Source organism: Thioalkalivibrio sp. ALgr3 (assembly GCF_000377325.1).
Taxonomy (GTDB): domain Bacteria; phylum Pseudomonadota; class Gammaproteobacteria; order Ectothiorhodospirales; family Ectothiorhodospiraceae; genus Thioalkalivibrio.
The window spans coordinates 1-41,985 of the sequence record NZ_KB897985.1; the positions used below are offsets into that span (position 1 = coordinate 1).

Genomic DNA, 41,985 nt, shown 5'->3' on the forward strand with positions numbered 1-41,985 from the left:
TCGCGCTCGAGTCGCTTTTGCGTGCGAACAAGGCGCGGCGACCGCCGTGCAGTCATTCTGCACAAGGGAGCCGCAACGCCGTGCGCGCGCCCGTTTTTGATCAACAACGGGCGGCCGAGCCCCTGCATTTAATAACTTGTGGGGGTTGGCACCCCGGGTTCCCCGATCCTGCGTTGCGGCCCTTGCCGGTAGAACCACTACCGGCTGCGTACCGCGCCTTGTCTCGGAAAACCCGGGGTGCCAACGCGAGCGTGTACATTGATCAGTGTTTCCCTTGGTTTCGGCGGTTGGCTGCGCCACACTGCGCGCATGTCGACCGCCGCTCCCCCTTCCCGTGCCGGCTCTGCCGGGCGCCCGCTGTCGCGCCTGGCGGTGCTGGTGGTGGACGATTTCGCCAATATGCGGGCGACCCTGCGCGAGATGCTGCTGACCTCCGGCTTCGAGGACATCGATCTCGCGCATGATGGCGTGGATGCGCTGGACAAGCTGGAACGGCGTCGCTACGACATCGTGCTGTGCGACTACAACCTGGGTGACGGGCCGGACGGCCAGCAGGTACTGGACCGGGCCCGTGAACAGGGCTGGGTCGGGCCGGCCACGGTGTTCGTGATGGTCACCGCCGAGAACAGCAACGAGATGGTCATGGGGGCGCTGGAGAGCGGCCCCGATGCCTACCTGTCCAAGCCCTTCAACCGCGAACTGCTGGTGGTGCGGCTGCAGCGCGCCCTGCGGCGGCGGGATCCGCTGCGCGCGCTGGATCCGTACTGGCGTCGTGGCGAGTTCGCACAGGCGCGGGCCGAGGCCGAACGCATGCTGGAAGCAGGAGAGGGGCGTGCCGCCGACCTGCAGCGCCTGCGCAGCGATCTGGCCCTGGCCGAGGGCGAGCCGGGCGTGGCGGCCGAGGCCGCCCGTGCGGTGACGGGCGAGACCACGCCGCCCTGGGCACAGGTGCGTCTGGGCGAGGTGGCCGAAGCCGAGGGGGACCTTGCGGCTGCCGAGGAGGCGTATCGAACGGCCATCGCGGCAACGCCGTATTACATGCCGGCGCATGACCGGCTGGCGTTCGTGCTGGAACGCACCGGCCGCGAGCGCGAGGCGCTGGACGTGCTGGTCGCGGCGGCGGAACGCTCGCCCAAGTCGCTGGCGCGGCAGCGGGCGCTGGGGCGGCTGGCCCTGGCCCGGGGGGAATACGAGCGCGCCGCGCGTGCCTGGCGCCATGCGATGGCCCTGGCGACCCAGATGCAGATACCGCATCCGGGTGACATGGCGTATCAACTGGAGGCATTGATCGCGCGCGGGGCGACCCGCGAGGCGCGGACCAAACTGCAGAGCCTGGAGAGTGATTACCGCGGTCATCCGGAAGTGCACTGGTGGGTCGTGGTGACGCGTCTGCGCCTGCTGCTGGCCGGTGTGGCGGTGGATCGCGCGGGGTTGCTCGGCCAGCTGGATGCGGCCATGGCAGCCGGATCACCGCCGCCGGCGCTGCGCGAGGTGCTGCCGGACCTGCTGGAGCAGGCAGGTGAGGGCGAACGCGCGCGGAGCCTGCGGACATCGAACGGCGGCCCGGGGGAGACATGAAGAGCATCGATTTCGGTACCGTCATCGCCATTTCCATCCACGACATGAAGAACTCGCTGGGGATGGCGATGAATTCGCTGGAGGCGCTGCGGGACCCGGAGACCGGCGAGTGCAACTGCGACGAGCAGACCATCGCGCGACTGCAGTACGAGGCCCATCGCGTGCACGACAGCCTGGTACAGATGCTCACGCTGTACCGCAACCAGCAGGGGCTCTACACCCCGCGTTTTCGCCCGCTGCTGGTGATCGAACTGCTGGAGGACTACTGGGCGTCCAGCAAGCCACTGATGGATCACAGCGGGGTGACGGCCGAAATCGACTGCGACGAGGACCTGGAATGGGTGCTCGATCGGGAACTGGTGACGGCGGTGCTGGAGAACGTGGTGACCAACACCGTGCGTTACTGCAACGCTCGCATCCGTCTGTCGGCCGCGGTGCGCGATGGCGAGCTGTGGCTGCAGGTGGAAGACGACGGTCCCGGGTTCCCGGGGCCCATGCTGGGTTCGCGAACCACCGAGGATCAGGCGATGCTGGAGCGCGGCGCCGGGCGGACCGGACTGGGCCTGTATTTCTGCGCGATGATCGCCGAGCTGCACACGGCACCGGACGGGGCGCCGGGCTCGGTCCGGCTGTCGAATGATTCGGATCTCGGCGGGGGGCGCTTTACCCTGAGACTGCCCGCGCTGCCGCCGTCCGAAACCCTGTAGCGGCGGCGGTTTCGGGCGCCTTTGCGGGGCGCCGGGTAACCTGTTGTTTGACTGCCAAATCGAGAGAATCAATGCAAGCAGGATGGATTCGTCATGCCGGTCCGGCGTTGGCCGGGGCGCTGCTGGGGCTGGTGCTGGTGGCCTGCGGCGGGGAGACCACGGCACCGGTGACCCTGGATCAGCTGAGCAGCTCCGCAGCGGAGTTTGACGGCGAGATGGTGGAGGTGACCGGTCGCGTCCAGTCCTTCGATGATCCGCGGCATTACTGGATCGAGGATCATCCGCGCAACCGTGTTGCGATTTCGCCGGATGCGGCGGTCGCCGACCGCGTGGGCGAGGAAGTGCGCCTGGTCGGCCGGTTTTCGTATGATCCCGAGAGTGGCCGTTCGCTCGAAGTGAATGCGGAGGCGACGGCCGCCGCCAACGCCAGCCACTGACAACGCCATCCACTGACCAACGAGCGGACGACGCACATGAGCGAATGGATCGACGTGGGGCCGGAAGGCTCGATTGAACCCGGAGACCACCGGCTGCTCGAGGCCGGAGATACCGAAGTGGCGGTGTTCAACGTGGATGGCCGCTACTTTGCCCTCGAGAACCTCTGCTCGCACGAAGAATTCCCCATCGCGGGCGGCACGATCGACGACGACTGCATCACCTGCCCGCTGCACGACGCGGAATTCGACCTGCACACCGGCGAGGCACTCACGCCGCCGGCCGAGGACCCCATTCCGACATTTCCGGTGCGGGTGCAGGACGGGATGATCCAGGTCGGCAGTCAGCCGATCGGCGGCGACGCTTGAACCGGTCCGATCGCGCGCCCCGGGTGCGGCGATGACCGCCGATGGCGACTGGCAGGGCCTCGCGGGGCTGTCGGCGACTCAGCGCGAGGAGCTGGCGGCCGGCATCGTCCCGCGGGTGGTCGATCATCTTGAAGCCTGCCTGAACACCACGCTGGAACAATGGGAGCAGGGGGCGACCTGGCGCGAGGAGCAGGGCGAAGCACTGGAGTGGGCAGCGCAGCTGCGGGCCTATGCCACGCCCATCCTGCAGGAGTTCCGCGACGCCCTGGCGGGTGATCTGCGCAACCCCGAGTACCCGCCGCACTACGATTTTTCGGGCATCGCCTTTGCAGGCGGAGATTCCGGCCTGCACATCCTCGATGACTACCAGTCGAGCCGGCGTTCGTTGCGCCACCAGCTCGAGGGCTCGGTGCGCGAGAACAATCGGTATTCGTATTTCATGCTGGTCCAGGCGGCGCGCGAGGACCGGCGCTTCGAACATCCCAACTGGGCGCCGTGGTCGCCGCTGCACTGGTACGAGCGACTGATCGAGGCGGCGGAACGGTATTTCGGGCGCACCGCGCTGACTCTCGACCTGATGCAGGGCTATCTGCGCTGTCTGCGCGATTCCGGTGCGCCGATGATGGCGTTTGTGGTGGAAACGGTGGATGCCTGCGGCCTGGTGACCGAGGAGCCCGAAGCCGGCACCGCGGCTGGCGGCGCGCGCGAGCGGGAAAGCTCGGCAAGCTGGCAGGCCTATCCGGCTGCCGCTGCGAGCCGTTCCGAAGTGCGGCCGCCGGACGCCGATCTCGGTCCGCTGTCCGCCCGGGGCGGGCCGGAGATGCCGTCAGCGGAGGATGCCCCCGAGGCCTGGGCCCGCTGGGCCGCGGAGCTGGCCCGGGCCACCGGCAGTGGCCCGCGCTCGTCCGGAGCGGGGGGTGCGCCCGCAGGTGCCGGACCGGACGGGGATGCCGGTGCGGGGGACGCTTCCGGGAATGCCCCGGCCGCGGCGGAGCAGGCCCGCAGTCAGGAAGATCTGACGCCGTTCATTCTCGACCTGCTGCAGGGGATGTTCGACCACATCTTCCGCCAGGTCGGTTTCAATCCGCGCGTGCGGGCCGAAATCGCCGACATGCAGTTCGCGCTGGCGCGGGTCGTGATCCGTGATCTGTCGTTCTTCCGGGATCGCTCCCATCCGCTGCGGCTGTGGATCGGCAGCGTGATCAACACCGGGATCCGTGTGAGTCCGGAGGCGGACGATGCCGAAGGAGACGGTGGCGAAGAAGGCGTGAACGCCTATCTGCAACGCATCCGCGACTCGGTCGAGCGCCTGCGTCACGAGGCGGACAGCATGGACCGGGAGGGTGCGCGCGCGCTGCTGGAGGACTGGCTGGCCGCGATCGAGGAGGAAGACGCGCGCTGGCACCGGCGCCAGGAGTCGCGCACGGAGACCTTCGAGGCCGAGGAACGCGCGGCGCGCGCACGGCGTTCGCTGACCGTCTGCGTGCTGGAGACCGGGGCCTCCCTGCCACAAACGGCGGCGGATTCCGTGGAGGCGGCCTGGGAAGACCTGCTGGCGGCGGACGGCGGCGAGGACGAGGAGGTGAGCCGGGCGATCCGCGGCGTGGTGGAAGCGATCTGTCGCGGAGCGACGCCGGCAGAGATCCAGCCGCGGGTGGCAGAGCTCAAGGCGGCGGGCGAGCAGGCCGGTGTCGAGGCGCAAAGGCTGCGCCGGGTCGTCGAGCAGCTGGGCCGGGCGCATCTTGCGCGCATGCGGGCCACGGCGGACGCCGAGGCGTTCGACCCGCAAGAGCGGATCCGCCATCGGCGGCATCTGCGCTACGAGGACGACGATCCCGAACTGGTCACCGATCTGGACGATGCCTGGGTGTTCGAGGCCAGTCGCGCCCGGGTGGGAGACTGGTACGAGATGGTCGATCGCACCACCGGTGAGGCGCGGCGCATGGCGCTGGTATGGCGGGGGGAGGCCACGCGGCGATTCCTGTTCGTGTCGCTTGACGGGGTGAGTGCGCGACGGCACAGCCTGCAGGGTGTGGCACAGGAGCTGCGCGAGGGCCGGATGCGGATCCTGCCGCAGGATAACCCGCTGGACGCAATGATTCGCTGAAGGGGTCGTGAAATCGGCCGTGCGGGGCGGCCCCGCACGGCAACCGGGTAACCGGCGGGTCAGTCGACCGGCGGCATGTATTCGTAGCGCCGGTGGTCTTCCTCTTCGGGCATGGGTACGCCGGCGGCTTCGAGGGCCTCGGTCAGGTCCTCGCAGTCGTCCAGGTCGTCGGCCCGGTTGCGCAGGGTGTACAGCGCATCCGAGGCTTCGGCGACGGGCATGCGGATAACGATTTCGCCGTTTTCGGCCTTGACCAGATTCATGATCATTCCTCCCGTTTGAGTCGCTGGTTCAGTCCTCGATCGAGGGCTGGCGCGGCGCATGTTCGTCGAATGCGTGCGGCGGCTGGCGGAACTCGTTGTCCAGCTCGTACACGCCCTGCTGCAGAACCGAAGACAGCGCGCGGGCGCCGTTGCGGACCTCGCCGTTCAGTTCCGTCAGGTTTTCGGTGATGCTTTTGGCCGTTTTCTTGTCCAGCGTCAGCGTGACGATGCCGTTCTCGTTCTTGACGTCCATGGGCGGCTCCTTTTCGGATGGTCGCACGTTGGTGACTTGATCCAGCTCAATACTGTGACAGGATTGGGGGCGTAAAATTCTCGAGGGCGTATGCCGTTCCCGTGAAGCCCCTGATTCAAGCGTAGACCATGCGTCCGAGCCGGGGGGCTTGTCGAGGGGGAAGCTTCCATTCTTCAACCGGCCGCAGAGCCGGGGTTTTCACACAGGGGATTCCTTTACGTGTCTTGTCTTTCAGCCGGAGCCCGGTGTTGATGTCTTCCCGTGCCCCGGTGTTTCGACTCAGCGCGGCCGCACTGATCGCGCTCGGCTATCTCGTGGCGGGCTCCCTGTGGGTCGCGCTGTCCGACATGCTCTTCATGTGGAGCTTCGGGATCGAGGCGAGCCTGACCCGGGTCAGTCTGCTGAAGGGCCTGGGTTTCGTCTGGGTGAGTGGCGGACTGCTGTACCTGGCCATGCGGACATTCGGGGTCCGTCGGGGCGCGCGGACGCGTAACGGCGGCGGTCTGACACTGTTGCGCGGTCGCCAGCCCTGGGTCTGGGTCGCCCTAGCGGTGGCGGTCGCCGGTTCGGTCGGTGGTGTCGCCTTCGGCACGTTCCATATCGCTCAGGCCACCGCGGATCAGCAGGTGCGCGAAGAACTGCGGGCCACTGCCTTTCTCAAGGGCGGACTGGTCGATCGGTGGATGGCGGAACGCGCCGGAGATGCCCGAATCCTGGCGGATGCGCGCGGTTTCACCGCGTTTGTCCGCTCGCTGCAGCGCCACGACTCCGAGGTCGCGCGTACCACGCTGGAGAACCGCCTGCAGGCGATCCGGACGGCCTACGGTTATCGCTCCGTGGCGATCCTGGGGGCGGAGGAACACGCGGAACTGCTGGTTGCGGGGGATGAGTCCTTCCAGCGCGCCGCGGCCAGAGCGGCCCGCGTGGAAGCGATGCAGACCGGAGCCGTCAGCCGGGCGCACGTGGACAGCGTGGACGACGAAGGGGCGACCCGGCTGCACTGGGCCGCGCCTTTGCATCACCCCGCCGATCGCAACTCGGAACCGCTGGCGGTGGTGCTGTTTTCCGCCGATCTGGATCGCCTGGCTCCGCTGCTCGGGGCCGCCATCGACCTGGAAGACGGGGACGCTGCGACCTGGCTGATCAGCCATCCATCCGATCGCGCGCCGGTGGTGATGCGACTGGACGGTGAATCGGCCCGACGCGTGGAACCCCCGGCGGAGTTTGCGCAGCTGGAAAGCCGCCTGCTGCGCAGCGGTTCCGGCGAGGCGGTGCGGATCGGATCGCTGGGCGAGGAGGATGATGGTCGCCTGGTGGCGGTGCGTGGCCTGGAGCTCGACGACTGGTCGGTGGTGGTCAAGCGGGACCGCGCGCCTCTGGTGGCCGGGGCGCATCGGCAGGCGGCATGGACCGGCGGAGCCCTGTTGCTGGTCTGGCTGCTGATGGCCGGTGCCGGGGCGCTGGTGGGGCGTCAGCAATGGCTTCAGCGCAACCTGCGGCTGATGCAGTCGCATTCGGAACAGGACCGCCTGCTGCGGGTGTTCTTCGACATGCCGTTCGTGGGCATGGCGGTGTCAGGGCCGGATGGTCAGGGCTGGGAGCGCGTCAACGACTGCCTCGGCGACATGCTGGGCTACCGGCCGGAGGAGCTGGCGAAGCTCGACTGGGATCGACTCGCGCACCCCGAGGACCGTTCCCTGGGTGCCGATCTGGATCGCGAGATGCGTGAAGGCCGGCGCGACGGCTATGACGTGGAAAAGCGCCTGCTGCGGGCGGATGGCAGCGTGATGGTGGCACACCTCTCGCTGAAGTGTACTCGCCACGCGGACGGCAGCCTGGACCGTGTCGTGGTCACGGTGGAGGACATCACCCGGCGCCGGGAGGAGGAGGAACGCCGGCGCCTGGCGTCGGTGGTGTTCGAGAACACCCGCGAGGGTGTCGTGATCACCGACAGTACGGCGCACATCCTGTCGGTGAACCGCGCGTTCACCGAGCTGATGGGCTACACCCAGGACGAAGTGATCGGGCGCACGCCGAAGATGTTCCAGTCCGGTCGGCATGACCGCACCTTCTACCAGAACATGTTCCGCCAGCTGGAGCTCTACGGGCACTGGCAGGGGGAGATCTGGAATCGGCGCAAGAACGGCGAGGTGTTCCCCGAGCTGCAGAGCATCACGGCGGTGCACGACCCGCAGGGCCGGCTCACGCATTACGTGTCGGTGTTCGCCGATATCTCGCGGATCAAGGCCTCGGAAGAGGAGCTGGACTACCTGGCGCATCATGATCCGCTGACCGAGCTGCCCAACCGTCGCCTGCTGCTGGCACGTCTGGGCCATGGCATCTCGCTGATGCGGCGGCGCAACGGGGTGCTGGCGCTGCTGATCGTGGATCTCGACCGCTTCAAGGACGTCAACGACAGCCACGGCCACGCCGCCGGCGATGCCCTGCTGCGCAGCGCGGCCATCCGGCTGCAGCGCGAGCGCCGCGGAACCGATACCGTGGCGCGGCTGGCCGGGGACGAATTCGCGGTGGTGGTGGAGAATCTGGCCCACCCGGACGACGCCGGCATGATTGCCGAATCCATGATCCGCCACCTGGCCGAGCCCTGTGACCTGGGCAACGGAGTCGAGGTCGAGGTGGTGGCGACCGTCGGGATCGCGCTGTTCCCGGATCACGGGGCCGGTCCCGAGGCGCTGCTGCAGCAGGCGGGCACCGCGCTGTCGCGCGCCAAGGAAGAGGGGCGCGGGTCGTATCGTTACTACTCGGACGCCTATACCGAGGCGGCGCGCGAGCGCATCGATCTCAGCTCACGTCTGCGCCGCGCGATGGAGCATGACCACCTGGAGGTCCATTACCAGCCGCAGTACGAGATCGCGACGGGGCGCCTCATCGGGGCCGAGGCCCTGCTGCGCTGGAACGATCCGGTGCTGGGGCGCGTGTCGCCCGGTCGTTTCATCCCGGTCGCGGAGAAGACCGGCCTGATCGTGGAGCTGGGCGCCTGGGTCCTGCAGGAGGTGATCCGGCAGGGACGGGCCTGGCTGGACGCGGGTTATCCTCCGATCCGGCTGGCGGTGAACGTGTCCGCGCTGCAGTTCCGACGGATGGCGCTGGATGAACAGGTCGCCGCCACCCTGGACGAGCACGGGCTGCCGCCGGAATGCCTGGAGCTGGAGATCACCGAGTCCGCGCTGATGGCGGATGCCGAGCGGGCCCGTCGCATCCTGGAATCGCTGCGGGGGCAGGGCGTGCATTTCGCCGTGGATGACTTCGGCACGGGCTATTCCTCGCTGTCGCAGCTGAAGAGCTTTGCGGTGGACACCCTCAAGATCGACAAGAGCTTCGTCGACGGCATCGCCGGAGTGGTGCACGAGGATGACGTGCATGACCAGTCGATCACCACCGCGATCGTGGCAATGGCGCACGGGCTGGGGCTGACCGTGGTGGCCGAGGGCGTGGAGACCGCCGAACAGCTGGAGGCGCTGTGTGCGCTGAGCTGCGATTTTTATCAGGGCTACTTTGCCAGCCGGCCGCTACCGGTGGCGGAATTCGAGCGCGACGTTCTGACCACCTCCGAACAGGGGGGGTGAGGCGCGCCGGGAATTGGTACACTTCGCGGCTTGTTGGGCCGGCCCGGCACCGGGCACAGGGGAGAGCAGAACCGATGGAAACCGATCCGGAGCGGAAACCGCATCCTGTCCTCAAGGACTATTACGGGGACGAAAGCAACAAGCGCGCGTTCGTCGACGACCTGTTCGACCGCACCGCGCCCTACTACGACCGGATCCTGCGGTTCGGTTTTCTGGGTACGGGGCAGGCGTATCGCCGCTACTCGCTCAAGCAGTCCGGTCTGCAGCCGGACATGGAGGTCCTGGATGTGGCGACCGGGACCGGCCCGGTGGCCGAAGAGATCCGCAAGATCACCGGCGATGAGCGCATCACCTGCGTGGATCCTTCGCGCGGGATGATCGACGTGGCGCGGGGCAAGCTGAATTCGCGCTTCATCCAGGGGCTGGCCGAGGATCTGCCCGTCGCCAGCGAGCAGTTCGACCGCGTGTACATGGGCTACGGTCTGCGTCACGTTCGGGATCTGCGCGAGGCGTTTGCGGAGTACTTTCGCGCGCTCAAGCCCGGCGGTCGCTGCATGATCCTCGAGGTCTCGCGTCCGCGGACGAAGCGGCAGATGGTAATGGCCCGTTTCTACTTCCGCGATTTCATCCCGTTTCTCAGTCGTGTGCTGACACGTGATCCGGACGGGCATACCCTGATGCGGTATTTCTGGGAAACCATTGACCAGTGCGTGCCCCCGGAGGAGATCATGGAGACGCTGGAATCGGTGGGCTTCGAGGACGTCCACCGTGAAGTGCAGCTGGGGGTCTTCTCCGCCTACATGGCCACGCGTCCGGCCTGATACCGCGTGGCCCTGGCCCGACTGAAGCTGCGCGTCTCCCCCGGTGCCCGCGAGGATGCGGTGGTGGGCTGGATGGGCGACGCCCTCAAACTGCGAGTCCGGGCCGCGCCGGAAAAGGGGCGCGCCAACCGGGCCGTCGAACGCCTGCTGGCGGCCGAACTGGGGCTGCCGGCGGATTCGGTGCGGGTGGTGAGCGGCCAGACCGGCCGCGACAAGACTGTGGAGGTCGACGGCCGGGGCGAGGCCGCACTGCGCGAACATTTCGCTGGATGACAAGGATTACTGATGGAACGCCTGACGCTGACCCGTCCCGACGACTGGCACCTGCATCTGCGCGACGGGGACATCCTCGCCTCGGTGTTGCCGGACACCGTGCGGCGCTTTCGCCGGGCGATCGTGATGCCGAACCTCAAGCCCCCGGTGACCTCGGTGGATGCGGCAGCCGCGTACCGTGACCGCATCCTCGCGGCACTCCCGGACGAGGCCGACTTCGAGCCCCTGATGACGCTCTATCTGACCGAGGAGACCACGCCCGGGATGATCGATGCGGCGCGCCAATCCGGCTTTGTCCATGCGGTGAAGCTGTACCCCGCTGGGGCCACCACGCATTCCGCCAGCGGGGTCACCGACATCCGCCGCTGCTACCCGGTGTTCGAGGCGATGGAACGGGCCGGGCTGCCGCTTTTGATCCACGGCGAGGTGACCGACCCGGACGTGGACATCTTCGACCGCGAGGCGGTGTTCATCGAACGCCATCTGCAGGGCCTGGTGCGAGACTTCCCCGGGCTGCGCATCGTGCTGGAACACGTGACGACCGAGGCGGCGGTCTCCTTCGTGGAATCCGCGCCGGACAACGTCGGTGCGACCATCACCCCGCAGCACCTGCTGTACAACCGCAACGCGCTGTTTGCCGGCGGCATGCGGCCGCATCATTTCTGCCTGCCGATCCTCAAACGCGAGCGTCACCGGGAAGCATTGGTGCGGGCGGCGACCAGCGGGCACCCGCGTTTCTTCCTCGGGACCGATTCCGCACCGCATCCGCGCCACGCCAAGGAATCGGCCTGCGGTTGCGCGGGCATCTATTCCGCGCATGCGGCCATCGAGCTGTACGCCGAGGCCTTCGCGGCGGCCGGCGCGCTGGACCGCCTGGAGGGCTTCGCCAGCCATCACGGTGCGGACTTTTACGGCATGCCGCGCAACACCGGCACCATCACCCTGGAACGCGCGGAATGGACCGTGCCCGAGGCGGTCCTGTTCGGACACGATCCGGGTGTACCCCTGCGGGCGGGCGAGACCGTCGCCTGGCGGGTGGCGGAGTGAAGTCCGCACCGCCCCCGGTTTGAACCCCGGGGCGGTTGGCGCGGTCTCTCCGACCAGAACCTTTCAATGCGTTTTCGCAAGGAGTCAACGTGCGGGACAGTGTGACCGAACCTGAAGTGCAGCGCGGAACCCTCTGGTTCTGGCTGCTGATCAGCCTGGGGGTGGCTGCGGCCATCATCGGGCTTGGCGTGCAGCTGGAGCCGGCGGGTGCGGCCATCCTGCGCGCCCCGCTGGAGTCGCCCGCGGCCGGTGCCCTGGGCTTCGGCCTGATGATGATCTGGGCTGCCTATGCCTACGCCCTGTCGGCCGGCAAGGCCGCGGGCTCTCAGGAGATGGGGCTGGTGGTACTCAACCTGGGCCTGCCGCTGGGCCTGATTGCCCTGTGGACCTGGGAGATCAACGCCCTGTCGTTCTTCGTGGCCGTGGGCTGGGCGATCAGCCTGGGCGGCATGGGCATCCGGCTGTTCCGGCGTGAACCACTGGCCGGCGTGATGATGCTGCCGATCTTCGGGGTGAGCCTGACGGCCATCCTGCTGTCGCTGACGCTGTGGATGCTGCCGGTCGCCCAGCAGGGCGGTGCCGTCTGACGCCATGTTGCTGAACGAGGCGCAGATCGAGGCGCAGCTGGCCGATGCCGCGCGGCGCGGGGAGTTTGATGATCTGCCCGGGGCCGGGCGGCCGCTGGAGCTGGATGACGACCGCGACGTGCCGGAAGACATGCGCATGGCGTTTCGCATCATGAAGAACGCCGGCTACGTGCCGGAAGAGGTCCGGCTGCGCGGCGAGATCGCCTCGGTGGAGGCCCTGCTGCGCGAGGCCGAGGACCCCGAGGGCCGGGAACGCCATTCGCGCCGTCTGCGTGTGCTGCTGGACCGACTGGCGCGCGAGCGCGGGCGCACCGGTGGCGATGCCGGGCTGGCCACCGAGTCCGGGTATTTCCGGGCCCTGTGCGCAAGGCTCGATGGCGAGTGAGCCACCGCGCGGCCGGGGTAGCGCCAGCCGGCCGGCCGCCCGCTATGAACCCCTGCAGCGCGAACCCGTGGACGACGGCTGGGTCGGGGACGACGAAGCCGCCCCGGCGCTGCGCACCGAAGTGACCCCGGAGACGCCGCGCAGCCTGCTGGTGCGCAACGACTCCCCGGATGTCCCGTTTACCCTGTCCATCAATCCCTATCGGGGCTGCGAACATGGCTGCGCCTACTGTTTCGCGCGGCCGGCGCATGCCTATGTGGGGCTGTCGCCCGGACTGGACTTCGAGAGCCGGCTGTACGTGAAGACCGGCGCGGCGGCCGTGCTGCGCCGCGAACTGGGTGCGCGCAACTACCGGCCGTCACCGGTCGCGCTGGGCATCAACACCGATGCCTACCAGCCGGTGGAGCGGGAATTGCGGGTCACCCGCGAGCTGCTGGAGGTGCTGACGGAGAGCGCGCATCCGGTGTCCATCGTCACCAAGTCGGCGCTGGTGGAACGCGACCTCGATCTCCTGGGGCCGATGGGGCGCGCCGGGCTGGCGCAGGTGGCGGTGTCCCTGACCACCCTCGATCGCGGTCTGTCCCGGCGTCTGGAGCCGCGCGCGGCGGCCCCGCAGCGGCGCCTGGAGACCATCCGGCGGCTGACGGATGCGGGCGTGCCGGTGAGCGTGCTGGTGGCCCCGCTGATCCCGGTGCTGACCGATGGCGAGACCGAGGACCTGCTGGAGGCGGCGGCTGAGGCCGGTGCGGTGTCGGCCGACTACGTACTGCTGCGCCTGCCGCGCGAGGTGGCGGGGTTGTTCGAGGAGTGGCTGCGGGCCCACGAACCGCTGAAGGCGGAGCACGTACTGGCCCGCCTGCGCGAAGCGCATGGCGGGCGGGTCTACGATTCCAGCTTTGGGCAGCGCATGCGGGGCTCCGGGGCCTGGGCCGATCTGCTGGGACAGCGCTTTGCCCTCGCGCGGCGCCGCCACGGGCTGGACCGCTGGTCCGGGGATCTCGATTGCTCGCAGTTTCGCCCGCCGGCGCCAGCGCGACCGGCCGACGACCGGCAGCTGGACCTGTTCTGAGCCCGTTATTCGGTGCGGCGGAATGGTCGGGGCGGCGGGCGGCTTCTGCGGCACGCCGCTTCGCGCTACAGTGACCCGGAGAGGGAGGGGTCCCATGGGCGTACGCGTACATTCCAATTCCGGTGAGGATGCCGGCTGGTGGGGGCCGGTGGAGCTGCCGCCCGGGACCACCGGGTACTGGGCGATCGGGCCGGTGGACCTGTGGCTGAAACGCTGCGCCGATGAGTGGGACCTGTGGCTGGCGCGCGAGCGGGATCCGGAGGAAAGCGGTTTCCGGCGCGAGATCCCGGCGCGCGAGCCGGTGCCCGAGAAACCGGCGGAGCAGCGACGGTTTGCCGGCACCCCGGGCGGGGCGACGGCCACGCTGGCCGTGGCCCTGGCCGACCGGCCGGTCGTCAGTCGTCCGGAGGCACCGTTCCATGTGCCCGCGGGCGGCGAGGTCACCCTGTATGTGAGCACGCCCGCCTGGGTGCAGCTGCGGCTGGGAGAGACCCGGCTCCACGAGTTCCCCGCGTATCCCGCCTCCGATACCTGGTTCGGCCCGAACACGGTGGAGGGCGAGCTGTGCTATGCCAGCCGCACCCAGGCGCGCATGACCCTCGAAGACGTGCCCGAGCGCGCCCATCGCGTGCTGACGCCGCTGACGGTGCACAATGCCGCCCGCGACACACTGCTGCTGGAGCGCATCAAGCTGCCGGTGCCGCGCCTGCCGGTGTATGCGGACGCGCGCGGCCGCCTGTGGACTTCGGCGGTGCGGGTACAGCACGAGCCCGAACGGGACCTGGCCGAGGTCAAGCTGGGCGAGGGGCCTCCGGCCGAGTCGCCCCGCGCGCGGCGGGTGGCCGAACCGCGTGAATCGGGTGGCAGCCGCTTCAGCCTGCGCGCGTTCAGCGCACTGTTCCAGTAGGGGGGCGAGATGGAAGAGGGTTCCTGGATCGCGCGCAGTGTGGAGCTGATGACCGCCGACGCGGTGCTCGCCTGGGTCCGCGCGGCGATCTATCTGGGGGTGGGGCTGCTGCTCGCGCGGGTGGTGTCGCGCACCCTGATCCGGGTCGCGGGGCGCCATCTGGACGCCCAGCAGGCGATGCTGGTGCGACGCATCGGTTTCTACCTGGTGCTGGTGCTGGCCGGGGTATCGGCCCTGCGCGAGCTGGGCTTCGACCTGACCGTACTGCTGGGGGCCGCGGGCATCCTGACGGTGGCCATCGGCTTTGCCTCGCAGACCTCCGCCTCCAACCTGATCTCGGGCCTGTTCCTGATCGGCGAGCGCCCGTTCGCGGTGGGCGACGTGGTCCGGGTGGGCGACGTGACCGGCGAGGTGCTGTCAATCGACATGCTGTCGGTCAAGCTGCGCACCTTCGAGAACCTGATGGTGCGGGTACCCAACGAGACCCTGGTGAAATCGCAGCTGACCAACCTCACGCGCTTTCCGATCCGGCGCCTGGACATGCAGATCGGCGTCGCCTATAACGCCGACATCTTGCGGGTGCGCGAGATCCTGACGGACGTGGCCGATCGCGAACCGCTGTGTCTGGAAGAGCCGCGCCCGCTGTTCATCTTCCTCGAATTCGGTGACTCGGCACTGAAACTGCAGTTCTCGGTCTGGGCGAAGCGGGAAAACTTCCTCGACCTGCGCAATCGCATGCACATCGCGGTGAAAAAGGCCTTCGACGAGGCCGGCATCGAGATCCCGTTCCCGCAGCGCACCCTGGGTTCGCTGACCGGCGCCCCCTTCCCGGTGCGCGTGGTCTCCGGCGACGAGCCGGCGCCCGGGCCCGAGGTCCCGCCGGTGGACAATGCCCCCGGTAATAATAGTTGACCGGCGGCCTACGGGCGCAGGTCGAGCCACACCGGGTCGTGGTCGGAGGCGCGCCAGGGGCCGTCGGCCGGATGCGCGCCGTCGAAGCCGAGGAACACGGGTTCGTCGGCGTTCACCGCCCAGGTGTCTGCGGCCACGACCCGCGCGGCCAGCGCCTCCGGGCCGAGCAGGTAATCGAGTTGCCCCGAGCGGCCGCGGAACACGTAGGTGTGGATGGTCTCCGGATCCGTGGCCACCAGGTCCTGCTTGCCGGCCGCGCGCAGGGCGGCCAGCGGGTCTTCGGCGGCGTAGCTGTTGAGGTCGCCGGCGATGATCACCGGCGGGTCGTCCGGTCTGGCCTCGCGCTGCCGGGCGATCCACTCCGCCAGGCGCTCGGCCTGCTCGGTGCGGCGCTGGTTCCAGCAGCCCTGACCGCGGTCGATGTCTCCGTGCTCCGGACAGCCGGTCTTGGCCTTGAAGTGCACGGCCACCACGCCGAAGGGCTTACCGCCGTCGCGTGAACGGAACCAGCCCAGCAGCGGGGGGCGGTGGTGGACCGAGTCCCCGTCGGCCGCGGTGTCCAGCAGTTCCACCCGTTCGCGGTCGTAGAGCAGGCCGACCTGGATGGCGTCGGTCCCGCTGTCGGGGTGTGCGGCCTTGCGCATGTGCGTGCGCTCGTCCAGGGCATCCATCCGCTCGCGCAGCTCGCGGCCGGCGGCGGGGCGGTTCTCCAGCTCCACGAATGCGAGGACGTCCATCGCCAGGCCCGCGAGCTGGGCGTCCAGCTTGGCGGTCTGGCGTTCGCGTTCGGCGGGGTCCTGCGCGCCGCGCTCGCCCAGGGTGACGAAGTCGTTCTCGAGATTCGCGGTGGCGATGCGCAGGGTGTCGTCGCCGGGCTCGGGTGGTGGGTCGGGGCGTTCCCCGCCCTCCCATTGCGGCGGTTGTACCGGATGCACGCGGTGGGTATCGAAGGCGTGGGTCAGGATGCCGGTCAGGCCGTCTACCCGACTGCCGACGCGGCGGGTGCCGGTGTCGTCCAGATACGGCACCGGGTCGGGTCGGGCGCGGTAGCTGCCGTCGTCCAGCACGATGCGACGGTCCCCGTCCCGGTCCCCGGCATTCGGATCGCCGAAGGCCCCGGTCTGGCCCGGGTGGCGCAGGCGCCCGCCGGCGGCAAGGTCGAGGCTGCCGTAGCGTGCCAGTTCGCGATTGGCGGTGACGGTCAGGGTCTGGTCGAAACGCACGCGCACGTCCTCCAGGGCCTCCAGCCGGTCGGCGTCTTCCGGCAGGCGCAGGGTCACGGCCTGCGGGGGTTCGCCGCGCCGGCAGCGCTCCAGTGCCTGCACTTGGGACAGTTGCGGGCGGCCGTGGTGGCGGCCGAAACGGGCATGGACCTGCACCCGGTCGCCGGGCTGCAGGTCGGTGTCCGCGTGGTCCGGGGCGTACACGAACAGCCCGGTGGGCGGGTCGGTCGCATCGTCCTGCAGATAGAACCCGCCCAGCGCGTCCTCGCCGTGGAACACGCCGCTGACCGTGCCCTCGGCGACCACGGTTTGATCCTCGTCCACCGCGCCGGCGCGCAGCTCGTCGAGGGCCATGCGTTCGTCGGCCGGTGGGGCGGGGCAGTCGGCGGCGGCCGCCCCCGGCAGGACCGGGGCCAGCAGCAGGATGAGGGTGGCGGTGGCGGCGCGCGGGGTGTGGCGGGTCGGTGCATGCATGGTTTCTTCCCTGGCGGGCGTGTGACGGCGCCCGGCGATTTCGTCGTGTGATTTCCGTATACTGCGGCGCCTTCCCCGCCCGCGGACAGGAGCGAACGGCGATGGCGATCTGGATCGCGACCCTGCTGGGAATCGTACAGGGTATTTTCATGTTCGTGCCGGTGAGTTCAACCGCGCACCTGGTACTGACCCAGCACTGGCTCATTGGTCAGGGGCACGAGCTGCCGCCGCCGGAGAGTCCGGAGATGATCCTGTTCGATCTGGTGGTGCACGTGGGCACACTGGTGTCGATCGTCTACGTGTTCCGCCGCAGCCTGTGGCAGCTCTCCGGCGGGATCGTGCGCGAGAGCTGGCAGTGGGCCTCGCGCCATGGCGACGCGCGCCGCGAGATGCTGTACTTCCGCCTCGGGATGCTGTGCGTGCTGTCGGTGGCCGCGACCGCCGTAGTGGGCTTCACCCTCAAGGCGACCTTCGAGCACGTCTTCGCCAACCCGGTGCTGATCGCCGGGACCCTGACCCTGACCGGCGTATTGCTGTGGTGGACCGACCGCCTGAGCCGGCGGCCGCTGGGGCTGCGCAAGCTGAACCCGCGCATCGCGACGGTGATCGGCGTGGCCCAGGGCTTTGCCCTGGTGCCCGGGCTCAGCCGCAGCGGCATGACCATCGTGTTTGGCCTGTTCAGCGGGCTCAAGCGGCGCTGGGCGGCGGAATACAGCTTCTTCCTCGCGATCCCGACCATCCTCGCGGCCACCGCCGTGCAGTCGCTGGACGTGTTCAACCACGACGGCCTGGGCGATCTGCCGTGGAGTGCGCTGATCACCGGGTTCGTGGTCTCTGCGGTGGTCGGCGTGGTGTCGCTGAAGATGGTGCTGTTCTTCCTCTATCGCTCCAGCCTGAAGGTGTTCTCCATCTATGTGTGGATCCTGGCCTTCCTCGTGCTGTTCGGGTTCCTCGATACCGGCGTGATGTACGGCCACTGAACCACCGCGTCACTCCGGCCCGCGCAGCACCGTGAGCGGTGCCTGATCCAGCACCCGCCGGGTTCCCAGCCACCCGGCCAGCGCGATGCCCAGGGTGCCGCCGCCGATCCCGTAGACGAACGTCATCGGGTTGATGCGGTAGTCGAAGTCGAACACCTGCCAGGCCAGCAGAGCCCCGATCGCGGTGGCGATGATCGCCGCCAGCAGCCCGGCGAGAAAGCCGAGGGTCCCGAACTCGGCCAGCAGCGCGTTACGGATGTCGCGGCGCCGAGCACCCAGGGTGCGCAGCAGTGCGGCCTCGCGCCGGCGGACGTCGCGGGTCGCCTGGACCGCGGCGAACAGCACCGTCAGCCCGGCCACCAGGGTGAACAGGAACACGTATTCGACCGCGCGCGTGGCCTGTTCGATGATGTCGCGCACGCGCTCCAGGATCGCGCTGACATCGATCGCGGTGACCGCCGGGAAATCGCGCAGCCAGCGGCTCTGGGCGTCGTGCATGTCCTCCGGCAGGCGGAACGCGGTGATATAGGTGCGCGGCTGCTCGCCCAGCAGGGCGGGAGCGCCGGTGACGAAGAAGTTCACCCGGAAGCTGTCCCAGTTGACCTCGCGCACGTTCGTGATGGTCCCGCGCACCGCGCGTCCGCCGATGCGGAAGGTCAGGCTGTCGCCCAGTTCCAGCCCCAGGCGTTCCATCAGCCCGGCCTCCACCGAGAGCCCGTCGGAATCCGGCTGGTCAAGGGTCCAGTGGCCTTCCACCACCGGGTTGTGCTCCGGTGGCTGTTCCGCGTAGGACAGGTTGAACTCGCGGTCCAGCAGGCGTCGGGTGCGCTCGTCGTCGAAGTCCTCGGGACCCACCGGCAGGTCGTTGATGGCGACCAGTCGGCCGCGGATCATCGGGTCCATCTGCGGACGTTCCAGCCCGGCCTCGACCATGCGTTCGGCCAACCGGTCCTGCTCTCCCGGCTGGATGTTCACGTAGAAGTGGTTGGGCGCATCCTCGGGGATGCTGGCATCCCAGGCCTCCAGCAGATCGACGCGCACGATCGCCAGCAGCAGCAGCGCGAGGATGCCCACGCTGAAGGCCACCAGCTGCACTGCACTGAGCCCGCCGCGTCGCGCCAGATTGGCCAGGCCGAAACGCAGCGCGATGCCGCCGCGGTCACGCAGCGGGCGTACCGCCAGGACCAGGGCCGCCCCCAGCAGGCCGAGGATCAGCAGGGCCCCGGCCGTGCCCAGCAGGACCCACAGGGCGAGCTGCGCATCGGCCGCCTGCCACCAAAGCAGGGCGCCGAAGGCCGCCACCGCCAGCCCGCCCGACAGCCACACCGAGGCCGAGGGCAGGCCGATGTCGCGGCGCAGCACCCGCAGCGGCGGGACCTGTCCGATGCGCAGCATCGCCGGCAGGGCGAAGCCGGCGGCGGTGATCAGGCCGACGCCCAGTCCGGCGACGACCGGTCGCAGGCCGGGTGCGGGCAGATCGGCGTCCAGCCAGTCCCCGAGCAGGGCGGCGAGCACGAACTGCGCGGCGAAGCCGATGGCCAGCCCGATCAGCGAGGCGATCAGGGCAACCAGCAGCACACGCCCGAAATACACCGCCAGCACCCGCCGCGCACTGGCACCCAGGGCGCGCATGATCGCCGCCGAGTCGGCGCGGCGCTGGGCAAAGTGGTGCGCCGCCACCGCGATCGCGGCCCCGGCCAGCAGCACGGCCATCAGCGACGCCAGGCCGAGGAAGCGCTCGGCGCGCTCGATCGCCGCGCGAAGCTCCGGATCGGCATCCTCCAGGCCCTGGATGCGCTGCCCGGCCTCCAGACGTGGTTCCAGCCACTGCTCGAACCCGGCCACCGCGCTGTCCGCCCCGCGCAGGTGGAACTGGTAGCGCACGCGGCTGCCGGGGCCGATCAGTTCGGTCGATTCCAGGTCCTGGTAGGCGAGCAGCAGGCGCGGTGCGAGATCGGTGAGCGCACTGCCGCGGTCGGGTTCCAGGGTCAGGACCGCAGTGATCTCCAGGTCCCGGCGGCCGACGGTGACCGTATCCCCCGGTTCCAGACCGAGGTCGTTCAGCAGGCTGCTCTCCAGCCAGGCCTCGCCGGACTCCGGTCCCTCGGTGACGGCCCGTTCCCGGCCCTCGGCATCGCGGATGCGGGCCTCGCCCACCAGCGGCCAGTCGGGATCCACCGCGCGCAGGGAGCTCAGTCGCGAGCGGTCCTCCGCACCGAACAGCACCGAGGGCAGGGCGGCCGTGCGCACCTGTTCCAGTCTACGCTCGCGGGCCTGTTCCACCCACTCGTCGGGGATCGGGTCGCGCGCGACCACCGACAGGTCCCCGCCCAGCAGGGAGGCCGCCTCGTCGGCCATGCCGCGGTCGACGCGGTCGGTGAAGAAGCCGACGGCAGCTACCGCGGCCACTGCCACCACCAGGGCGGCGGCCAGTACCCGCAGTTCGGCCGAACGCCACTCCTGACGGGTACCCCGCAGCCATCCTCGCAGCTGACGCAGCGGATGATGCAGTCCGGCCGCCGGAGTCATGCGAGGACCCCGTCCTGGATGCGGATGATGCGGTCGCAGCGCTGCGCCAGTTCGGGGTCGTGGGTGACCAGCAGCAGGGCAGCGGGGACGTGGCCGGGTTCGGGATCGTCGGTGAGGGCAAACAGGTGTTCGATGATGCGCTCGCCAGTGCGTCCGTCGAGGTTGCCGGTGGGCTCGTCGGCGAACAGGATGGCCGGCCGGTCGACGATCGCGCGCGCGATCGCCACGCGCTGCTGCTCGCCGCCGGAGAGCTGGTGCGGATAGTGGCGCGCGCGTTCGGTCAGTCCCACGCGCTCCAGTGCCTCGTGGGCGCGGCGGGTCAGCTCAGCGGCCGGCTGCTGGCCGTGTTCCGGGTTCAACTCCAGTGGCAGGAGGACGTTTTCCAGTGCGGTCAGGGCGGGCAGCAGCTGGAACGACTGGAACACGAAACCGACCCGTCCGGCGCGCAGGGCCGCGCGGCCGTCCTCGTCCAGTTCGCTGATCGTCTGGCCCAGCAGTCGAACTTCTCCGCCACTGGGGGCGTCAAGACCCGCGAGGAGACCCAGAAGGGTCGACTTGCCCGAGCCGGAGGCGCCGAGGATGGCGACCGTCTCGCCCGGGTTGACCGCCAGGGACACGCCGCGAAGGATGTCCAGCGTGCCGCTGGGCCCCTCCACCCGCTGGCGCAGGTCCGTGGCTTCCAGTACTGCTTGCGAGGATGCATCCATGTCGCGTTTCCCGTTGCTGGTCGTTGGGTATCTTGCCCTGCTGTTGAGTCTTCCGCTCGCCGCGAATTCCCCGCCGGAGGAGAATTCTGCCCACAAGGCCCCGGAGGACGACACCCATCGCCTGCTGGTGTTCGGCGATTCGCTCAGCGCGGCGTGGGGCATGAGCGAGGACGAAGGCTGGGTGGCCCTGCTGGAAGATCGCCTCGAAGCGCGGGATGGCAGCTGGCGAGTGCACAACGCCTCGATCAGCGGCGAGACCACGGCCGGCGGCCGGCAGCGCCTCCCGGACGAGCTGGAACGCGTCGAGCCGGATGTCGTCATCCTCGAGTTGGGCGGCAATGATGGCCTGCGCGGGCTGGCGCCCGCCGCCATGCGCGAGAACCTCGAGGCCATGCTGGATGCCATCGACGCCGCGGGCGCGCAGACCCTGCTGCTGGGCATCCGCATCCCGCCCAACTACGGTCCCCAGTATACGGACCGCTTCGAGGCGGTGTTCCGGGACCTGGCGGAAGAACGCGAGCTGGCCTTCGAACCGTTCTTTCTGGACGGCGTGGCCGACGACGAGGTGATGATGCATGACGACGGGATCCATCCGGCGGCCGAGGCGCAGCCGCAACTGCTGGAGAATGTCTGGCCGGAACTGGAACCGCTGCTGGAGCAGGTCGAAGCCCGGGAAACGCTGAACGGCAACCGGGACTGAGGCACCGGTTCAGTCTTCGGGGCGCAGTTCCTCCCGGCAGCGCTGCAGCACCTCGGCCGGGATCAGCGCGCGCAGCACCGGATGCAGATCGGGTTCCACCTCGCTCAGCAACGGCAGGGTCCGCACCCGGGAATGGCGCGACAGCGGATCACCGTACTGATTGGTCTGGATGCTGCGGTCCACCCCGGCATCCATCAGCGCGATGCCCGGCTGACCGCCCGGCCCCTCGTCGAGGATGTCGACCAGTTCAACCACATGTCCGTCCACCTCGCCACGCACCCCTACCAGCGGGCACAGCAGATCGATCAGACGGCCGGTTTGCTCCGAGTTCAGCTTCTCCATGACCGTACATTAGTTCGCCGGCGCGCGGGGCGCCACCCCGTGCCGCCCCGTTAAGTTTGAATCGCACCCGATGCGAGCGGAATGGCAGGAGCCTGCTTGCAGGCGAACCGGGCGGCGTTTTCGACATGCTGTCTGCTACGCGTATAATCCGGTTTCCCGCCCGCGTCTCCGTAGCTCAGCTGGACAGAGCAACCCCCTCCTAAGGGGTAGGTCGCAGGTTCGAATCCTGCCGGGGACGCCATATTTCCATCTTGTGCCATCCTGATTCGTCCATTAATACAACCAAAAACAGTTAGTTAGTAGAATGTGCAGTCCGTGCTTGTCCGTCGCTTTCTATGGACAGCTCCACACATTCGGGGGTATTTTTGGGGGTACAAGGGCGGATTGGCCCTGTTCACCTTGCTAAGATACCCCCATGCCCAAGCCAACCAATAAGCTGACTGCCGCCGCGCTGGCAGCCGCCAAGTACGAAGGGCGGCCCCGCAAGCTGTTTGATGGCGGCGGCCTGTACCTCCACATTCAGGCATCCGGCCGCTATTGGCGGTTGAAATATCGCGCCGCCGATGGCCGGGAGAAGCTGTTGGCGCTTGGCGTGTACCCCCAGGTGTCCCTTGCGGAGGCACGCAAGGCGCGGGACGAAGCGAAGGCCCGACTTGCCCGTGGTGAGGACCCGCAGGAGGTGAAGCGCGCCAACCAAGAGGCGCAGGCGGATACCTTCCAGGCGCTTGCGGAAGAGTGGATAGAGCTGAAGCGCAGCGAGCTGGCAGAAGGAACCCTGCGCCTGACTCGTCGCCGGCTCGAGACCTGGATTTTGCCAGCACTTGGGAAGCGCCCAATTCGAGAGATTGAGCCGCCAGAGGTACTGAGGTCCCTGCGTGTGCCTGAGTCTAAAGGGAAGCATGAAACGGCGCACCGCCTGCGGCAGCGGATCGGGCAAATCTTCCGCTACGCCATCGCGACCGGCCGTGCGGACCGTGATCCCACGGCGGATTTGAAGGGTGCCCTCGCGAGTAGCCCCACAAAGCACCGCGCCGCGATCACGACCCCTGGCGAACTGACACATCTGTTGCACGCAATCGACCACTATGACGGCCAACCGGCAACGTGGGCCGCCTTGCGTATGCTGTCATTGACGTTTGTACGCAGCGGGGAGCTGCGTGGGGCCACCTGGGATGAATTCGACCTGGAAGGAGGGACGTGGCGTATCCCCGCCGGCCGAATGAAGATGCGGCGGCCGCACATCGTCCCGCTGAGCGAACAAGCCCGCGAGTGCCTTCAGTGGCTGCATGCCATGACCGGTCCCTCTGGGCTCGTTTTTGAGGGCCTGCGCCCCGGCAAACCGATCTCGGAAAATACCCTGCTGGCGGCGCTGCGGAATCTGGGGTACACGTCCGACATGATGACGCCGCATGGCTTCCGGTCGACGGCATCAACGCTGCTACATGAACTGGGATGGCCGCCGGAGGTGATTGAACTTCAGCTTGCGCATGCGCAGCGCTCGCAGGTGGCCGCAGCGTACAATCGGAGTGCGCGGCTGCCCGAGCGCCGGAAAATGATGGTCGCATGGGCGGACTATCTCGATGAGCTTCGGGAGAACGATCAAGGCAATGTGGTGCCACTCAGACGCGCGTGACTGTTAGCCTCAAAGAAATACCCATTCTTTGAATAATTCACGGTTGAATTCCGGAACAAAAAAGGCGGCACCTAGAGTGCCGCCCTTCAACCGCCTATATGGTTGCCGCCGTTCGAGCAGGTGAGACCACAGCCTCAATCCTCCTGCTGGAAGAAATCCTTGAATGCTTCATCCGCTTCTTCGCGGTTTTGACGAGTCCGTTCGCGCTCTTCCTCTCGGGCCTGCTCCCTGCGGTCGATACTCTCCCGGCCCGTTTCGCCCACGACCTCCCAGGCTTCCGTGGCCTGCATTCCGTCGACCTTCTCCGCTTTTCCTTTTTCGTGAAACCGAACCATCCCTTCATCCAACTCTCTGCCCTTCTCTGGCTCGCCCTGTTCCTCAAGCCACGTAGCCGCTACGACCGTCGACTGGATCAATGAATCGGTGTTACTCGCGTCGATCTCCGGCCCATCAGCGTCATCCATGCATCCCGTCAGGCCCAGGGTCATTGGCACCAGGAGTGCCAGCGTCATCATCATCTTCTTCATCGTCATACTCCTCATACTTTGGTTATCGCTCAACCGAAATCGGTTGCATGAGCTACCGTACCAAACGACGTCAACCTGTCGATTTCTTCGGTATCAGTGATTCGGTGGTGTGCGCGTTCGCACCCACAAAAACGGGCGTCTCTTAGCCGCACTTGTCCTTTTCGCGGAATGATACCCGGGTCTAGTCCCCCATGAGCCCTTCCATGGTTTCGTCGAACTGTTCCTGCGACTCCTCGTACCGCTCATTGATCTCTTCCCTGCGTTCCTGCCGACGCTGCTCCTCCGCCTCCATGTCTTCCCGAGCGATTTCCTTCACCTCTTCATGGACGCGCGTCGCTCGCATTCCATCCAGCTCGTCCTCTCGTCCTTCATCGAGGTAGATGCCAAGCCCATGATCCAGCTCTTCCGCGGCCTCGGCCCCTTTCTCACGCTCCATCCACAGCACGGATTCCATGGAAGAGGTAACCATCACTTCCTCGTTGCTGGCATCGAACTCCGGACCTTCACCTGCGTTGCCGCACGCCGCCAGGCCCAGAGTTATCGGCGCTAACATTGCTACAGTAATTCTCTTCTTCCACATCATAATCGTTCTCCTTTGTTGGTTGCAGACCCTAGCTTACAGATCGAATCCTGTTTGTCGATTTCTTCTCCGCCGACTCCTTGGTGGTTTCTCCTGGATTGGCTATTAATCGAGATATATCAGCGGTTGTCTTCCCCGGGGGTGGGCGTCGAGCGTTCGTGTTTTGGGTCATCGTAGAACATAATAAAATGGTAAAAATCGGAATGCTCAAAGCCGCGGTAAGGGCGGTACTGTGGGACCTTGTTGTTCTCGTCAATCTTGGCGGCAGTATCGAACAAGGTTGTCGAAGTCTTTGCCAATTCGCCTTCGATCTTGTCGAAACATTTCAGCATGAGATTCGCAAACTTACCTTTCTTGTTATCGCCCTGGTGGTTGCGGTGCTTAGTTTCGTGCATAGCTATCCCTCTCTTTATCTTTGGCCTCGGCCCTCTTTGTCCGGGCGAATGTTGGCTGTCCCTGTCGGCCGCCCAGATTGTGCATGCCCGTGTCCTGTTGGTGCTTTAACGTCTTTGCCGCATATGAGGCGTCTGTTTGAGCGGATTTCTCCCTGATCTCGAATCGGGAGCGACCCGACATCTACTCCTCGCGCTGAGGGTCCGTGACCTTTCGGAACGGATAGGCGAGCATACGGACCATCAGGAGCAAGGTGGTAGCGACGATGCCGAGGAGGCTGGCTACGATAGTCAGGAGCGCCTTCGACACGACCAGGGGATGCCGTAGAGCGCCCAAGACAAACATGAGGATCAGAAAGAAGATGAGCGTGTTCCAGAAGTTGTAAGCTTCGATGGATTGTTCGATCAAGGTTGGCTCCTGTGTTGGTAAGTGAGTCGCCTGAGTGCGCCCCGGGAAGGTTGCCACGCGTTTGGGGATCGACGGTCTACGTCGGGTAGTCCCATTTCGATGATTGGAACAGGCTAGAAGGATTCTCGACGTGCGTCATGGGCGACAACCTTTCGGGGCCCCCCTGACTGAGGGTATCTATCGGCGATCTCACGGTGCGACGGGTGGAGAACGGGCACGAGGCCAGGCGAGTCTCCCCGGGTGTCGAGTTTGTCGGCATCGGGGTGGCCCGGAGCTGGCCGTGGCGCGTTCAGACAATTCGGCGGAATCTTTCTTCGCAGTGTTCGATACCCGGACGGGTCGTAGTGGTGGCCGGAGTGGCGGCACGTTGGCGCCTTGCGGGGCGCCTGCCCGGCAAGCTACCCTTGACGATGTCCATGACTGCTCAACAAGCAAACTTTCGTTGCACCATAATGGTGCAGATGTGGGCTTGGCAACCTATTGAAAGTAGCGATGGTTTTCGCGGCGAAAGAGTCTGACCGATGCCCCGACTGAAAGGGGATTAAGACCCGTTTACCTCTCATGGTTCTCCTCCGGTTATAGGTCTGACCGATGCCCCGACTGAAAGGGGATTAAGACCGACTTCGAATTCCATCCCTTCAATGCGACCGGTCTGACCGATGCCCCGACTGAAAGGGGATTAAGACCAATGGCAGCTGCGCCCATTCCGGCAAGGCCGGTCTGACCGATGCCCCGACTGAAAGGGGATTAAGACCATCGAAGAGGTATCCATTGGTTCAACTCCTTTGTCTGACCGATGCCCCGACTGAAAGGGGATTAAGACTTATCGGACGCAACCCCCATCCAGGTCTGCGGCGGTCTGACCGATGCCCCGACTGAAAGGGGATTAAGACCGGGATCGGCACCGAGGTTACCGAGGACGATCGTCTGACCGATGCCCCGACTGAAAGGGGATTAAGACCGTAGAAAAAGAAAGAGTACACAAAGGCTTGCGTCTGACCGATGCCCCGACTGAAAGGGGATTAAGACTCCTCCGGCTTGCTCTTCGCACCCAAGTCGTTCGGTCTGACCGATGCCCCGACTGAAAGGGGATTAAGACGTAGAAAAGTCGACCTTGTCGAACATGATTCACGTCTGACCGATGCCCCGACTGAAAGGGCATGGTTACGAGCCCCCAGATCCGAAACGACTTATCGTGGGTGCCGGCCGCTACTCAGACGAAATGGTTCGTGCGGATACGGGTAAGCGGCCTCGTCCGCTCAGGTCGGTTCGATGGATGGCGCGATTCAGGTTTGAGATTGCTGGTTGGAAGCTGTCCGGTTTGAACGGGAGCCTCGCGCCCGCGCCCGCGCTAGAGGCCAGTGGTGGAGCGAGGGAACTGTCGGGTGCAGGATGTGCAGACTCGTAGCCTGAATTCCGCCAGGGAAAATGGTCAGTAAGGGGATGTGTTTCCCAACAAGTGGGGACTGCGCGCGCGTCGCAAGTTAATGGCGTGGGCCGGGCGATACTCCGACGACGGCAGATTCGTTCCGTCGTGGCTGCGCTCATGGATCGGGAGCGTGTTCGGGAAGGGGGCAGTTCAGGGGCGGGGCAGTTCAGGGGCGGGGCAGTTCAGGGGCGTTGCCGGATGGGGCTCCTCAAATAAAAGCCGACGGCGTATCGTATTGGGCGGACCGTGTCGCCGTCCCTGGCGGGTGCCCGTGGCTCCGGTCTCGAGCTCGCGTCGTTGAAGCGAACGGGGTCATCGGCCAGTCAAAAGATTTGGTGGATCCCCCATTGCGCGTTTCTGATTGAGATTGATGATACCGATGGTGCAACGAATGATGATCCATATTGTCCAGGAAAGAGTGATCAGGCTCCCTGTTGCGATCAACATCATCATGGATCCCATGTCGGGGGTCTGAGCGGTTTCGTGCTGACTGCTTCCCACAAAGGATGCACCGTAAAGGCCTAGCCATGCGATCCAGATGGCAAGCACTCCCAGAAATACGATGAAGGAAGTCCAAAAAATCCGAATCATGTTCGTCCAGTGACTCCGGAGGATGCTGTCTCCGTTCTCCCGCTGGACGTATGCAAGTATTACGGCGGCAATCGCGGTCAGTCCACCGGTAAAGGGAGCGCAGATGTAGAGGGCGTAACCCACAAATCCAATTGTGTCGTCCCTGACCGCTGGTTGGCTCTGTGCGTTGGGATTGTTGGGGTCTTTTTCGTTGTGCATGTGTTTCTCATGGTCGAGTGTTGACGAGTGATGGCGGGCCGATTGGCCCTGTCAACTATCAATGGGTTTGCGGTGCCATCGATGAGGGCCGCCTATGATGATGTTGGTCAATCGAACGGGTCTTTGTGGCACGGGCTCGACGGGTCGTTCATATTGCAAAATGAATCATGAATAGGGCTTTTGTTATAGAAGGCCTGATATTCATTTTCTCGTTGCAAAGAGTCGTGCATCGGGCCGTTTGAGTGTTTGTCGCCCGGCGATGCGTTGTTGGTCCCGTCTTCGGCAAAGAAATTGATGATCCCGATGACGACGGCCAAGAGAATTAAAAAAGCGACTAATGCTCCGAAGTGATCGTGCATGCGACTATCCTTTTTCGTATTATCAATGTCTGAAGGATGAGCGACACCACGCTTGCGGTGGCTGCATGGTGTCGCTCGATGGTCAGATGGCCTCCCAGGAACCGTCCTCCTGTTCGCAAGCTGTCAGGGACTGCTCCTGATCGCCTTCACCCGGCACATCGTCCACCTCAATGTGGTAGTCGACGCACGTTCGGCCGTTCTTCTCATAGGGCTCCGAGGCGTCGATATTTTTCTCCATGGCTTGCGCTTCTTCGGCGGTGATGCCCGAGTTGCCGCCCATTGCGTTGAAGGCTGCACCCATGGCCGATCCCTGAAGGCTCTGGGCCGCACCAATGGACGCTCCGGAGCGTGCGGCGTCGCCCGTGGCCTCGCCGAGGATATCCATGGGGTCCGGACCATCGGAGGAGGCGATCTCGTCAGCCGCTTGCCGGCCGGCCCGAGCGGGTTCTCCCTCGGCCAGTTCTTCCATGTCCGGCTTGCTGGCCTCTGAAGAGGAAACGTCCGGAGTATCGCCGCGCGCGGCCTCGATGGCGTCTCCCGCGGTTCCCGCGGCCCCGGGTGGTGTGGGTGCACTGGCGCATCCGGTGACCAGGAGGGCAGCGGCAGAAGCCAGGGTTACGTGGATCGAGCGTTTCATTGTTCTCCTTTGCTTGATTGGGTGTTCGCTTGATTGTCCGGTTGGCAAGGACCGTGGGTCGTGCCCGTGCTGTTCGTCAGCGCGATATGGATACAGGCTAGGATGGAAAGCGCTGGTTGTCCGGGCCGACAACCTTGCGGGGCCGCCGCCTTGGGTCGGTCATCGGGGTTTATTGTTGGTGGGGCTTTACTGGAACCACGCGATATTCCTCCAGGCGTGCGCCGCAGGCTTCGAGGTCGTCGGCATTGAGTTCCTTGCCCCGAGCCTCTGGCGGCATGTCCAGTGAAAGATGAAAGTAACGCGCCCCCTGCTCGCAGACAGTTGCGGCGAGGTGGACGGGCAGGGTGCCCAGTACCCGGTCCCCGGGGGCCAGAACGCTCGGATCGAGATGCGCGAGCGATTCGTCGACCGCCAATCCCTGGCGTTTTGCCCATTCCACCGCTCCGGGGTGGCGGGTTACGAAATAGGTCCGTTCGGGCATGACATCCTCCGGTTCGCTGAGAGTGGGTGCATGCTCCGCGATTGGCTCGCCGGAGTCCGGATCGGCAAGCTTGCCGCGCGATCCGTTTCAGGTGTTATTGAGCCGGTTGATGGCGGCCTCGAGCTCGCGTTGCAGCCGCTCCCGGTCATGCATGATCTGCCGCACCTTTGAATTTCTGGGCGGGGTGCCATGAGCCATGGCGTTGCGCAGCTCGCGCAGAAGGTGCCATGCGTCGCGTTTCCAGTCGGGTTCTTCCTTGTTGACCCGCTTGCTGAAGGCGTCGCGGATTTGTTCCCGAGCCTTGTAATTGGTCGGGGTCTCGCCCTGTTCGATACAAAGGCTGGTGAGAAACGCCTCGAACCCGAATATCGCGGCGCGCGGATAGTCCCGTCGGCGCAGGGCACGCAGAGCCAGTGTCCGCTGATTGTTGCCGAGGTTGTCGGATCGTGCCCAGGAGAGCCGTTCGATGAGTTTTTCCCTGAACAGGGCGGAAGCCCCGCTCAGTTCGCTTTCTTCGAGTTCCTTGAGTACGGTTTGGAGTCGCTGGCGTGCAGCCGGAATATTGAGCGTGGTCTGATGGAAATGCGCTTCTGCCAGCGCCCTGGCCTTGTCCGAGGGCAGGCCATCCCGTTCCAGGAGGGGCCCGAACACCCCATAGTCCCCCGAGGCGTCAAACCGGGTGAGGGCTTCTATCCAGCGGTGAACTCCATCGAGACCATCGAGCTGAAGTACGGGCGTCATGCCTTGATCGGGGCCTTCACTCGGGGTCATGTCGAGTGCGCCGTACCATAGGTGGTTCACCTGGATGGAGCGCAGGGCCTCCAGAAAGTATGCGGACAGAAAACCGAGCATCCCCAGGTGACGGAATCCGTGGGTCAGGTCGAGATCGACTCGGCCACGCGGTATCGAGTCGGCCATCCCCTGAAGGATGTGCATCTGGTCACGGTCATCGCGGGCTTCCGGAATCAGGCGCAGTTCGACATCCATGCCCGTGGCCTCCTGCGCGAGTGCAGTCAGGGGCGCCAGTTGTTCCTCGGACACGCGGTGGTGGCTTTCCGCTTCGAGCAGTTCCAGACGCTCATTCTCCCGCCGGTTGTCCCCCTGGTCTGCCAGATGTTCCACCAGCACGCTCCACATGCTGCCGGTGGTTCCCAGAATGACGAGTCGATCCGGCATCAGTTCCTTGGCCAGTTCCAGCCCGAAAAACGGGCTGACGCGGATCGAACCCCCGGGAAAGGCGTAACTGGCCGTCCGGTAGCCCGTGGCTTCCGAGTACCGACCGCGTCCGAGAAAAGTGATCAATGAATGCATGTTGTCCTCATCGCGTGGTGTGACCATTTGGTAAAGGGAATCGAAGCCGCTTGACCGGGCGCGCACTCGTCGGTCCGCGGCTCATGTCCTGTCGGTTCGGAGTACGTCGATCGTGAATACGTGAGGAGTTCCGTCCGAGATCCGGACATACTGGCAACGTCGGTCCTGTTCGCGGGTAAAGAGTGCGCCGGCCACTGAGGCGAGTTTGGTGCCGGCGGTGATGTCCACCAGAATCTGGCGTTCCTTGAGCCGGCGTACCCACCCCTCTTCCTGCTGGCGATAGGTTTCCCAAATCACCTGAAGATGGTTCCAGACCGATTCTACCTCGTTGAAATCACAGCCCTGGGGGTCGAAAACGTTCGTCCCCGGTGCCGAATGCTTGAAATCATCCAGACTGAGGATCCGAATGTTGTGTGGGGCCAGCAGCCGCGTAAGGATCTGTCGGAAAAGGTCGAGGTCACGGACTGAGCCGTCGTCACCCCCGGACGGTATGACCACAATCTCCTTTAGTCGGGTCTTTTCCGGTTCCGCGCTCAGATGCGGTTTGATGGCCTCCAGCGGCATCCGCCAGTTAGCAAGAGTGCCCTGCCATTGATTCAGGTCTGTGGCGGGGTACAGCCTGGATGGCACTGATGCCGCGTCGTTCAGGGAATGGTCCTTCGGAAGGGCGCTCAGGAACAGTACAAGGACGCGAGTGTCGGGAGGATCCAGAGTGATCTCGCGCTGTTCGGCTGCAAAGTCGGCCGGGGCTTCCTGATTGCGCAGAAAATGGATGGCATAGAGGATGATAAGCAGACCAATGATCAGGAACACCAGAGGAGTCGTGGTAGACGGGTAGGGCACTCCCCACTCCGTCAGTGTGCTCTCCGTCAGGAGGAACAGACTGGAGCCCAGCCAGTCGAGGGCCAGAAGAATGCCCACGACGAGCAGAATGGCCCGCCATGTGTTGCCGCCGAGGACGTTCTGTAGTGCATTGAGCAGGGACCGATTGCGGGTTCCGGCGAGTTTCTTCATGTCATCTCCTGGAATTCGATACCGTACGCAGTCCAACCGCCTGTCGACGAGCCGGCTGATGAATGCACTTCCCTTAACGCTGTTGCGCCTTCACTTTTTCGCGTCGATGCCGGTCCGCCTCGGGGAATTTCCCGGTGCGGTCTGGCGTGGTGCGCTTGGTGCCCGGCTTCGCGAACGGGTATGCACCACCGGGTTGCCGGAGTGTAATGGCTGTCCTGTCGTCGATCAGTGCCCCTATCCGGCGCTGTTCGAGACCCGCGTCCCGGCCGACCCGCCGAGTGCCTTGCTTCAGCACAATGGCGCAACAACGCCCCCTTTCGTGCTGCGTCCGGATGCGTCCGGCGAAGATCAGGATGTGACCCGGACTACTCTGGGCCTCAATCTCGTGAGTCAGGACGCGCGGGCGTGTGCGCTGATGGTCCGAGCGCTGGAGCGCGCCGGTGCGCTGGGAATGGGGCGCAACCGGGTGCCGCTTCAACTTGTGAGCATCGAACAGGCCGATGTTCGGGCAGCAGGAGAAGATGGTGAGCCCCCCTGGCGTGTCCTGAATAATGATTCCATCGATCAATCGCTTGAGCCCCCCTCGGCGATGGTCGTTCCGCCGGCACCGCAAGCGGTTGATGTCCGGCTGGTCACGCCCCTGCGGATGCGCATTCGCGGGCGTTACGTGACACCGGATGCGTTTGACCCGGTCTCTTTCGTGCGCACCGTCCTGCGCCGGGCCACACACCTGGGTGCCAGTCACTGCCCTGACTTCGAGGAATCCGAACTGGCACGGATCGGTCGTCGTGCGAGCCACTTGCGACTGTTGTCCAGCGATCTCGCCTGGCGGGATCTTCGACGCTATTCCGCCCGTCAGGGTCGTGCTGTCCCCATGGGCGGACTGCTCGGGACTGTCCGGATTGGCGGGGAAGCCCTGAATGACGTCTGGCCATGGTTATGGCAGGGACAGTGGTGGCACGCGGGCAAGGGCACGACCATGGGGCTCGGGCAATACCACCTGATGCCCCTGGCCTGTGCCCCGGAGCGCTGACGGCTACAGCGCGCCCGATTGTTGTTGTTCAGGGCTTCGACTGTAAAAGAGTCTGCCGGGCGTGTCCGGACCCACAAGCTTGTCACCGGCTCCAAAGGCACTTGCACTGGTTACGGCCGTCCCTCTGAGGCGCAACCGAGTTCCGTGAGCCTGTTCGGCTCGCTCGTTCGGTGGGTGGGTGTGAGGCGCAGATATGCGCGGGCCCTGGACTGCGACCGGGCACGCCCCGGTCGCGGTGAATGGGGTCAGTCGTCGGCGATGTTCAGGCGGGTGCGGGCCTGACGCACGGCCTTGACGATCTTCTTCTGGTCGTGACTGGCGGCCAGGGTCTCCGCGTGGTTCAGCAGTTCGGCGAGGTCCGTGATGAGGTCGTCCCAGCCGGCGGCCTCCTCGGGGAGTTCGCGGATGGCCTTGTTGAGGTTGTTCCAGCGGCTCTTGCCGGGTTCGGCCTCGCAGGCCTCCAGGGCCTGGCGGAGGTCGTCGACCTGCTTTTGCTCGGGGCTCATCTCCTGGCGTTTCTGTTCGCGCTCCTGCTTTTCCTGCGCCTGTTGGTGCCGGCGGCGGGTCTCTTCCAGGGCCCGGTCGAACGCGGGGGCTTCGGGGGTGGCGCTGTCCCCAAGCTGCCTGCGAAGGGTGTGCCAGCCGTCCTTTACGTCTTTATGGGGCTTCTGGTATTGCCCGCTGCTGCGTGCCTTTACGAAGAATTTTGGATTCCCCAGCTTGTCCAGCGGGGCATCTGCCGTCTCGTCTGAGTTCGGGGTGGCCATGGCCAGCAGCTGGCGCAGGGGCTCGCTGTCTTCCCAGCGGTCTTCCGCGCCATCGGTGGCCTGTGCCCAGGCGTCGTTCATGTACTGCACGAAGGCGTGGCGGCAGGCCTCCAGGTTCACAAGCGCGTCGTCGTCGATCTCGCGTCCCGGATCGTTCGGTTCCAGGTGGGCGTCCGTCACGCTGACCGAGACCTGACCGAATCCGAACGGTTTGCCGGTCCCCAGCGAGTGGCGCAGGTCACCGCGCCCGCCGAAATCCAGCGCCCACATGAGCGCGCCCAGCTCTACGTCACGCAGGTTGTGGAAGCGGATCTGCGTGGAGAAGGTGGTCTCCGCGGGTACGGTTTCCAGCTTGACCTGGACCTTGGGGCCGGACTTCTCGGGCGGGCGGGGCGTGTGATGCGAGCTGCGGACCGGATAGCGTTTCCAGCCGGACAGTTCGGCGCGGTCATCCATCAGGGTAATGTAGTCCTTCTTCTTCTCCTGCTGGTTCAGGTAGGCGGGGTAGAACGTGGGTTTGGGTCCGTTGAGGACCATCGGGCCTTCCCAGCGGGTGGTGGCGTCCTGTTCGCACTCGGCCAGACCGGGCATCACGCGGCCCCGGAGGCTGCCATCCGGGGTGTCGGCGTCGATGCGGCCGAACAGGAGCTCGGCGAGGTCGGGGGTGTCGTCGTCCAGATGCGCGGAGTTCGCGTTCTTTCCGGCCCCGGTGTGACGGATGGCGTCGTGCAGCGAATGGCGATAGGCCAGACGGTACATCATGGCCAGCCCCAGTGAGCGCACGCCACCTTCGCGGCCGCCGTCAGCGTGCCAGAACACGGGCACGCCGGGGTCGGCATCCAGCACCTTCGGCTTCCAGAAGCGATTCCATTCGTCGGATTCCTGGTGGATGAACTGGAAGTCGCTCATCACCTCGGGGGATACGGGGATCTCGTCCCGGGGTTCGCCGGCGTCGTAGAAGATGAACTCGCGTTTTTTGGCGTTCTTTCGGGTGTAGTCCGGGCCGGGCTGGCCGGTGACCACCACGTGGCCGTGGCGCGGTCCGCGCCCGAGGTCGATGGCATCGGCCTGACCGTTGTTGCGCACGGGCCCGACATCAAAGTGGATCTCGGGGAGGGTCCCGATCAGCCCGTATCGTTTCTGCACGGTCCCCGCTTTCTTCCATTTTTGTTCATCAACGCCGAACGCCCGGATCAGTTCTTCCTGGTGCAGGCGGACGAAGTTCACCGGCCGGATGTACCAGCTGCCGTCGCGGTAGCGCAGCCAGCCTGCTTGCACCGGTGCCTTGACCATCTCCTTCATGTAGAAGTTGTCCGCCTTTGTGAGGTCGCGCACCCCCAGGCGCTGGTCCTCCACCTCGCGGAAATGGCCGAACGCGGCGATTTCGAGCACGTGGCGCAGCATGCCCTTGAGGCTGCTGGGCGGCACGGCCGGACGACCGTCCGGCGTGCGGGCGAAATGAACCTTGCCGGGTTCTCTTTCGCGGCCCGGGGTTTGCTCGCCGCCGACGCTCAGCGGGGTGTGCGCGGTCAGGCGGATGCGGATCTCGCCGCTCCATCCGTCCCGGAACGGGTGGTCGTGGCTCACGTGCGCGTGCCAGTCCGGGCGGAGCACGAACGGGGTGAGCGGCACAAAGTTGTAGGGCAGGTTGAGGGTCATGCCCGGTCCTCCTCGAATCCGTCGAATACGGCCAGTACGGCCTCGGGGGCGGCCTCGTCGGCCCGCTCGACTTCTGCGTCGCGCGTGAAGCCGTACAGGCGCAGGTAGCGCAGGGGCGCGGGTGCCCGATGGTCGTTGAGATGGCTGACGGGCTCGGCCAGATGACTGGGGTCCGCGTCCGTCTCCTCGACCCGGAAGCGATGCAGGCGCCAGCAGTCGCCGCCGCGGTATTCGAGCTGCCAGCGCGACCCGTCCGCCGCCAGGCCTTCGCCCTCCAGCGGCGGCATGCCGTCCACGGGCTCGGCGGGCAGGCTGCGGACCTCGGCGGGCCACTGCATCCAGCCCCGGTCGTCGCACAGCGCACGACAGCGCTCGTGCACGGTGGTCGGGTCCAGTTCCTCGCAGTCGTGCTCCACGCGCACGGGGGTCAGCCGGTTCACCGACGACGCGACCCAGTCCCAGCCCTGTTGCCGGCAGTTCTCAAGGAAGCGTTCGTGATCGTTGCGCAGCGATTCGAGACGGTTCATCGGGCGGTCTCTCCTTCGACGTTGAGCGTGGGCGCGTCCTGGCCGTTGACCCAGGCCCCGTTGTCGTTCCATTCGGGTTCGTGTTCGGCGGCAAAGCCGCCCAGTCCGCGGCTGCCGCCGGCGCCCAGCGGCAGCCAGCCGCGCGCAAGGTCGCGCAGGGCAAGATCCAGGGCCTTGCGCACCTCCACCGGGACCGGGATGTCCCGGCGCGGCAGGATGTGCAGGCGAAGCGGCAGGCGGCTGCGCCAGAGCTGCTCCTCCTGGAACAGGGCACCGCGCTGGACGCCGCCGGTGAAACGGTCGATGCGGTTGTGCAGTGGTGCGTGGACCGGCGGGTCGGGTTCCAGGTAGGTGTCGTTGATGATGACGGCACCGGCAAGACCGGAGGCATCGCGGTCGCTGGCGTGACCGAACAGGCTGCGCACCGCCTCGCTGCGTTCCGGATCGGGCGTCGGTCCGTCGGGGTTGACGAACTCCCCGGTCAGGCGGCGGTGGTGGAAGGCCACGCGATGGGCCAGCGCCCCCTTGATCGCCGAGGCGGGCACCACCGGCCGTGGCCGGGTCCAGGAGCCGCGTCCGTCGCGCCATTCGATCACGGGCTCGCTCTGCGGGAGCATGTTGTCGGGTTCCTTGGTGCCCGAGTACTTGCCGAGCGGGTGCTCGCCGCCGCCGATGCGCCAGCCGGCTTCGGCCTGCAGATTCAGCTCCACGCCGGGGATGCGAAACGTGGTGTCCCCGGGCGTGAGGGCCTGCAGCCCGTCGCGGCTGGCTCGGTGGCGCGGGCGCTGGCGGAATCCCTCGCGGCCTTCGGGTGTGCGCAGGTCCCAGCGCGCCACATGCAGTTCGGCTACCCGGAACGCGCCCGAGCCCGACCGAGTGCCGCGGCCCAGACGCAGGGCCGGGGACTGCAGCAGGCGCAGCAGCCCGTCCCATTCCCGGGAGGCGGCATCCGAGCCATCGCTCCAGTGGCCGAGCAGGAAGGTATAGCGGGTCCCGCGCGGGGCGAGAGTGACATCGAACTTGCCGCGGTCCTCCGCGGCGCCCCGGTGGTTGAGCCGGACGCGCTGACGGATCAGGGGGTGGCTCCGGCTCAGCCGCGACAGGAGTTCGTCGCCGTCCACGTCTTCGCGCAGGCCTTCCACGGGCCGGTCCTGGCTGTCGTGGACCAGGCCCCAGAAGACCTGCACGCGCGAGACGCGCCCGTCGCCGCGCCCTTCGCCTTCGAGGTGGCCGAACAGCCGGTCGGCGACGGTGTCGCCGTACTCGTCCGCGCAGGCGTGGCGCAGCACGCCGGCCAGTCCGCTGGCGGGCAGGGTGGGCAGGTGGTTCGCGTCCCGCATCAGGACCAGGTCATGTGTGGCATCGCCGGTCCCCGAGCCGATGGCGTGCGGGGTCTCGGCTTCCAGGGTGACGCGGGCAAAGTCGTGTACCGGGAGTTCGGGGATCATGCCTGCGGCTCCTTGGTTGCGTGCCCTTCCACGGCACGGGTCCATTCGGGGGTCTGGCCCAGCGATGCCAGCCGCACCACCACCTCGGACAGCAGCTCCGGGGCATTGCGATGAATCGCCTCCAGCTCCTGTTCGAGGCGCCGGCCGAGGTGGTGCCGGTCAGGGTCCGGGCCCAGCTGGAGCTGCCACCCCGAACGTGCGCGCACGATGGCGTCTTCGCGCGCTTCGAACAGGGCGCGCCACAGGCCCTCCGGGTCGCCCCGGTGGCGGTTGGCGGCGTCGCGCAGGCGGCCCCACTGGCTGCGTCCGGGGACCTCGGCCTCCGCCAGGGGCGCATTCGGCGGGATCCCCTGCCAGCTGCGGGCCTTGCCCAGAGACTCGACCAGGGCATCGAAGACCCGCCGGGCACGGTGGTCGGCGTCGAATTCGCGGAACTCGGTGCGGGCCATCCGGCGCAGCCGGCGCAGCAGCGCGGTGTCGGGTGCCGGCGGGACCGAGCCGGTGTCCGTGGTTCGCGCAGCGGGCGCCTCCACCTGCAGGGACTCGTCGGCGAGCATCTGCGGCCGGGCGACGGCCTGGCCCAGGCCGGCCTCGCGGTAGTGGCCGAGGCCGCGTTCCAGCGCGGGCAGGGCCTCGGGCGGGGTGCCGGCGGGCAGGGTGTAATGCAGCACACTGCCGCGGGCGATCACCTGGCGGTCGGCGTCGCGCCCGCGGCGCTTGCCGTTGTAGGGGCTGTAGCTGCGCGTGCGCAGGAAACTCTTCTCGTGGTCCCAACGGGTTTTGGCGGGCAGGCCGAGGTACTGCGGCCGCGGCTGCAGGGTGGGCTGCCCGCGGTCGTCACGCAGCGCCAGATCGGACAGCAGCCACAGGGTCAGGGTGTTGTCAGAACCGCCAACGCTGGCCGGACGCGGCGGCGGCTGGTCCAGCGGCTCGATTTGCACGCGGCCGAATTCGGCGCTGCGCGAGCGCCCGAGACGCGCGGGGCCGTTCAGACATTGGTGCAGGCGCTGCACGAGCGCGTCGTCCAGGGTGTCATCGGTCTGCAGCTCGAAGACAAAGCTCTGCCCGCGCTCCAGGGCTTCGTAGCCGAACAGCTGGCCTTCTTCGACCCGGCCGGTCTCCGGCGCGATGGCGGTCTTGAGCGACTGTCGGGTGCGCGGGCGGATCCACCGACCGCAGGCATCGACATGGCCGCCACGCAGCTGGCGGGGCTGGCGCCCGTCCTCGGGTTCGCGATGCATCAGGTTGAGCACCCGGTCGCCGTCCAGGCGGGGGTGATCGCTCCCCGCAACCTTCTGCTTGGCGTCTTCGTTCTTGTAGTGGTGCAGGGCGAGCGGCACCGGCCAGGCGGGGGTGCCGGGCTCGCTTTCGGGCAGGGCGTCGCAGAAGCGGACCGCCCCGCCGTGAAACACCTGCCAGGCCTGGTCGGATGGCAGCTCGGCATACAGCCGGCCCGCCGCCAGGCCCAGAAAGAGGCTGCCCGGCAGGTGATCGAGGGTTTCGTGTTCGCCGGCGGTGGCCGCGGACCGGCTGACGATCACGTCCTGTTCCAGGGTGACGCGGAAGGCGTGGCGCGTGGCACTCATGACGGATCCCTCAGGCTGAGTTCGGCCTCACCGAGGCCGCGGTTGCGTTCGGCGCCGACGGCGCTGATCAGCGGCAGGACGCCCTCCAGCGTTCTCCACAGATCGGCTTCATCAAGCGCGCGTTCCTGTTGCCGGCGCAGTTCTTCTTCCAGCGAGGTCACCTCCAGGCCCAGTGGCGCCTGCAGCTGCATCGGGAGGGCGACCTCGGTGCCCCGCAGGGTCTTGTCGCTGGCGCTGCCCTGTCGGTTGATGGCCGTGCGATGGACGTCCCGGAACAGGAACGGCCGCAGCTGCGGGCCATCGGTGTCGGGATGGGCGAGGAATGCCCGCTCCGCCTCCGGCAACGTGGCGTCGTCCACCCGCAGCATCCCCGGCCGGGTGGCGGAGCGCGCCTCCTGGCCGCTGCGGGAGCCGAACAGGAGTTCTTCCACGTTTTCGGCCGGCCCGTCGGGCAGGCTGATCCCGTCGAGCCAGTTCCAGGTGCCGGCACAACGCATCGCGTGGCGCAGCAGGCCCTTGAGATGGCGGCCGGGAATCACCGGCAGGCCGTCACGATCGCGCGCAGTGAGGGCGTCGAGATGCGTACCGGCGGAATGGCCGCTGCCACAGTGCCAGTAGCCGTGCAGCTGCACGGTCAGGGTCTTCGTCGACATCAGGCGGTCTCCTTCCGGGTGTCTTGCCTGTGGAGGGCCAGCAGCGCCAGCAGGTCGCCCAGCGGGCTGGAGCGCTCCCGCGTTCCTCCGTCGCCGTCACGCTCGGGGCCGAACGGCAGATCGTGTTCATCGGCCCGGCCGACCAGCGCTTCCAGGTGGCGGTCGAACTCGTGCAGTGCCCGGGCCGCCGGGGCTTCGGCCAGGGCGCGCCAGCGGTTGTATTCCTTGCGCGCAAGCTCGGGGCTTTCGTGGATGCGGGTGGCGAGCTGGCGCAGGCGTGCTGCGTTGAGGTCACCGTCCTGCAGGTGTTCGACAAGATCACGCAGGGTTTGCAGCCTCGGCAGGCTGGCGGCGTCCACCTGGCCGGCTGCATAAGCCGGGAGGCCCAGGTGGTAGACCGTATTCTCCGTCGACTCGTAGCGTTCCATCTCCTGACTACTCAGGGCCGCGGCATCGTCCGCCAGACTGGTCTGGATCCGGTGGAAGGCGACGGACGATGGCACTGTCGCCTCCTCGGTGGCTGACCGCGACTGCTGCTTCGCGCGGTCGCACAGGCTTTCCGCGAGCTGGTATCCGCGGGCGAATGGTTGCCCGGACTTGAGATAGGTGATGCCGGCACAGGCGGTCAGCCGCTCTGGCAGGCGCTCGATGACATCGTCCGGGGTGCCGGCCTCCTTCAGTTGTCCGCGAAGGGTCTGCAGCATGCGTTCGGACTCGCGCTCGAAGGCCTCGATGAAGCCCTCGGTGAAGTCCAGTGCAAGGTCGGCGCGCACCAGAAGGGTCAGGTCGTCGCCCCCCAGAACCAGCGGGCGTGCGGGGTAGACGCCGCCGGTGACCTGCGGCTGCAGCACGTCCTGCGTGGCGCTGCGGGCGGCGTCGCCCGTGGCTGCGTCCAGCCCTTCCGAGAAGGCGCGGTAAAGCCGGACGTAGTGTTCGGGGGCGTGCCCGGTGGCGTCTCCGAGTACCCGCAGGATCTGGCCCAGGCCGTTGCCGTCCGCGTGGATCAGCCCGACCATGCCGTCTTCGCCCAGCGGGAAGCGCCGCGATCCGGGATCGTCCTGTTCGAAGTTCCGGGGCCACTCGGCGTGGTCATCCGGGTCGAACTTGTGCGCCAGACCCGCGTGTTCAGACAGAGCGAACTGCCGCTTGACCCGAGTGGCGGCATCCACCGGTTCCCGGTCACGCTTGCGGTCCCGGTCCACGGCGACCTCGCCGGTACGGGCGTTGCGCTCGGCGACGGGCGCCGGGTTCGGCAGCGCGGCGGCCTGCAGGTTGCGCATGCCGGCAAGCGTGTCGATCCCCGCGTTGATGGCCCCCTTCACCGACTCACCCGAGCAAATGCAGTCCACCCGCTCGATGCCGGGCAGGAGCTGGGCCACCAGCGTGCGCCACAGGGCCCGGAAGCGCCGGGCGGTTTCCTCGTCTTCGAACACCAGGTACAGGGCACCACCGGCCCGCCGCGGTGCCGGCAGCGAGTCGGGTTCCACCTCGCAGGCGCGCAGGGCCTGGTCGAGGATGCCACGCGAGAGCTCGTCCAGCAGGTCGCTCCCCGCCACCATGTCGGCCAGGCGGCCGGAGGCGAAGAGGAATGGCTGGATGGAGCGGGCTTCGAACAGATAGGCGTGGTAGGGCATAGGTCCTTCCTTGACGGGCCGGAGGCCTTGCCTCCTGGCGGCGGGGACGATTTTTCGCCGGAGGGTACAAAAAAATTGCGGTTGCGGCAGCTGCGAAAAGGTTGTGGCCGGACTCGGGAGATATCCCGATGGTGTCGTAGCGCCGGTACGTGCGGCACTCGGCGGAAATACCGCTGAGACGCGGAGATTCAAGTCGCGCGCGTTCCTGGTAACCGGTTGCGCACGGCAGTCGATCAGCGGTTCGAGGGCTTCAGCGTCCCAGGGCGGTTTCCGGCTGAGGGAGTGCCTCAATGCTCCGGAAACGCTGGTCGTACGCCGGAAATGGAAGCGATGTTCATCGGCCGTGTGACCTTGAATCCCCTTTCAGTCGGGGCATCGGTCGGACCCCCAAGGGGGCGTCGGCCGAGCTGGAAATCGCCGTCTTAATCCCCTTTCAGTCGGGGCATCGGTCGGACGTAGACGTGCCGAGCGCACGACCCAGGAAAACCCGTCTTAATCCCCTTTCAGTCGGGGCATCGGTCGGACGGTGGATGACCTTCAAGCAGGCCCGTGACGCGGGGTCTTAATCCCCTTTCAGTCGGGGCATCGGTCGGACCATGACCGCAGGTGAAGCTGAGGTGCAGGAAATTGTCTTAATCCCCTTTCAGTCGGGGCATCGGTCGGACCGGCATTGCCGGGATCGGGGCGGCGATCATTCGTCTTAATCCCCTTTCAGTCGGGGCATCGGTCGGACTTTTTTTGGAGGTTAAAATGATCGAACAATCGGTCGTCTTAATCCCCTTTCAGTCGGGGCATCGGTCGGACGGTCAGGGCCATACAAGACGTAGGCGAGCCCATCGTCTTAATCCCCTTTCAGTCGGGGC

40 protein-coding genes, 1 tRNA gene and 2 CRISPR repeat arrays are annotated in these 41,985 nt (G+C 66.7%); of the genes, 19 read left to right on the forward strand and 22 right to left on the reverse strand.

Going from position 1 to position 41,985, the window contains the following annotated elements; translation table 11 throughout:
* The first annotated feature begins 309 nt into the window (after positions 1-309).
* The 5 genes from C998_RS0110180 to C998_RS0110200 all read left to right on the forward strand — a co-directional run bounded on the left by C998_RS0110180 (position 310) and on the right by C998_RS0110200 (position 5,195).
* Complete coding sequence (locus tag C998_RS0110180) at positions 310-1,578, forward strand: tetratricopeptide repeat-containing response regulator (RefSeq protein ID WP_018870761.1); 1,269 nt, start codon at positions 310-312, stop codon at positions 1,576-1,578.
* Positions 1,575-2,285, forward strand: a complete 711-nt coding sequence (locus tag C998_RS0110185; RefSeq protein WP_018870762.1) for a sensor histidine kinase KdpD — start codon at positions 1,575-1,577, stop codon at positions 2,283-2,285. The genes C998_RS0110180 and C998_RS0110185 overlap by 4 nt, the downstream gene beginning before the upstream one ends.
* 107 nt (positions 2,286-2,392) lie before the next feature.
* On the forward strand, positions 2,393-2,722 hold the full coding sequence (locus tag C998_RS0110190; RefSeq protein ID WP_018870763.1) for a hypothetical protein: 330 nt from the start codon (positions 2,393-2,395) through the stop codon (positions 2,720-2,722).
* Positions 2,723-2,758: 36 nt separating this feature from the next.
* A complete protein-coding gene (locus tag C998_RS0110195; protein WP_018870764.1) occupies positions 2,759-3,088 on the forward strand; it encodes a non-heme iron oxygenase ferredoxin subunit in 330 nt (109 codons plus the stop codon).
* 31 nt (positions 3,089-3,119) lie between these two features.
* Positions 3,120-5,195: a DUF1631 family protein gene (locus tag C998_RS0110200; protein ID WP_018870765.1), complete on the forward strand. Its 2,076-nt coding sequence runs from the start codon at positions 3,120-3,122 to the stop codon at positions 5,193-5,195.
* Between the two features lie 59 nt (positions 5,196-5,254).
* Here the strand turns inward: C998_RS0110200 and C998_RS0110205 are convergent, their stop codons facing one another.
* Both C998_RS0110205 and C998_RS0110210 read right to left on the reverse strand, forming a co-directional pair.
* Entirely contained in the window at positions 5,255-5,458 is a 204-nt protein-coding gene (locus C998_RS0110205) for a hypothetical protein (protein WP_018946123.1), read from the reverse strand.
* Between the two features lie 28 nt (positions 5,459-5,486).
* Positions 5,487-5,711 carry a hypothetical protein gene (locus tag C998_RS0110210; RefSeq protein ID WP_018870767.1) on the reverse strand — a complete coding sequence of 75 codons (225 nt, stop codon included), beginning with the start codon at positions 5,709-5,711 and terminating at the stop codon, positions 5,487-5,489.
* A 251-nt stretch (positions 5,712-5,962) separates the two neighbouring features.
* Between C998_RS0110210 and C998_RS0110215 the strand changes: the two genes are divergently transcribed.
* From C998_RS0110215 to C998_RS0110255, 9 genes are all read left to right on the forward strand, one after another.
* The gene (locus C998_RS0110215) at positions 5,963-9,298 is read left to right on the forward strand and encodes a bifunctional diguanylate cyclase/phosphodiesterase (protein WP_018870768.1); all 3,336 of its coding nucleotides are present in this window, start codon (positions 5,963-5,965) and stop codon (positions 9,296-9,298) included.
* 74 nt (positions 9,299-9,372) lie between these two features.
* Positions 9,373-10,119 carry a class I SAM-dependent methyltransferase gene (locus C998_RS0110220; RefSeq protein WP_018870769.1) on the forward strand — a complete coding sequence of 249 codons (747 nt, stop codon included), beginning with the start codon at positions 9,373-9,375 and terminating at the stop codon, positions 10,117-10,119.
* A 6-nt stretch (positions 10,120-10,125) separates the two neighbouring features.
* The gene (locus tag C998_RS0110225) at positions 10,126-10,392 is read left to right on the forward strand and encodes a DUF167 domain-containing protein (protein ID WP_018870770.1); all 267 of its coding nucleotides are present in this window, start codon (positions 10,126-10,128) and stop codon (positions 10,390-10,392) included.
* 12 nt (positions 10,393-10,404) lie between these two features.
* A complete protein-coding gene (pyrC, locus tag C998_RS0110230; protein WP_018870771.1) occupies positions 10,405-11,439 on the forward strand; it encodes a dihydroorotase in 1,035 nt (344 codons plus the stop codon).
* A gap of 101 nt (positions 11,440-11,540) precedes the next feature.
* Positions 11,541-12,026 (forward strand): hypothetical protein, encoded by a 486-nt coding sequence (locus C998_RS0110235; RefSeq protein WP_026279570.1) that lies wholly within the window; start codon positions 11,541-11,543, stop codon positions 12,024-12,026.
* Between the two features lie 4 nt (positions 12,027-12,030).
* Entirely contained in the window at positions 12,031-12,411 is a 381-nt protein-coding gene (locus C998_RS0110240; RefSeq protein ID WP_018870773.1) for a DUF1992 domain-containing protein, read from the forward strand.
* On the forward strand, positions 12,401-13,480 hold the full coding sequence (locus C998_RS0110245; RefSeq protein WP_018870774.1) for a PA0069 family radical SAM protein: 1,080 nt from the start codon (positions 12,401-12,403) through the stop codon (positions 13,478-13,480). Before C998_RS0110240 ends, C998_RS0110245 begins: the two co-directional genes overlap by 11 nt.
* 94 nt (positions 13,481-13,574) lie before the next feature.
* Positions 13,575-14,387: a hypothetical protein gene (locus tag C998_RS0110250; protein ID WP_018870775.1), complete on the forward strand. Its 813-nt coding sequence runs from the start codon at positions 13,575-13,577 to the stop codon at positions 14,385-14,387.
* A gap of 9 nt (positions 14,388-14,396) precedes the next feature.
* On the forward strand, positions 14,397-15,299 hold the full coding sequence (locus tag C998_RS0110255) for a mechanosensitive ion channel family protein (RefSeq protein ID WP_018870776.1): 903 nt from the start codon (positions 14,397-14,399) through the stop codon (positions 15,297-15,299).
* 8 nt (positions 15,300-15,307) lie between these two features.
* Here C998_RS0110255 and C998_RS0110260 read toward each other — a convergent pair whose 3' ends face one another.
* The gene (locus C998_RS0110260) at positions 15,308-16,996 is read right to left on the reverse strand and encodes an ExeM/NucH family extracellular endonuclease (RefSeq protein WP_018870777.1); all 1,689 of its coding nucleotides are present in this window, start codon (positions 16,994-16,996) and stop codon (positions 15,308-15,310) included.
* A 101-nt stretch (positions 16,997-17,097) separates the two neighbouring features.
* Here C998_RS0110260 and C998_RS0110265 point away from each other — a divergent pair, with 101 nt between their 5' ends.
* The gene (locus C998_RS0110265) at positions 17,098-17,976 is read left to right on the forward strand and encodes an undecaprenyl-diphosphate phosphatase (protein WP_018870778.1); all 879 of its coding nucleotides are present in this window, start codon (positions 17,098-17,100) and stop codon (positions 17,974-17,976) included.
* Between the two features lie 9 nt (positions 17,977-17,985).
* Here the strand turns inward: C998_RS0110265 and C998_RS0110270 are convergent, their stop codons facing one another.
* Both C998_RS0110270 and C998_RS0110275 read right to left on the reverse strand, forming a co-directional pair.
* A complete protein-coding gene (locus C998_RS0110270) occupies positions 17,986-20,505 on the reverse strand; it encodes an ABC transporter permease (protein WP_018870779.1) in 2,520 nt (839 codons plus the stop codon).
* Positions 20,502-21,212: an ABC transporter ATP-binding protein gene (locus C998_RS0110275; RefSeq protein ID WP_018870780.1), complete on the reverse strand. Its 711-nt coding sequence runs from the start codon at positions 21,210-21,212 to the stop codon at positions 20,502-20,504. Before C998_RS0110275 ends, C998_RS0110270 begins: the two co-directional genes overlap by 4 nt.
* Between C998_RS0110275 and C998_RS0110280 the strand changes: the two genes are divergently transcribed.
* Positions 21,211-21,912, forward strand: coding sequence for an arylesterase (locus C998_RS0110280; protein ID WP_018870781.1), 702 nt, complete (start codon positions 21,211-21,213; stop codon positions 21,910-21,912). The genes C998_RS0110275 and C998_RS0110280 overlap by 2 nt on opposite strands.
* A gap of 9 nt (positions 21,913-21,921) precedes the next feature.
* Here C998_RS0110280 and C998_RS0110285 read toward each other — a convergent pair whose 3' ends face one another.
* A complete protein-coding gene (locus C998_RS0110285) occupies positions 21,922-22,254 on the reverse strand; it encodes a hypothetical protein (protein WP_018870782.1) in 333 nt (110 codons plus the stop codon).
* A 164-nt stretch (positions 22,255-22,418) separates the two neighbouring features.
* On the opposite strand from C998_RS0110285, the gene C998_RS0110290 reads away from it, so the two are divergent.
* Both C998_RS0110290 and C998_RS0110295 read left to right on the forward strand, forming a co-directional pair.
* Positions 22,419-22,495, forward strand: a tRNA-Arg gene (locus tag C998_RS0110290).
* 174 nt (positions 22,496-22,669) lie between these two features.
* Positions 22,670-23,887 carry an integrase arm-type DNA-binding domain-containing protein gene (locus C998_RS0110295; protein WP_018870783.1) on the forward strand — a complete coding sequence of 406 codons (1,218 nt, stop codon included), beginning with the start codon at positions 22,670-22,672 and terminating at the stop codon, positions 23,885-23,887.
* Positions 23,888-24,021: 134 nt separating this feature from the next.
* Here C998_RS0110295 and C998_RS0110300 read toward each other — a convergent pair whose 3' ends face one another.
* The 10 genes from C998_RS0110300 to C998_RS0110340 all read right to left on the reverse strand — a co-directional run bounded on the left by C998_RS0110300 (position 24,022) and on the right by C998_RS0110340 (position 31,815).
* Positions 24,022-24,414: a hypothetical protein gene (locus C998_RS0110300; protein ID WP_018870784.1), complete on the reverse strand. Its 393-nt coding sequence runs from the start codon at positions 24,412-24,414 to the stop codon at positions 24,022-24,024.
* Positions 24,415-24,595: 181 nt separating this feature from the next.
* Entirely contained in the window at positions 24,596-24,997 is a 402-nt protein-coding gene (locus C998_RS14075; protein WP_018870785.1) for a hypothetical protein, read from the reverse strand.
* Between the two features lie 116 nt (positions 24,998-25,113).
* On the reverse strand, positions 25,114-25,389 hold the full coding sequence (locus tag C998_RS0110310) for a hypothetical protein (RefSeq protein WP_018870786.1): 276 nt from the start codon (positions 25,387-25,389) through the stop codon (positions 25,114-25,116).
* Positions 25,390-25,570: 181 nt separating this feature from the next.
* The gene (locus C998_RS0110315; protein ID WP_018870787.1) at positions 25,571-25,795 is read right to left on the reverse strand and encodes a hypothetical protein; all 225 of its coding nucleotides are present in this window, start codon (positions 25,793-25,795) and stop codon (positions 25,571-25,573) included.
* Positions 25,796-26,307: 512 nt separating this feature from the next.
* Positions 26,308-26,963: a CRISPR direct-repeat array (repeat unit 36 nt; unit sequence GTCTGACCGATGCCCCGACTGAAAGGGGATTAAGAC).
* Between the two features lie 573 nt (positions 26,964-27,536).
* Entirely contained in the window at positions 27,537-28,013 is a 477-nt protein-coding gene (locus C998_RS14525; RefSeq protein WP_081617429.1) for a hypothetical protein, read from the reverse strand.
* Between the two features lie 107 nt (positions 28,014-28,120).
* A complete protein-coding gene (locus tag C998_RS14830) occupies positions 28,121-28,372 on the reverse strand; it encodes a hypothetical protein (protein ID WP_156001278.1) in 252 nt (83 codons plus the stop codon).
* A gap of 82 nt (positions 28,373-28,454) precedes the next feature.
* On the reverse strand, positions 28,455-29,009 hold the full coding sequence (locus tag C998_RS14355) for a hypothetical protein (protein WP_018870789.1): 555 nt from the start codon (positions 29,007-29,009) through the stop codon (positions 28,455-28,457).
* Between the two features lie 169 nt (positions 29,010-29,178).
* A complete protein-coding gene (gene csx16, locus C998_RS0110330) occupies positions 29,179-29,490 on the reverse strand; it encodes a CRISPR-associated protein Csx16 (RefSeq protein WP_018870790.1) in 312 nt (103 codons plus the stop codon).
* A gap of 87 nt (positions 29,491-29,577) precedes the next feature.
* Positions 29,578-30,801, reverse strand: a complete 1,224-nt coding sequence (csx2, locus tag C998_RS0110335) for a TIGR02221 family CRISPR-associated protein (RefSeq protein ID WP_018870791.1) — start codon at positions 30,799-30,801, stop codon at positions 29,578-29,580.
* A gap of 81 nt (positions 30,802-30,882) precedes the next feature.
* On the reverse strand, positions 30,883-31,815 hold the full coding sequence (locus C998_RS0110340; protein ID WP_018870792.1) for a hypothetical protein: 933 nt from the start codon (positions 31,813-31,815) through the stop codon (positions 30,883-30,885).
* A 58-nt stretch (positions 31,816-31,873) separates the two neighbouring features.
* Here C998_RS0110340 and cas6 point away from each other — a divergent pair, with 58 nt between their 5' ends.
* Positions 31,874-32,848 (forward strand): CRISPR system precrRNA processing endoribonuclease RAMP protein Cas6, encoded by a 975-nt coding sequence (gene cas6, locus C998_RS14530; RefSeq protein ID WP_081617430.1) that lies wholly within the window; start codon positions 31,874-31,876, stop codon positions 32,846-32,848.
* A 245-nt stretch (positions 32,849-33,093) separates the two neighbouring features.
* Here cas6 and C998_RS0110350 read toward each other — a convergent pair whose 3' ends face one another.
* Genes C998_RS0110350 through C998_RS0110375 form a run of 6 tightly spaced genes read right to left on the reverse strand, consistent with a single transcriptional unit; the run spans position 33,094 to position 41,122 of the window.
* The gene (locus tag C998_RS0110350) at positions 33,094-35,274 is read right to left on the reverse strand and encodes a TIGR03986 family CRISPR-associated RAMP protein (RefSeq protein WP_018870794.1); all 2,181 of its coding nucleotides are present in this window, start codon (positions 35,272-35,274) and stop codon (positions 33,094-33,096) included.
* The gene (locus tag C998_RS0110355) at positions 35,271-35,801 is read right to left on the reverse strand and encodes a hypothetical protein (RefSeq protein ID WP_018870795.1); all 531 of its coding nucleotides are present in this window, start codon (positions 35,799-35,801) and stop codon (positions 35,271-35,273) included. Before C998_RS0110355 ends, C998_RS0110350 begins: the two co-directional genes overlap by 4 nt.
* A complete protein-coding gene (locus C998_RS0110360; RefSeq protein WP_018870796.1) occupies positions 35,798-37,249 on the reverse strand; it encodes an RAMP superfamily CRISPR-associated protein in 1,452 nt (483 codons plus the stop codon). The genes C998_RS0110355 and C998_RS0110360 overlap by 4 nt, the downstream gene beginning before the upstream one ends.
* Positions 37,246-38,835, reverse strand: coding sequence for a hypothetical protein (locus C998_RS0110365; protein ID WP_018870797.1), 1,590 nt, complete (start codon positions 38,833-38,835; stop codon positions 37,246-37,248). The genes C998_RS0110360 and C998_RS0110365 overlap by 4 nt, the downstream gene beginning before the upstream one ends.
* Complete coding sequence (locus tag C998_RS0110370; RefSeq protein WP_018870798.1) at positions 38,832-39,488, reverse strand: RAMP superfamily CRISPR-associated protein; 657 nt, start codon at positions 39,486-39,488, stop codon at positions 38,832-38,834. Before C998_RS0110370 ends, C998_RS0110365 begins: the two co-directional genes overlap by 4 nt.
* A complete protein-coding gene (locus C998_RS0110375; RefSeq protein ID WP_018870799.1) occupies positions 39,488-41,122 on the reverse strand; it encodes a hypothetical protein in 1,635 nt (544 codons plus the stop codon). The genes C998_RS0110370 and C998_RS0110375 overlap by 1 nt, the downstream gene beginning before the upstream one ends.
* Before the next feature lie 349 nt (positions 41,123-41,471).
* Positions 41,472-41,926: direct repeats of the CRISPR family, unit length 36 nt; unit sequence GTCTTAATCCCCTTTCAGTCGGGGCATCGGTCGGAC.
* Positions 41,927-41,985: the final 59 nt, after the last annotated feature.

Bases quoted from the DNA above. Each gene is read 5' to 3' on its own strand.
- C998_RS0110295 (WP_018870783.1), top strand. From the start codon at position 22,670: ATGCCCAAGCCAACCAATAAGCTGACTGCCGCCGCGCTGGCAGCCGCC.
- C998_RS0110265 (WP_018870778.1), top strand. From the start codon at position 17,098: ATGGCGATCTGGATCGCGACCCTGCTGGGAATCGTACAGGGTATTTTC.
- C998_RS0110340 (WP_018870792.1), bottom strand. From the start codon at position 31,815: ATGAAGAAACTCGCCGGAACCCGCAATCGGTCCCTGCTCAATGCACTA.
- C998_RS0110245 (WP_018870774.1), top strand. From the start codon at position 12,401: ATGGCGAGTGAGCCACCGCGCGGCCGGGGTAGCGCCAGCCGGCCGGCC.
- C998_RS0110205 (WP_018946123.1), bottom strand. From the start codon at position 5,458: ATGAATCTGGTCAAGGCCGAAAACGGCGAAATCGTTATCCGCATGCCC.
- C998_RS0110200 (WP_018870765.1), top strand. From the start codon at position 3,120: ATGACCGCCGATGGCGACTGGCAGGGCCTCGCGGGGCTGTCGGCGACT.
- C998_RS0110215 (WP_018870768.1), top strand. From the start codon at position 5,963: ATGTCTTCCCGTGCCCCGGTGTTTCGACTCAGCGCGGCCGCACTGATC.
- cas6 (WP_081617430.1), top strand. From the start codon at position 31,874: ATGAATGCACTTCCCTTAACGCTGTTGCGCCTTCACTTTTTCGCGTCG.
- C998_RS14525 (WP_081617429.1), bottom strand. From the start codon at position 28,013: ATGCACAACGAAAAAGACCCCAACAATCCCAACGCACAGAGCCAACCA.
- pyrC (WP_018870771.1), top strand. From the start codon at position 10,405: ATGGAACGCCTGACGCTGACCCGTCCCGACGACTGGCACCTGCATCTG.
- csx16 (WP_018870790.1), bottom strand. From the start codon at position 29,490: ATGCCCGAACGGACCTATTTCGTAACCCGCCACCCCGGAGCGGTGGAA.
- C998_RS0110300 (WP_018870784.1), bottom strand. From the start codon at position 24,414: ATGAAGAAGATGATGATGACGCTGGCACTCCTGGTGCCAATGACCCTG.
- C998_RS0110255 (WP_018870776.1), top strand. From the start codon at position 14,397: ATGGAAGAGGGTTCCTGGATCGCGCGCAGTGTGGAGCTGATGACCGCC.
- C998_RS0110365 (WP_018870797.1), bottom strand. From the start codon at position 38,835: ATGAGTGCCACGCGCCACGCCTTCCGCGTCACCCTGGAACAGGACGTG.
- C998_RS0110375 (WP_018870799.1), bottom strand. From the start codon at position 41,122: ATGCCCTACCACGCCTATCTGTTCGAAGCCCGCTCCATCCAGCCATTC.
- C998_RS14075 (WP_018870785.1), bottom strand. From the start codon at position 24,997: ATGATGTGGAAGAAGAGAATTACTGTAGCAATGTTAGCGCCGATAACT.
- C998_RS0110285 (WP_018870782.1), bottom strand. From the start codon at position 22,254: ATGGAGAAGCTGAACTCGGAGCAAACCGGCCGTCTGATCGATCTGCTG.
- C998_RS0110370 (WP_018870798.1), bottom strand. From the start codon at position 39,488: ATGTCGACGAAGACCCTGACCGTGCAGCTGCACGGCTACTGGCACTGT.
- C998_RS0110220 (WP_018870769.1), top strand. From the start codon at position 9,373: ATGGAAACCGATCCGGAGCGGAAACCGCATCCTGTCCTCAAGGACTAT.
- C998_RS0110350 (WP_018870794.1), bottom strand. From the start codon at position 35,274: ATGACCCTCAACCTGCCCTACAACTTTGTGCCGCTCACCCCGTTCGTG.
- C998_RS0110210 (WP_018870767.1), bottom strand. From the start codon at position 5,711: ATGGACGTCAAGAACGAGAACGGCATCGTCACGCTGACGCTGGACAAG.
- C998_RS14355 (WP_018870789.1), bottom strand. From the start codon at position 29,009: ATGAAACGCTCGATCCACGTAACCCTGGCTTCTGCCGCTGCCCTCCTG.
- csx2 (WP_018870791.1), bottom strand. From the start codon at position 30,801: ATGCATTCATTGATCACTTTTCTCGGACGCGGTCGGTACTCGGAAGCC.
- C998_RS0110180 (WP_018870761.1), top strand. From the start codon at position 310: ATGTCGACCGCCGCTCCCCCTTCCCGTGCCGGCTCTGCCGGGCGCCCG.
- C998_RS0110360 (WP_018870796.1), bottom strand. From the start codon at position 37,249: ATGATCCCCGAACTCCCGGTACACGACTTTGCCCGCGTCACCCTGGAA.
- C998_RS0110195 (WP_018870764.1), top strand. From the start codon at position 2,759: ATGAGCGAATGGATCGACGTGGGGCCGGAAGGCTCGATTGAACCCGGA.
- C998_RS0110270 (WP_018870779.1), bottom strand. From the start codon at position 20,505: ATGACTCCGGCGGCCGGACTGCATCATCCGCTGCGTCAGCTGCGAGGA.
- C998_RS0110280 (WP_018870781.1), top strand. From the start codon at position 21,211: ATGTCGCGTTTCCCGTTGCTGGTCGTTGGGTATCTTGCCCTGCTGTTG.
- C998_RS0110185 (WP_018870762.1), top strand. From the start codon at position 1,575: ATGAAGAGCATCGATTTCGGTACCGTCATCGCCATTTCCATCCACGAC.
- C998_RS0110240 (WP_018870773.1), top strand. From the start codon at position 12,031: ATGTTGCTGAACGAGGCGCAGATCGAGGCGCAGCTGGCCGATGCCGCG.
- C998_RS0110275 (WP_018870780.1), bottom strand. From the start codon at position 21,212: ATGGATGCATCCTCGCAAGCAGTACTGGAAGCCACGGACCTGCGCCAG.
- C998_RS14830 (WP_156001278.1), bottom strand. From the start codon at position 28,372: ATGCACGATCACTTCGGAGCATTAGTCGCTTTTTTAATTCTCTTGGCC.
- C998_RS0110260 (WP_018870777.1), bottom strand. From the start codon at position 16,996: ATGCATGCACCGACCCGCCACACCCCGCGCGCCGCCACCGCCACCCTC.
- C998_RS0110355 (WP_018870795.1), bottom strand. From the start codon at position 35,801: ATGAACCGTCTCGAATCGCTGCGCAACGATCACGAACGCTTCCTTGAG.
- C998_RS0110250 (WP_018870775.1), top strand. From the start codon at position 13,575: ATGGGCGTACGCGTACATTCCAATTCCGGTGAGGATGCCGGCTGGTGG.
- C998_RS0110310 (WP_018870786.1), bottom strand. From the start codon at position 25,389: ATGCACGAAACTAAGCACCGCAACCACCAGGGCGATAACAAGAAAGGT.